Annotated in this window: 59 protein-coding genes, 1 pseudogene and 1 riboswitch (2 of these 61 only partly in view); of the genes and pseudogenes, 9 read left to right on the plus strand and 51 right to left on the minus strand. The window is 39.4% G+C overall.

Annotated features, from left to right (window positions below; all coding sequences use genetic code 11):
• The 14 genes from CCC71_RS10305 to CCC71_RS10370 form a co-directional block, all read right to left on the minus strand.
• Nucleotides 1-418 carry the 5' portion of a hypothetical protein gene (locus tag CCC71_RS10305; RefSeq protein WP_021840035.1) on the minus strand. 68 nt of this gene lie to the left of the window's left edge, so the window shows 418 of its 486 coding nt (coding positions 1-418); the start codon lies at nt 416-418; its stop codon lies off the left edge, out of view.
• Between the two features lie 155 nt (nt 419-573).
• Nucleotides 574-849 carry a hypothetical protein gene (locus CCC71_RS10310; protein ID WP_021840034.1) on the minus strand — a complete coding sequence of 92 codons (276 nt, stop codon included), beginning with the start codon at nt 847-849 and terminating at the stop codon, nt 574-576.
• A 311-nt stretch (nt 850-1160) separates the two neighbouring features.
• Complete coding sequence (locus CCC71_RS10315; RefSeq protein ID WP_295253755.1) at nt 1161-1325, minus strand: hypothetical protein; 165 nt, start codon at nt 1323-1325, stop codon at nt 1161-1163.
• A gap of 212 nt (nt 1326-1537) precedes the next feature.
• Nucleotides 1538-2029, minus strand: a complete 492-nt coding sequence (locus tag CCC71_RS10320; protein ID WP_021840032.1) for a hypothetical protein — start codon at nt 2027-2029, stop codon at nt 1538-1540.
• 38 nt (nt 2030-2067) lie between these two features.
• Nucleotides 2068-2607: a hypothetical protein gene (locus CCC71_RS10325; protein ID WP_156704494.1), complete on the minus strand. Its 540-nt coding sequence runs from the start codon at nt 2605-2607 to the stop codon at nt 2068-2070.
• A gap of 51 nt (nt 2608-2658) precedes the next feature.
• Nucleotides 2659-3120 carry a hypothetical protein gene (locus tag CCC71_RS10330; RefSeq protein ID WP_295248112.1) on the minus strand — a complete coding sequence of 154 codons (462 nt, stop codon included), beginning with the start codon at nt 3118-3120 and terminating at the stop codon, nt 2659-2661.
• 35 nt (nt 3121-3155) lie between these two features.
• Nucleotides 3156-4070, minus strand: a complete 915-nt coding sequence (locus CCC71_RS10335; protein ID WP_021840029.1) for a hypothetical protein — start codon at nt 4068-4070, stop codon at nt 3156-3158.
• 41 nt (nt 4071-4111) lie between these two features.
• Nucleotides 4112-5191, minus strand: a complete 1080-nt coding sequence (locus CCC71_RS10340) for an IS30 family transposase (RefSeq protein ID WP_226974713.1) — start codon at nt 5189-5191, stop codon at nt 4112-4114.
• 589 nt (nt 5192-5780) lie between these two features.
• Nucleotides 5781-7439, minus strand: a complete 1659-nt coding sequence (locus CCC71_RS10345) for a vWA domain-containing protein (RefSeq protein ID WP_226974444.1) — start codon at nt 7437-7439, stop codon at nt 5781-5783.
• Between the two features lie 3 nt (nt 7440-7442).
• Nucleotides 7443-8564 (minus strand): AAA family ATPase, encoded by a 1122-nt coding sequence (locus CCC71_RS10350; RefSeq protein WP_021841231.1) that lies wholly within the window; start codon nt 8562-8564, stop codon nt 7443-7445.
• A 180-nt stretch (nt 8565-8744) separates the two neighbouring features.
• The gene (locus CCC71_RS10355) at nt 8745-9551 is read right to left on the minus strand and encodes a hypothetical protein (RefSeq protein ID WP_021841230.1); all 807 of its coding nucleotides are present in this window, start codon (nt 9549-9551) and stop codon (nt 8745-8747) included.
• Between the two features lie 267 nt (nt 9552-9818).
• Nucleotides 9819-10736 carry an alpha/beta fold hydrolase gene (locus CCC71_RS10360; RefSeq protein WP_156704157.1) on the minus strand — a complete coding sequence of 306 codons (918 nt, stop codon included), beginning with the start codon at nt 10734-10736 and terminating at the stop codon, nt 9819-9821.
• 18 nt (nt 10737-10754) lie between these two features.
• Nucleotides 10755-11252, minus strand: a complete 498-nt coding sequence (locus CCC71_RS10365) for a LeuD/DmdB family oxidoreductase small subunit (RefSeq protein ID WP_021841229.1) — start codon at nt 11250-11252, stop codon at nt 10755-10757.
• Nucleotides 11253-11306: 54 nt separating this feature from the next.
• Nucleotides 11307-12566, minus strand: coding sequence for a 3-isopropylmalate dehydratase large subunit (locus CCC71_RS10370; RefSeq protein ID WP_021841228.1), 1260 nt, complete (start codon nt 12564-12566; stop codon nt 11307-11309).
• A 228-nt stretch (nt 12567-12794) separates the two neighbouring features.
• On the opposite strand from CCC71_RS10370, the gene CCC71_RS10375 reads away from it, so the two are divergent.
• Nucleotides 12795-13709 carry a LysR family transcriptional regulator gene (locus CCC71_RS10375; RefSeq protein WP_021841227.1) on the plus strand — a complete coding sequence of 305 codons (915 nt, stop codon included), beginning with the start codon at nt 12795-12797 and terminating at the stop codon, nt 13707-13709.
• A gap of 117 nt (nt 13710-13826) precedes the next feature.
• On the opposite strand, the gene CCC71_RS10380 is transcribed toward CCC71_RS10375, so the two are convergent.
• The 3 genes and pseudogenes from CCC71_RS10380 to CCC71_RS10390 all read right to left on the minus strand — a co-directional run bounded on the left by CCC71_RS10380 (nt 13827) and on the right by CCC71_RS10390 (nt 16711).
• Nucleotides 13827-15239 carry an anion permease gene (locus CCC71_RS10380; RefSeq protein WP_156704153.1) on the minus strand — a complete coding sequence of 471 codons (1413 nt, stop codon included), beginning with the start codon at nt 15237-15239 and terminating at the stop codon, nt 13827-13829.
• A gap of 68 nt (nt 15240-15307) precedes the next feature.
• Nucleotides 15308-15859, minus strand: a pseudogene (locus CCC71_RS10385) (FumA C-terminus/TtdB family hydratase beta subunit).
• Nucleotides 15860-15868: 9 nt separating this feature from the next.
• Entirely contained in the window at nt 15869-16711 is an 843-nt protein-coding gene (locus CCC71_RS10390) for a fumarate hydratase (RefSeq protein ID WP_226974442.1), read from the minus strand.
• 230 nt (nt 16712-16941) lie between these two features.
• Between CCC71_RS10390 and CCC71_RS10395 the strand changes: the two genes are divergently transcribed.
• Nucleotides 16942-17829 carry a LysR family transcriptional regulator gene (locus CCC71_RS10395; RefSeq protein WP_296333570.1) on the plus strand — a complete coding sequence of 296 codons (888 nt, stop codon included), beginning with the start codon at nt 16942-16944 and terminating at the stop codon, nt 17827-17829.
• Between the two features lie 101 nt (nt 17830-17930).
• On the opposite strand, the gene CCC71_RS10400 is transcribed toward CCC71_RS10395, so the two are convergent.
• The gene (locus CCC71_RS10400) at nt 17931-18542 is read right to left on the minus strand and encodes a superoxide dismutase (RefSeq protein WP_006555704.1); all 612 of its coding nucleotides are present in this window, start codon (nt 18540-18542) and stop codon (nt 17931-17933) included.
• Between the two features lie 662 nt (nt 18543-19204).
• On the opposite strand from CCC71_RS10400, the gene pflB reads away from it, so the two are divergent.
• The 3 genes from pflB (at nt 19205) to pflA (ending at nt 22534) form a co-directional block, all read left to right on the plus strand.
• Entirely contained in the window at nt 19205-21355 is a 2151-nt protein-coding gene (gene pflB / locus CCC71_RS10405) for a formate C-acetyltransferase (protein WP_021842190.1), read from the plus strand.
• A gap of 1 nt (nt 21356) precedes the next feature.
• Nucleotides 21357-21596 (plus strand): autonomous glycyl radical cofactor GrcA3, encoded by a 240-nt coding sequence (grcA3, locus tag CCC71_RS10410; RefSeq protein ID WP_127058387.1) that lies wholly within the window; start codon nt 21357-21359, stop codon nt 21594-21596.
• Between the two features lie 170 nt (nt 21597-21766).
• Nucleotides 21767-22534 (plus strand): pyruvate formate-lyase-activating protein, encoded by a 768-nt coding sequence (gene pflA, locus CCC71_RS10415; RefSeq protein WP_296333573.1) that lies wholly within the window; start codon nt 21767-21769, stop codon nt 22532-22534.
• A 330-nt stretch (nt 22535-22864) separates the two neighbouring features.
• Here the strand turns inward: pflA and bcp are convergent, their stop codons facing one another.
• The 20 genes from bcp to CCC71_RS10515 form a co-directional block, all read right to left on the minus strand.
• Nucleotides 22865-23332 carry a thioredoxin-dependent thiol peroxidase gene (bcp, locus tag CCC71_RS10420; RefSeq protein WP_021842187.1) on the minus strand — a complete coding sequence of 156 codons (468 nt, stop codon included), beginning with the start codon at nt 23330-23332 and terminating at the stop codon, nt 22865-22867.
• Between the two features lie 71 nt (nt 23333-23403).
• Nucleotides 23404-23889 carry a hypothetical protein gene (locus tag CCC71_RS10425; RefSeq protein WP_021842186.1) on the minus strand — a complete coding sequence of 162 codons (486 nt, stop codon included), beginning with the start codon at nt 23887-23889 and terminating at the stop codon, nt 23404-23406.
• A gap of 63 nt (nt 23890-23952) precedes the next feature.
• On the minus strand, nt 23953-24399 hold the full coding sequence (locus CCC71_RS10430) for a cupin domain-containing protein (protein ID WP_021842185.1): 447 nt from the start codon (nt 24397-24399) through the stop codon (nt 23953-23955).
• A 10-nt stretch (nt 24400-24409) separates the two neighbouring features.
• The gene (eutH, locus tag CCC71_RS10435) at nt 24410-25501 is read right to left on the minus strand and encodes an ethanolamine utilization protein EutH (RefSeq protein ID WP_295245212.1); all 1092 of its coding nucleotides are present in this window, start codon (nt 25499-25501) and stop codon (nt 24410-24412) included.
• An 11-nt stretch (nt 25502-25512) separates the two neighbouring features.
• Complete coding sequence (locus CCC71_RS10440) at nt 25513-25782, minus strand: EutN/CcmL family microcompartment protein (RefSeq protein WP_021842182.1); 270 nt, start codon at nt 25780-25782, stop codon at nt 25513-25515.
• Between the two features lie 11 nt (nt 25783-25793).
• Nucleotides 25794-26426: a hypothetical protein gene (locus CCC71_RS10445; protein WP_295224165.1), complete on the minus strand. Its 633-nt coding sequence runs from the start codon at nt 26424-26426 to the stop codon at nt 25794-25796.
• An 11-nt stretch (nt 26427-26437) separates the two neighbouring features.
• Complete coding sequence (gene pduL, locus CCC71_RS10450) at nt 26438-27073, minus strand: phosphate propanoyltransferase (protein WP_021842180.1); 636 nt, start codon at nt 27071-27073, stop codon at nt 26438-26440.
• Nucleotides 27074-27085: 12 nt separating this feature from the next.
• Nucleotides 27086-27658: a hypothetical protein gene (locus tag CCC71_RS10455; protein ID WP_295245214.1), complete on the minus strand. Its 573-nt coding sequence runs from the start codon at nt 27656-27658 to the stop codon at nt 27086-27088.
• A gap of 84 nt (nt 27659-27742) precedes the next feature.
• Entirely contained in the window at nt 27743-28027 is a 285-nt protein-coding gene (gene eutM / locus CCC71_RS10460; RefSeq protein WP_021842178.1) for an ethanolamine utilization microcompartment protein EutM, read from the minus strand.
• A gap of 90 nt (nt 28028-28117) precedes the next feature.
• Nucleotides 28118-29593, minus strand: coding sequence for an acetaldehyde dehydrogenase (acetylating) (locus CCC71_RS10465; protein ID WP_226974440.1), 1476 nt, complete (start codon nt 29591-29593; stop codon nt 28118-28120).
• Entirely contained in the window at nt 29590-30207 is a 618-nt protein-coding gene (locus tag CCC71_RS10470) for a BMC domain-containing protein (protein WP_247240017.1), read from the minus strand. Before CCC71_RS10470 ends, CCC71_RS10465 begins: the two co-directional genes overlap by 4 nt.
• A gap of 10 nt (nt 30208-30217) precedes the next feature.
• Nucleotides 30218-30871 (minus strand): ethanolamine utilization microcompartment protein EutL, encoded by a 654-nt coding sequence (gene eutL / locus CCC71_RS10475; RefSeq protein WP_226974439.1) that lies wholly within the window; start codon nt 30869-30871, stop codon nt 30218-30220.
• A 17-nt stretch (nt 30872-30888) separates the two neighbouring features.
• A complete protein-coding gene (gene eutC / locus CCC71_RS10480; RefSeq protein ID WP_021842174.1) occupies nt 30889-31794 on the minus strand; it encodes an ethanolamine ammonia-lyase subunit EutC in 906 nt (301 codons plus the stop codon).
• Between the two features lie 14 nt (nt 31795-31808).
• Entirely contained in the window at nt 31809-33173 is a 1365-nt protein-coding gene (locus tag CCC71_RS10485) for an ethanolamine ammonia-lyase subunit EutB (RefSeq protein WP_021842173.1), read from the minus strand.
• Nucleotides 33174-33189: 16 nt separating this feature from the next.
• Nucleotides 33190-34626, minus strand: a complete 1437-nt coding sequence (gene eutA / locus CCC71_RS10490) for an ethanolamine ammonia-lyase reactivating factor EutA (protein WP_295241034.1) — start codon at nt 34624-34626, stop codon at nt 33190-33192.
• 84 nt (nt 34627-34710) lie between these two features.
• The gene (locus CCC71_RS10495) at nt 34711-36153 is read right to left on the minus strand and encodes a sensor histidine kinase (protein WP_021842171.1); all 1443 of its coding nucleotides are present in this window, start codon (nt 36151-36153) and stop codon (nt 34711-34713) included.
• Nucleotide 36154: 1 nt separating this feature from the next.
• Nucleotides 36155-36727, minus strand: a complete 573-nt coding sequence (locus CCC71_RS10500) for an ANTAR domain-containing response regulator (RefSeq protein WP_021842170.1) — start codon at nt 36725-36727, stop codon at nt 36155-36157.
• A 20-nt stretch (nt 36728-36747) separates the two neighbouring features.
• Nucleotides 36748-37095: an ethanolamine utilization microcompartment protein EutS gene (gene eutS, locus CCC71_RS10505; RefSeq protein ID WP_021842169.1), complete on the minus strand. Its 348-nt coding sequence runs from the start codon at nt 37093-37095 to the stop codon at nt 36748-36750.
• Between the two features lie 38 nt (nt 37096-37133).
• Nucleotides 37134-38255, minus strand: coding sequence for a 1-propanol dehydrogenase PduQ (locus tag CCC71_RS10510; RefSeq protein WP_021842168.1), 1122 nt, complete (start codon nt 38253-38255; stop codon nt 37134-37136).
• Nucleotides 38256-38736: 481 nt separating this feature from the next.
• A riboswitch (adenosylcobalamin (AdoCbl) riboswitch) is annotated at nt 38737-38876 on the minus strand.
• Nucleotides 38877-38934: 58 nt separating this feature from the next.
• A complete protein-coding gene (locus CCC71_RS10515; RefSeq protein ID WP_295241038.1) occupies nt 38935-39519 on the minus strand; it encodes a cob(I)yrinic acid a,c-diamide adenosyltransferase in 585 nt (194 codons plus the stop codon).
• Nucleotides 39520-39821: 302 nt separating this feature from the next.
• On the opposite strand from CCC71_RS10515, the gene CCC71_RS10520 reads away from it, so the two are divergent.
• Complete coding sequence (locus CCC71_RS10520; RefSeq protein WP_156704142.1) at nt 39822-40262, plus strand: EutP/PduV family microcompartment system protein; 441 nt, start codon at nt 39822-39824, stop codon at nt 40260-40262.
• A gap of 253 nt (nt 40263-40515) precedes the next feature.
• On the plus strand, nt 40516-40671 hold the full coding sequence (locus CCC71_RS10525) for a hypothetical protein (protein ID WP_226974629.1): 156 nt from the start codon (nt 40516-40518) through the stop codon (nt 40669-40671).
• A 267-nt stretch (nt 40672-40938) separates the two neighbouring features.
• Here the strand turns inward: CCC71_RS10525 and gltS (CCC71_RS10530) are convergent, their stop codons facing one another.
• From gltS (CCC71_RS10530) to CCC71_RS10550, 5 genes are all read right to left on the minus strand, one after another.
• Nucleotides 40939-42252 carry a sodium/glutamate symporter gene (gltS, locus tag CCC71_RS10530; protein WP_296333577.1) on the minus strand — a complete coding sequence of 438 codons (1314 nt, stop codon included), beginning with the start codon at nt 42250-42252 and terminating at the stop codon, nt 40939-40941.
• 399 nt (nt 42253-42651) lie between these two features.
• The gene (gene gltS / locus CCC71_RS10535) at nt 42652-43953 is read right to left on the minus strand and encodes a sodium/glutamate symporter (protein WP_296333579.1); all 1302 of its coding nucleotides are present in this window, start codon (nt 43951-43953) and stop codon (nt 42652-42654) included.
• Nucleotides 43954-44131: 178 nt separating this feature from the next.
• Nucleotides 44132-44437 carry a helix-turn-helix domain-containing protein gene (locus CCC71_RS10540; RefSeq protein ID WP_021842163.1) on the minus strand — a complete coding sequence of 102 codons (306 nt, stop codon included), beginning with the start codon at nt 44435-44437 and terminating at the stop codon, nt 44132-44134.
• 216 nt (nt 44438-44653) lie between these two features.
• Nucleotides 44654-45931 (minus strand): nucleobase:cation symporter-2 family protein, encoded by a 1278-nt coding sequence (locus CCC71_RS10545; RefSeq protein ID WP_295241044.1) that lies wholly within the window; start codon nt 45929-45931, stop codon nt 44654-44656.
• The gene (locus CCC71_RS10550; protein ID WP_021842161.1) at nt 45931-46299 is read right to left on the minus strand and encodes a CGGC domain-containing protein; all 369 of its coding nucleotides are present in this window, start codon (nt 46297-46299) and stop codon (nt 45931-45933) included. The genes CCC71_RS10545 and CCC71_RS10550 overlap by 1 nt, the downstream gene beginning before the upstream one ends.
• 409 nt (nt 46300-46708) lie before the next feature.
• On the opposite strand from CCC71_RS10550, the gene CCC71_RS10555 reads away from it, so the two are divergent.
• A complete protein-coding gene (locus tag CCC71_RS10555; protein ID WP_021842160.1) occupies nt 46709-47863 on the plus strand; it encodes an iron-containing alcohol dehydrogenase in 1155 nt (384 codons plus the stop codon).
• A gap of 256 nt (nt 47864-48119) precedes the next feature.
• On the opposite strand, the gene CCC71_RS10560 is transcribed toward CCC71_RS10555, so the two are convergent.
• The gene (locus tag CCC71_RS10560) at nt 48120-49022 is read right to left on the minus strand and encodes a LysR family transcriptional regulator (protein ID WP_021842159.1); all 903 of its coding nucleotides are present in this window, start codon (nt 49020-49022) and stop codon (nt 48120-48122) included.
• An 863-nt stretch (nt 49023-49885) separates the two neighbouring features.
• Here CCC71_RS10560 and rpsD point away from each other — a divergent pair.
• Nucleotides 49886-50473 carry a 30S ribosomal protein S4 gene (gene rpsD / locus CCC71_RS10565; protein WP_127059288.1) on the plus strand — a complete coding sequence of 196 codons (588 nt, stop codon included), beginning with the start codon at nt 49886-49888 and terminating at the stop codon, nt 50471-50473.
• A gap of 66 nt (nt 50474-50539) precedes the next feature.
• On the opposite strand, the gene CCC71_RS10570 is transcribed toward rpsD, so the two are convergent.
• From CCC71_RS10570 to CCC71_RS10600, 7 genes are all read right to left on the minus strand, one after another.
• Nucleotides 50540-51619 carry an IS30 family transposase gene (locus CCC71_RS10570; protein WP_226974713.1) on the minus strand — a complete coding sequence of 360 codons (1080 nt, stop codon included), beginning with the start codon at nt 51617-51619 and terminating at the stop codon, nt 50540-50542.
• Nucleotides 51620-51743: 124 nt separating this feature from the next.
• Nucleotides 51744-52847 carry a DUF362 domain-containing protein gene (locus CCC71_RS10575; protein WP_226974625.1) on the minus strand — a complete coding sequence of 368 codons (1104 nt, stop codon included), beginning with the start codon at nt 52845-52847 and terminating at the stop codon, nt 51744-51746.
• Nucleotides 52848-53049: 202 nt separating this feature from the next.
• Complete coding sequence (locus CCC71_RS10580) at nt 53050-54216, minus strand: ISL3 family transposase (protein ID WP_296333430.1); 1167 nt, start codon at nt 54214-54216, stop codon at nt 53050-53052.
• A gap of 319 nt (nt 54217-54535) precedes the next feature.
• Entirely contained in the window at nt 54536-55036 is a 501-nt protein-coding gene (gene queF / locus CCC71_RS10585; RefSeq protein WP_127008807.1) for a preQ(1) synthase, read from the minus strand.
• 117 nt (nt 55037-55153) lie between these two features.
• Nucleotides 55154-55732 (minus strand): QueT transporter family protein, encoded by a 579-nt coding sequence (locus CCC71_RS10590; RefSeq protein ID WP_021842155.1) that lies wholly within the window; start codon nt 55730-55732, stop codon nt 55154-55156.
• 163 nt (nt 55733-55895) lie between these two features.
• The gene (locus CCC71_RS10595; protein WP_156705494.1) at nt 55896-56774 is read right to left on the minus strand and encodes a 2-oxoacid:ferredoxin oxidoreductase subunit beta; all 879 of its coding nucleotides are present in this window, start codon (nt 56772-56774) and stop codon (nt 55896-55898) included.
• A gap of 1 nt (nt 56775) precedes the next feature.
• Nucleotides 56776-57671, minus strand: partial view of a 2-oxoacid:acceptor oxidoreductase subunit alpha gene (locus tag CCC71_RS10600; protein ID WP_156705492.1) — the 3' portion only. Its footprint extends 856 nt past the window's final position; 896 of the gene's 1752 nt are visible here — the last part of the coding sequence; its start codon lies beyond the right edge, outside the window — the gene reads right to left on this strand; its stop codon occupies nt 56776-56778.

The following is a 57671-nucleotide window of genomic DNA, read 5'->3' on the forward strand; positions in this document are numbered from 1 at the left end:
TCCATATAGGGCGCTCCATGAAATACGAGTTTTCTCTATCTGAAAATGTATGTTTAATACAAAATTCCTTTATCCCCTGCAAGTCCTTCTCACACAACATACCTTTTATAATTATACTTTCTTCATCCCATCCATTATCACTAATATACTGATAAAAAGACTTACATATATTTATATTAACTCGATATTTCATAGCATGTCTGTATATCTCTAATGGTAAAATATATGGATATTCCGCTAATAAAATTGAAGTTGAAAAAACTTTTTCAGCCAAATTTGTTAAATGACTATCAAAATCTACTTTTTCTAAAGCCTCCAAAATACTCTCCAACTCTTCTTCATTTGCAATAGTTATATTTTTCGTTAAACCATCCATATACTCTTCAATCTTTTTATAATAGTCTTTATATATTTTCATTTTTGTATATTCCCAGAATATTTATTTCTATCTTCTAATATATTCTTCTAAAATAAACATATTTCAAATATTAACACAATTATATTGGTACGGATTAAGCCAATCTGTTATTTATTGTTTTTCAACTGGTCGTATCTGGTTATTGTATACTGATTTTATAATTTATAATATCGTTTTATCCAGCTACTACCTATTCTTCCAATAAAAATACAAACTACCAATCCTAAAATAGCTTCTATCATGTAAAATTCACTAGGTAAATAAAGAAATGCTATGCCTTGATTTATAGTCCATAACCCGCCTAAACTTTTTAAATAATAATACTCTCCTATAGTAATAACTCTACACATCTTAAATATTATTTTAAAATACAAACTAGGCTCTTCTACTAAACTATTTCCTCGATATTTTTCTAATTCATAATCAACCACCCACCCATTATGCCTCATGCTCCAAGTAGATAATTCACAAACAATAATAGCAAAAGAACTATTAAGAAATATATCTAGATGGTATGGAGCTGGCATTCTAAAAACATACCCTAACAGAAAAAAACAATTACGAAAATTAATAATAGTTTTATTCCAAAATACGAGTTTATGTTAATGTACCCCAATAAAATTCACCTCGCTAATAATAGTATAGTATTACTAAATTGCAATATGAAATTTCAATTCTTTATAGCTGATGCCAAGAATGCTTCCAAATAGTTCTGACATGGCCCATATGTATCATCATTATATTAATCTAACGCACCATACAATGCGTGAATGCGGGCTTGAGTCATTGGCATATCCTTTGCATTATACAATGCTCTTGCATAATTAACTTGATCCGCATGGCTAAGCCAATTATATGTGATTACATTTAACGCCGTTGCTGCCCCGAATGTTTGTCCGGTCACCACATTGCCCACAACCAAGGTAGCTAATTTATGGAGTTCTTTGTTCTTTATTTTTTCCTAATACGGGTTGTAAGGATTCATTTATTCCCACTGCTACTGCACCGTACCGAATACCTTCATTGATGGTAGACATGACTTGACCTCCTACACTAACCGTATATTCGAAATATGACATTATAATTTTTATATATCCATTATCTTTTACTGTTAGTTAGCTATAAATTCAATGTTGTCAATATATTGTTATAATAAATAGATATCATCCATTTTCCTGTATAGCTGTTATCTCGCTTATATATTGGGCCTACATTAATTATATAAAGGTCATTATAAACATTAATGCCACCGGATTCGCTTATCGAATCAATTGTATAATTTTTACTCAAAAAGTATTGCCTCAGTTCATCTGAAAATTCCTCTTTATTTTTATCCGCTTTTATCACTACATAAACACCTTTTTGAGCAAATAGTCCCCCTTCAATAGTTGGTGAAGTTACACTATAATTTTGAACTATTTCCATACTTTTTAAAACGCTAACCAGATTTTGAGCTCTTGAATCTATATACGCTGAACAAAAGAGTTGAAAGAGCAAACTGGAAACTATAACTATAGCTAAAATAGCTCCATAAATGACAAAAATATTTTCCTTCACATATCTAAAAAAAGCTATTATTCTCTCTTTTTTTATACCTTTACTCAATTGCATTATTTCTCCCTAATAAATAATGTATATCCAACACGTTCTTAAAACCTAAGTCTTTGAAAAATAGTATTAAAGCCTACTGTAACTAACCAATGATTATGAGCTAAAGGTTTCTGTCTCATCGGCCCAAATAAATCAATCTCATATCTTTCATTTCTAAATTTTAGATTATTCTTATGTAAAGAAACCGGCTCCCACCCATGATGGAGAAAATACTCTATTATTTTGGCCCTGCTTTCCATGGCATCATTAATATCCCCTCCCATATCAATATTAGCCGTTACCTCTTTTGCAATGACAATATTACCTGTTCCTACTCTTAGGTTCAAAACCCTGTTATCAAAAACCTCTAAACTATAAATGACCTTACTTAACTCACCATATTGTCTTTCTATTTCTTCCGGGAAAGTCCAATTATATATTCTTCCGCCTATTGCCACTAACAAAAAAATCCCTAAAAAAATATTTCTTACAATAGGACTATACTTATTCCAGTACAATGCACAAAGCTTTTTATTCTTTTGCCACATATTCTCCCCAATACCTTTAAAAATACAGTTTTTTCCTACTAAAATACACATTCAGAAAAGACATGGGTTTCTTCCGTTTTTGTTTTTCAATTAATTATCAAACTACAACCATATATAAAACCATTTTTTTAACCTTGCAAATCCTATAACAAAAAAAACAATGACAATAAAGCCTCTAATAAAATCAGCAAATCCCGCTAAGAAAAAGTAAATGCACCCGCCTAAATAAAATACAGCCCAAATCCTCATAAACATACGCCTTAATGGATTCTTTTTAACATATTCTAATGTGGATTCATTTTCATCACAAACAAGTCGCTTTAACATATTCGTTTTTGTAATTCCTTGATTATGCCATAATTTAAAGATATCAAAAACTTCTTTTTTTACTAAAATAATATGATATATCGTAACTCCATAAAATACTAACAACCCCAGAAAAGCAATCCTATCTATATCATGATTCAAATAAAAATATTCGTAAAAAAGAAAATAATTATAGATTATTGTCAATATTAAGAACCCTATAGTGATTTTTATTTTATTCAAATAATTTGGCCCCAAATTATTACTCCTTTTCAAATTGAATCTAAAATAATTTAATATCCAATATGTATTAACTGAGATATTGCCTCTAAATTCACTTCGCCACTATATCCTGTAATCAGCTCATTCTTATGCGAAAAGAACCCTAATAATTGACTTGGTAATTCATAAAAATGATTCGTTAGTGAATCATACATATAATAATGATAATACTTATATTCTACTCCATCTTTTATAGATTCAAACCATAATGCCCAATCTATAAATGGCTCTTCACCACTATCAGGTATAAATCTTACAATTTTAAATCTACCCAAATCACCTTCAAATTTTAAATCACCATAACTAGGTTTAACAACAGTATAATTATGATTTCCTGATAAAGTCATATTCTCAATTTTATCATTCAAGCTTAAAATAAAACTATCTTTATTGCTCCCCCAACTTTGCAAACTACTATATCTAGGTACCAAAAATAACTTCTTATTTGCCTTCGACATTACTACAGAAATATAATTTATATCATTTTTATAAATAACATTTCCACTAATGCTGATAGAAGGTATCCCATTTATATCTGATAAAATCCTTTCGATTTCTAAAGTTTGCTTATCTACTTTATATAAATAATGGTCTATATAAATATAATATGATAAATTAGTAATCCATAATTTAGGATATATGCTATATACAAATTGTTTATCCATACTTTCAATCTTTATAGCTTTATAATCTGATTTGGATTTAATGCATAGTATTAAATCCAATGACCGATTCACATAAATTATAATAAGCTTATTTTTATCAATCTTACTATCTACCGCAAAATTATATATTTCATCTTGCTTAATAAAATTTCTAAGGTCTAGACTGACATTATCGTAATCATTATAAGGAGCAATAAATGTATAATGATATCCATCCTTTATTACAATAATATCTTTCTTAGTCCACTCAAAATTTGACATCTCTTTTATATAATAACGTGTAACACTAAAAAAAAATATTGCTAAATTGCAATATCAAATTGAACACTTTGTAAATCCACTAACTTCTTAACTTCTTCAACAAAGGCTTCTTGCGGCGTACGGTAATTTAGGATCTTACGAGGTAAGGAATTACACCAGTCGGTTGCCCGGCGAAGTGTTGTTTCGGATACGTCACGAATTGGTGTTCCTTTAGGAATAATGCGGCGTAATAAACCATTATGTCGTTCATTAGAGCCACGTTCCCATGCGGCATATGGATGAGCAAAAAAGATCTGTAAATTCTCTGTTTCAAGTTCAGTAATAGACGCAAATTCAAGGCCATTATCAGCTGTAATTGTCTTGCAGAGTTGCTGTAATGAAATATCGGTACTAAAGCCTAATAGCCAGTTGTGTAGCGTGTTTTTTATGTCAACTGCTTTAGCGGAAGGTGACCGTAACGTTACATAAATTCGTGTTTTACGTTCTAATAGAGAGATAATTACTTCATCATGCTTATCTTTAATGCCTCGAACGGTATCGAGTTCCCAATTTCCAAATTCCTCGCGAGTCAAAACAGATTCATCACGTAGTTCAATAGACTTACCTAGATTTTTCTTGTGCTTACGCGTAATAGCTTTACGCATTGAACGGCGTAGCACTAGCGGTAAATCCATTGGTTTAACGCGGAGAAGGTCTTCATGAAGGTAGTTATATAAAGTTTTAGTAGACACCATTTCATTACGTACAAACAAGCACTTACGCAATGCATAGCCTACGGCAGCATCAAATGACCATTTATGCTCCAATACCTGGTCTTCAACCCAAGTAAGAAAAGGTGTAATCATACCGGCTTTTCGAGTATTAAACGAGCCTTTACGAGAGGTTTCATACTTTGCCTGTCCATGATCGGCTAGATACACCATGACCCGTTTACCAGCCTTTATTTGTTCAACAGTACCTCGTTGAATTTCAGCATGAATGGTTGTACGAGAACGGCCTAAAGCTTTAGCAATCGACAGTTTTGAAGCACCCGCTTGCAATTGTTTTTCAATATGAAAGCGTTCTGCGTAAGATAAGTGTTTGTTTGTACGTAATGATGTGTTATGATTAATAGAGTCCATAGTGATATCGATACCTCGTGTATAAGATTTTAGATTAGAGACCTTAATCATAACACAAATCGATATTCACTATGGTTTTTTTTATGTGTTCAATTTCATTGTACAATTAACCAAAAAAAAATATTATTAAAACACTTATACAAAAAAAGACTAAATATTTATTATTCTTCAGTTTTGTATATCCACGATACCAATCCATATCCTTACTATCCTCTAATTCAATATTGGTAGTAAAAAAAGAAGGTCCACATAATCCATTGCATCATCTTCTGCAATAGACAGGGGAATACCTTCTGTCGTTACTCGTTCAATTCGGTTTTGCTTATTACTGTCAATTTAATCCATGCCTGTTTCATGCTAACACTCCTCAACTGATTAAAGAATATAGTTCCACCGAAAACAGCATTCACATTTATTACATCATTTATTACGTTGATTATATAAAAAGGTAATCAATTTGTAAATAACAAATCAAACAAGCATAAATAAGACAAAAAAACTGCCACCGGAAACCGGTGGCAGAAAAATAATGTTTTAAGTTTATACTCGAAGAAGAACAACAAAAACTCAACCCACATATTTTATTATCTTATTTATCCCAATCCCGTTCCTGATTGGCCATGGAGAACCCTTCCTGGTTATTCATGGAGAAACCGTCCACCCGTTCATAATCGACAGTCATATCATAATCTTCAAATGTCTGATTCAAATGTTTAACGAGACCCCACGGATTCTTGAGTGATAGTTTAGCTTCTTCGCCTACCAAAACCCAAAGAATTTTATAATGCTTCGGATCGACTTTCAAATGTTTTTCACCTTTACCATCCGTAAAGTAGATGAGCAAATCCGCTTGCATTTGATTAGCATAATGAACTACCGGCGTGAAAAGCGTACTACCACGAGCCGTTACACGCGGCTCAACATCGTTCATGGTTTTTACCGGATAGGTGCGGCGAATGACACTGTCGCATTCCACCACGGTAATTTCAAAATCATAAGCCTTGGTAATTTCCAGTACTTCCAACATGGCTTGACGGAAAGCACCATCCGTAATACTGCCGCTACAATCAAGCGCAACCACAATTTTAGCACGACGCTTGCGCAAAGTACCGCGAATTTCCAATCGTTCCGGCTGACGACGACTACGACGAGTAGTCGTTTTTTTATGCCCCCACGCAACGGAACCGACCAAGCGTTTTAAGTAGACTGACCACGGCAAGGATGCCCGATGTTTTTTCATATCACTCAAAAGGCCCGACAAATACCCGGCCAATTCGCCTTTTTCAGAATTCTCCACCATCTTATTGGTCAGCTGTTGTTGGGAATCGCCATCCACTTCATCGGACTCGCTCCAAAGGTCATGGCTGTTGGCTATATCAAAGGCTTCGGCCACGCCGGGCGAACTCATAGCCGCATCACTTAAGCTGTCTTCCACTTCCGTTTCGCCGTCTGTTTCACGCGCAATATCTATGTGTGCCTGAATCTCGTCCACATAATATTCTAGTGGCTTAAACGCCACCACGGTAGTGCCGAAGTTCTTATTGAGCCACTTTACGTCAATCGCATTGGGCGGCAATGGGTCAATATAGTTATTAACCACGATGTCCATGGCCAGATTAATGGCAAGTGGCGAGTACCGCTGATATAAACGCTTAGCGCGCACCAAATGGAGCGAAATCACATGAAGAATTTCATGCTTAATGGAACTAATCATTTGCGCCGGCGTCATGTCGAGAAAAATGAGCGGGTTAAAGTACATCACATAGCGACTGCCTTTAAAATTAATGCCCGTGCCGCTGGTCATACCAAAGCGCAATTCCTGACCGACCTGTAAAAAGAAATAGCCGAAGAATGAATCGCTTTCGATAAGGCGCAAATTCAATTTTGACACAAGTTTGAAAAAACGGTTTTCATAGTCTTTATCGACGGTAAAATCGGTCGTTCCGGCCGTCAAATCACGTTTGCCCGCAGCCAACGCCGCCGCTTCCGTAATGGCATAGCCGATGGAATTAGTATACGCATTATCCTTAATTTCCTGGGCCCGTTGGAGCGCATCACGCTCTTGCTGCCAAGCCGTTACCAGTTTTTTGGTAATCGCCAATAGAGCCACGCGTTCCGCTTCAAGGGGATCCTGATTACTAAGGTTGCCGGCTTCAAGCTTGGCTCCGCCGTTTTTATCCTTTTCGGCATTGACTTGCCAATCAGGTTTTAACGTCCGCCGCGTTACAATATCTATTTTACCATTCATAGCTTATAAGCTCCGCTGTAAATCAAAGAAGTTATTGACGAACTCATCATTTTTGATGGCTTCCTTATAAAAACGCGGATAGGTATTACGGATATCCTTCATCACAGCCATCTGTAAATCTTCCGGATAGGCTTTTAAAAAGTCCATAAAGCGATTAATAACAGCCTGAGCCGCTGCATCGTCTACAAACAACTGGTTCGCACGCAGTTCAATGACGCGCATTAAGTTTTTAGCCGTCAAATACAAACGAGTATGGCTTTCCTTTTTGAGTCGTTCAAGAACGGATTCTGCCATAGTTTCACCGTTAAATACATCATCATAAGTGAGTAACGGTTCATGGTCGGCTTCTACGAAGCTCACAAATTCCTGGGCAATCACCTTACCCACATTACCGCGAATAACGTTGAAGAACACATCTTTACCGACTGCCTCTTTATTCGCTTTGTACATGGCATACAACGCGGATACACGTTCATAACTACGCGGTGTTGCGTAAATATCGTCTTCGTTCATCTTGTGCAAATATTCCGGATAGGTACTGATGAATTCCATAACCATCGGTTCCAATTTGGCTTCCGCCGCCCAATCGAGCCACTGCATATAATCCGGCTCCATCTGGAGCCACACGAAACGGTTCTGCTGGGCCACGTCCATTTCAACGGTCTGGTAATCGTAGCTGTTAGTCGGGTTCATGGCCGCTACAATATGTACGGAATGTCCAAGGTTAAAACCGTTGATTTCACGGTTCAAAATAAGGTTCATCAACTCCTGCTGTACCGCATGTTCACAGCGGTTGATTTCGTCGATGAATAAGAGCACCTGCTGCCCCGCCGCCATATAGTCGGCAATCTGTTTTAATTTATAGTGAATGGCATAGACTGTCACTTTTTCCGTAACCGTCGTGCCGTCATTCATTTTTCGTGAAAAGCTGTCTACCGTCGGCAAACCGCCGATTTCGCCTTCTTTTAATAAGTTGCCGTCGATGGTTACGAGCGACCAGCCGTTTTTTACAGCCAAACGATGTGCCAAGGAGGTTTTACCAATTCCCGTTTCACCGACTAAAAGCGGTACCTGACCGGCCGATAATACCAACTCAACACTTCTCATTGTTTCTACAAAGTTCATATATGTTTTCCTTTTCCCTTATTTAATATATTTTCGATTGTGATTTTCATCCGGGACAGCTTTTATATAAGCGTCCGAACTCTATTAAAATTTCAACAGTTCATCAACTGCGATGTGTCGTATTAAAAACCTTTAAAACTTTAAAATCTCATCAACCGCGATGCGCCGTATTAAAAGTCTTTAGAATTTTAAAAGCTCATCTACCGCAATACGGCGTGCTTTTTGAGTTCCGAATTGATCGATAAGACCGACCACATCCGCTTCAAACCCTTTATTATGCTTGCCGATGTACGTGCAATTAAGTAAATCACGCACGTACTGTTCGCTCGTGTTTTCATCAGCCAAAATTTCTTTCAAACGTTCTTCCAAGTAAATCGACGGAATCATGTAATCCGGTGGCAAATACTTCGTAATCAGACTGCTGATGCCGATAAAATGGAGTGCCTGGTCCACTGTCACCGTCCCCAACAAGCGTACCGCCTGAGGGTCTAACGTGACCGCCAAATCAATGGCTTCCGGTACCGGATCTTTAATATAGCTGAGAGCCTGATAATTCTGACCCACCGCAGCCAGCTGCACCGCTTTGGACGGGTTCTCAATAAATTTGATGGCATCATAATTCGACGTGACCGCCAAAATCTGAAGCTCTTCGCTCGGGTCTTTTACATATTGAATGGCCCAGCCCGACTCGGCTAAGGCCAAGCGAATCAACGATTCGTCGGGATTTTCAATCAAGCCCAAATTATTCCAGCCTTTGCTTACCACTTGTTCCAGTACCTCATGGGACGGGTTTTCAATGTACTGAATGGCCCGCGGAGCGTTCGACAGAGCTATATCTATCATTTCAGGCGTCGGATTTTTGATGAACTGCAGCACCATACCGTTTTTGCGTAGGGCGGTCAACTTCATCTCGTCCGTCGGATTATCCATCTGCGCCAAGGCAAACGGATTAATACTTAATATGCGTAAATTCTTTTCATTATCCATGTTGTGTCCTTATTTCTTATACTACGAGTTTAATTCTAAAAACACGTTCAGCATTCTCGCTGATTTATATTGCATCAATTGCAATCTTTTATATTGTAATCAATTGCATTCTATTATATTGAATAATTTCGTTTCTATGTATATGATACCACTTCTCAATAGTTTTGTCCTTAAAATTATGGCAAAAAAAGAAAAGCCGCCTGGCTCGACAGCTTTTCTTTACCGATAATATACACTATTAAATTCAAGATACTTATAATTTATTAGTTATGATTTATATTTTACTAAGAAATCTAGAATATGCTGATTAACCATATCCGGCTGCTCTTCCGGTACGAAGTGCCCACAGTTATCTATGCCATAGCCTTCAACCTGTTCCGCTTTAGCCTGCCAACCGGCTAATACATCCCAAAGCTTACCGACTACACCGTTTTTGCCCCACATAACTAATAACGGCGTCTTTATAACTACCTTATCGTCAATATCTTTTTTGTCAAACTCACGGTCAATCGTGGCTGATGCCCTATAATCTTCCGAAATACCATGAATTGTAGCCGGATCTGAAAAACAACGAATATATTCCTGCATTACGTCTTCCGGAAAGTTAGCCCGTGCAGTTGGTCCGATTTTTCTCTCCAGGTTAAAACGAATAAAATATTCCGGTGCCGCACCCAATAATGTTTCCGGAAAACCATTTGGCTGAATATAGAAAAACCAATGATAATATTTAGTAGCAAATTCTTCATTCGTATCAGCATACATTTCCAATGTTGGTAAAATATCCATCATCGTGCATGTTAAAATACGCTCCGGTTTATCTACTATCATGCGATGACAAACACGAGCACCGCGATCATGACCAATGAGATGGAATTTTTCAAAACCAAGCTTATTCATCACCGTAAAGTGATCTTCCCCCATAACGCGTTTCGAATAATTAGCATGGTCAGGTAAACCCTTTGGCTTTGAACTGTCGCCATAACCACGAAGATCCGTCATAACCACCGTATATTGCTCAGCCAAGCGTGGCGCCAAGAACCGCCAGATTAAATGTGTTTCCGGATGGCCATGCAATAAAAGCACCGCCGTATCCCCATGGCCGCCTATCCAAGTATTAATTTGAACACCGGGCTCGGTTTCTATAAATTGTTGTGTAAATCCCGGAAAGTATTTATCTTCCAACATACCCATACCTCCTATATATTAGGCGTTCAGTTTTGCCCGAATCATATTCTTGATGCCACCCGCTTCAAGAATAGATAACACATACGGCGTGAAAGGTTCCACTTGAGCCACAACCTTACCGTCTGCTGTGAGCGTACCTGCTTCCAAATCTAGCGAGATTTCTTTATGGTTTAAATCCAATTTACTAATACCGGGGCACACTACGAGCGGCAAGCCGAGATTAATGCCGTTCCGATAAAAAATTCGTGCAAATGATTCCGCAATTACGGCGCCGGCTCCAATGCCTTTCAAACAAATTGCCGCATGCTCACGGGAAGAGCCGCAACCGAAATTGGTGCCGCCCACAACAATGTCACCGGCTTTAAATGTACTCGCAAACGTTGGGGCAGCACCCTGCATGGTGTGCGGTACGATATCTTTCAAATCGGTAAGTTCTACAAAGCGACCCGGATAAATCTGATCTGTATCAATATTGTTGCCAAAAGTAAATACTTCGCCCTTAATAATTTTGTCCATAACTATTCTCCTCACTGACTATTACTCGTTTCACTGTATACCATTACTTACCCATTATAAGTATAGTGTGGGATCGGTAATCTTACCGTTAATAGCCGATGCCGCCACGGTTGCCGGCGAGGCCAAGAAAATATGAGCATCTGTAGAGCCCATGCGGCCAGGGAAGTTACGATTAGTTGTCGTAATACAATATTCACCGGATGAAATCATACCTTCGTGAGTCCCTAAACATGCCGCACAACCCGGTGTTACGAACGTAGCCCCCGCTTCAACTAAGGTCTGTACATAGCCTTTAGCCATAGCTTCTAAAAATACGCCTTTAGAAGCCGGTACAATGACAAAACGAACAAGACGTGGGATATGTTTCCCTTTCACAATTTCAGCGGCCACTTTTAAATCTTCTACGCGGCCACCGGTACAAGACCCCAAATAAGCCTGATTAATCGTCTGACCTTCATATTTTTTCAAATCAAACACATTATCTACACTGGATGGTGCCGCTACTTGAGGTGTGAGATCACTCACGTTAAAAGTGATTTCATCGGCATATTTGAAGTCCGCATCCGTTGTGTAAACTTCATAGTCTTGCCCTTCCACTAAGCCTTTGCTTACCAAAAATTCCTTAGTTACCGCATCCGGCTGGATGTAGGAAGTTTTGGCCCCCATTTCAGTCGTCATGTTGCATAATGCCATGCGTTCGGACACGCTCAACGCATCAATGACAGGCCCTGCAAATTCAACCGCTTTATATACGGCAAAGTCTGCTTTCAATTGACCGATAGCATGTAAGATAATGTCTTTCGCATAAACGCCTTCCGGTAAAGTCCCTTCAAAATTAATCTTAATAATTTCAGGTACGCGGAACCACAATTGACCGGTTGCCAAAATAATCGCTAAATCGGTAGCACCTACACCGGTACCAAAAGCACCAAAGGCACCATGGGTGGTTGTATGGGAATCGGTAATAACAATGATGCCCCCCGGTCTTGACCAACCTTTATCGGCCACAACCTGATGGCAAACACCTTGGTCGATATCCATTAGTTTTTCAATATGTTGTTCTTCACAAAACTCTCTGAATTGGCGTTGATTATCCGCCTGAGTAATCGTAGACGCCGGTGCATAATGGTCTAAAAACATAGCAATGCGATCCGGATGACTCACTTTAGTCGCCCCCATTTCAAAAAAGGAACGAACCGTTTGCAAATACAAATCATTAATCCCGGCTAAGTCAATCTCACAATTAATAATTTGGCCGGTCTTAACCGAATCCAAACCGGCTTTTTTTGCCAATAATTTTTCAATAGCGTGCATAATATCCTCCTCATTTAACCTTGTCCATTAATAATCAATACCTAAGTTTTACATTTCCTACGGCTTGTATGTTAGCCACACTGCTTATGCTTGCTTTCTTATAATTCAAAGTATACAGCCGATATTATATAGTGTAAAATATTAATAAATAATCATTTAATAGTTTAAAACTATCATAGTTTATAAAATACAATTACTTGGCACATACAATTAAAGGAGGGCTCTGTTTTGGATTTATTGAATACGATTACCCTGACACAGCTGAACTACTTCTATACCGTCGTTAACTCTAAATCGGTCCATGAAGCGGCCAAAAAACTATTAATTACACAACCCAGCCTTTCCGTGGCTTTAAAAAATTTAGAAACCGAATTACAACTGTCCCTCTTCGATAGAAGCAAACGTCAACTGACATTAACCGAAACGGGCAAGCAATTTTACATGGAAGTAACGGCTCTATTAAATCACACAGCTAACTTGGAGGATCGCATCAAGCTGTTACAGAAAGGTCGCCAATTTATTCGCTTAGGCGTAGCCCCTATGATGAGTCCCTTTATATTTCCGGTCATCTTTAACCATTTTCAAAAAGCCTATCCCCATATAGAGTTTGAAGTTTATGAATCCGGCGTTCTTCGCTTAAAACAAATGCTAAAAGAACAAAAATTAGATATAGCATTCCTCATTGAAAATGAATCAGACGCCCAATTGTTAGACTTTACTACATTATTGAAAACCGAATACCATCTTTATGTCGGTCCGGACGATCCGTTGGTGAAACTTGCCGAAAGTCGCCCGAATCATCTGCTCACCTTAAATGATTATAAAAATATCCCTATGATTTTTTACAAAGAAACATCCTATATACAGGCCATCATTACCAAGTATTTCCAGCTCTATAACGTGAACCCTAGAATCCGCTTACGCACGAATCAAATCCACACTATCAAGCAATTAGTCGGAAGTTCGGCTGCCGCTGCCTTTATGACCGACAAAGTTGTTACCCCTAAAGATAATTTGGTTCGTCTCCTCACAGATATTACCTTCCCTATCACCATTGTTCTGGCAACGAATAAACAGACTGTTCGGACACCGGCCATGCAGGAATTCATTCAGTTTTTTGAAAACAATAAGGAACTTATCTAAAGCAATATCTATATAACCTAAAAAGTGACTGTAACTAAATGCTTATTCGCATATTAGCTACAGTCACTTTTTATATATCACTATTAAATTTCACTACCAAAGCATATCGATCTGCTTTTACCAAAGGCCCAATACCTTCCACCAGACGGAGCCAATGCCAAACCAGATTACTATATTAATTACAGAGACTTGGAAGCCCAACTTCCACCACGTCGACTGTGGTACATAACCTGCCCCGAAGTAAATCGGCGCCGGCGCCGCTGCATAATGAGTCAGCGACATACATAAATTAGAAGCAAAGGCAAACACCAATACTGCTAAATAGGCCGGTGCGCCGGCTGCTACAGCGATTGTAATAAAGGTCGAGTACAATGCTGTAATATGAGCCGTCAAGCTGGCAAAGCCGTAATGAATATAGAAGTAGATGAGCAATAGAATAACCAAGGTTGCGAGCCAGGATACACCGACTAAAGCACTGCTGATATGCCCCGACATCCAATCGATGACGCCGGATTTAGCCAACTGACCCGCTAAGCCTACCAAAGTCCCCATCCAAACGAGAGTATCCCAAGCACCTTTTTCATCCAATACATCCTGCCAAGACAAAATTTTGGTTACCAGCATACTGGACACGCCCAATAAAGCAACTACGGTTGCATTTAAGCCCGTAAGGTTCGATGTGCTCCACAACAACAACGCCCCTACGAATATAAAGGCTACGGCTTTTTCAGCATAACTTATAGGTCCCATCTCCGCCAACTCTTGCTGTGCCAAGGCTTGTGCTTCCGGCGTCTTCTTCAATTCCGGCGGATACACTTTATACAGATAATACGGAATCACGGCCAACGCAATGAGACCGGGCACGATGGCAGCCAACGCCCAAGTGCCCCACGTCATATTAATACCCAAAGCCTGACTGGCCAACAAGATGGCCAATGGGTTCCCTGCCATCGCCGTCATAAACATAGCCGATGTTACGGTGTTCCCCTGATATTCAGCTTGTATCAAAAAGGCGCCAACCCGACGAGGATTTTTATTCGGTTCGGAATCAAAGGCCGACGCCAAGCCCCTTACGATAGGAAACAATATACCGCCGGCGCGCGCTGCATTGGACGGTGTGGCCGGACTGATAATCAAATCGCTCAAAATAATCGTATAGGCCAACTTTAACGTGCTCGTTCCCATTTTAGTAATTAACCAAAACGCAATACGGCGACCGAGCCCCGTTTTTATAAAACTCTTCGCAAACAAAAAGGCTGCCACAATTAACCAAATACTGCTATTGCCAAAGCCGGCTAACGCTTGACTCGGTTTTAAAACATTCGCTAATTGGGTGATTGTAATACTGATTAATGCAATGGCGCCGATCGGCAGCGGTTGCATTATGAACCCAATAATCGTACTCAAAAATATAGCCAGCAAATACCATGCCTTCGTGGACAAGCCTGCCGGCACCGGTAAAACGGCTATAATAACACCGACCATAATCGGTATTATCCAAGACGCTATCGTTTTACTCTTATTGTTCATAACTATCCCTATGTCCCTAATCTAAAGGTATGACCTCTAATCACACGAACGTAAATAGCGCTCTACGCTTAATCACGTTTATATTTTGCTACTTCTTGTTTCTGCAATACATTGCCTTCTGTATCAATCCCTACGATTACGCGGAAACGATCAAAGTATAACTTTTTAATAGACTCAGTGCCCAATTCAGGATACAGAACAACTTCAGCCGACTTAATGCGAGCCGCGTTGATGGCTGACGCACCGCCTACACCTAATAAGGATACACCACCGTATTTTTTACATAAATCAGCTACGTAAGGTGCGCGGTCGCCTTTCCCCAAGAAAGCTACGACGCCCAATTTGAACATCATTTCTACAAACGGATCCATACGCGCCGCAGTTGTAGGACCATTGGAGTTAAATACCTGGCCCGGTTGCGGTGGACATGGACCGGCATAATATACCAATTGATTGGTTCAGTCTAACGGTGATTCTTCGCCGGCTTCCAACAAATCCTGAATACGTTTATGAGCCGCATCACGACAAGTATATACATAGCCGGATAAATATAAAACGTCCCCTACTTTTAATTGTTTTACAAATTCTTTCGTTAATGGTAATTGTACATCCCGTTCCATAATAGCCTCCTAAATAACTTCACTTGCTTGACGTGCTGCATTACATTGGAAATTAATAGCTACCGGCAAGGCTGTAATATGTACACCATGATAGTCAATATGCACATCCAACGCCGTTACCGTACCGCCCATACCGATAGGACCAACGCCCGATTTATTAACTGCTTCCAAGAATTCTTTTTCTAATTCAGCATAGTATGGATTTGGATTGTGTTCACCGATAGGACGAAGTAAGGCTTTTTTCGCCATCCAAGCGCAGGTATCCATGGTGCCGCCGATACCGATACCGATAATATACGGTGGGCAAGGATTACCGCCTACTTTAGCTACGGTTTCAAGTAAAAATTGTTTTACCCCTTCTTTGCCTTCGCCCGGTAATAATACTTTAAAGGCACCCATATTTTCACTGCCGCCGCCTTTAGGCATAACCGTTACTTTTACTTGATCGCCCGGTACGATTTCAACATGCAACATAGCCGGTGTATTATCATTGGTGTTTTCACGATTCAACGGATCCGCTACTACCGATTTACGTAAATAACCGTTCGTATAACCGCGACGAACCCCTTCATTAACGGCATCTTCCAGTGGCATACCTTCCCAAGCCACTTCCTGGCCACATTCTAAGAGTACAACAGCTACGCCGGTGTCATGGCAACATGGCAATTGTTCTTTTTTAGCAAATTCACCGTTTTTAACAATAATTTCCAAGGCTTTTTTGCCAATTGGCGACTCTTCGTTTTCAACGGCTTTACGGAATGCATCCATTACATTATCATTCAATTCACAGCAGGCTTTGATACACAACTTTTCAATGACAGGAATTAAGGCTTCTGTCTGTAATACTCTCATGTTAACCCTCCTAATTTGAAATACACTAAACTTTTATCCATTGTGTTGTAACAACTTTTGTTAGCACAAGCATAACAAGACTATAACTTTTTTGTGAAATATGTTATAATAATTATGCAATAAATTTAATTTATAGGACTAAATATAATTTATATATAGTTCATCATTATATTCGCAATATGTATATTTAGCGTATCATTGTATTCGCACTATACAGCAAGGATGGTACTATGGAGTTAAAACAATTAGAATTTTTCATTTCAGTAGCCGAACTGGGTAACATGACTAAAGCCGCACAGCAACACTATGTATCACAACCTAATATTACCGTTGCCATAAAAAAGTTAGAGGATGAATTAGGCGTTGAGTTGTTTAAAAGAGAGTATAAAAAGATGACCTTGACTGAAAAAGGGCACCAATTTTATACTTCGATTAAACACGTATTGGCGGAGCTGGAAAACTCAGTGGCCGAAATAAAAGATGAACGGCATAAGCTCTCCGGCACAGTAACCATCGGTATCCCGCCGATGATTAGTGCCTATTTGTTCACTCCGTTACTGAATCACTTCCGCCAAGAATATCCCCAGTGGGAGTTAAATGTCCTCGAAGAAGGCTCTGTCGGTGTGTCTGAACGCGTGTTAGCCGATGAAGCCGATTTGGGGATTGTCATTATCGATAATATATCGCCGAAGCTGGAAGCGATGCCCCTCTTTAAAAGTGAACATAAATTATGTATTCCCAGCGGACATCCTTTTCACAGCCTCGCCCAAGTTGCCTTTGATAAACTCAAAGAAGAATCCCTCATACTGATGAAAATAGACTCGGTTCATCGTAAAAACGTATTAGCCAACTGCGAAGCATGCGGCTTTTTGCCTAAAATTGTACTCTCGTCCAATCAGATTAAAACAAATATTGATTCCGTAGCCAAAGGCGTGGGGCTCTCCTTTTTATTGGATATAGCCAAATTAGAGCGAAATGATGTCCAACTGATTTCCATGGATCCACCCCTTACCGTGACCATCGGGTTAGTCTTTCGCAAAAACAAATACCTATCCTACGCGATGAAAGATTTAATCAATTTCATCAAACACTTCCCGTATCCGCAAAAAATAAATTGAGCCAAAAAAACGCCCCCGCTTGCACGCTGTGCAAGCGGGGACGTTTTCACAAACTATGTAATTATACGAGCCATTCGAGACTCACATCAAGCAGTCAGCTCTTATTTAGTAGCTGCCGCATAATGAGCGTTTACTTGATCCCAGTTAACGAGATTCCAGAAAGCGGCGATGTAATCAGGACGAGCATTCTTGTATTTCAAGTAGTATGCATGTTCCCACACATCAAGGCCCAATACCGGAGTTTTGCCGTCACTAAGTGGGGAGTCCTGGTTAGCCGTGGACAAGATTTCCAATTTGCCGTTGTTTACTACGAGCCAAGCCCAACCGGAACCGAAACGACCGGTAGCAGCTTTGCCGAATTCAGCTTTGAAGTTTTCGAAGTTGCCGAAAGCTTCATCGATAGCACCGGCAATAGCGCCCGTAGGGTTACCGCCTGCATTCGGTGCCAAAATGTTCCAGAAGAATGTATGGTTAGCATGACCGCCGCCATTGTTGCGAACAGCCGTGCGGATATCTTCCGGTACAGCGTTTAAGTCAGTGATCAACGCTTCTACGTCTTTTTCACCCAATTCAGGATGTTTTTCAATAGCAGCGTTTAAGTTAACAACATAGGTGTTGTGGTGTTTATCATGATGAAAATGCATTGTTTCTGCATCGATATGCGGTTCTAAAGCTTCGTAAGCATATGGTAATTCAGGTAATGTGTATGCCATAAAAATACCTCCTTCCCCGTCCAAGGGGATAAAAATAAAATACATAACAAAAATGTTACGAAAAAAGAATTATCGAATTTTATAATCATCGATTGCCTTTTGGCAACCGCAATCCACTAGATTTAATTTTTTCAATATTTCTATGTGTTAATGATAACATTTTTCATTTATCTTGTCTAGTAGTAAAAACGTAAATTTGCAATAAACATTTTGTAAGTGTGTTATTTCACAATTCAAACGGCTTTATTCCTATATGTCCACTTTATATTCAAAATTTTAAATATAAAATTTAATGCCGGCTTATAGCTTGAGTCACGCTTAATTTTTAATTCCCACTATTTTTGTAGCTATAGCTACAGACTATTGGTATCCCCTGCTTTATAATATAATCATAAGAAACAAAGTCATATTTTATGGATAAAAACAATCCAAAAAGACATTTCTTAGTCATACACCGTAATGATAGCTAACAATAATTTTTGTTTTTTTGACATAAATTTTTATAGATATGTCATAAAAAGTCTTATTTTTACACATCTTTTATTTTTAGCATTTTAACAATCGAAAATTAATATCATTACAATTATTGAATTAAATGCCAATTCGGTATACACTTAAAGCATCTTATAATAATTCTTTATTTCCTTAATGGAGGTGCCGCAATGCAAAATACTGCATGGAAAGGCTTCATTACAGGTGTATGGGATAAAGCCATTGACGTTCGTGACTTTATCCAACGTAACTATAACCCCTATGTTGGGGACGACTCATTTTTAGCCGGTCCTACGGATCGTACTCTTAAACTTTGGCAAGAAGTTCTTCGTCTGTATGAGGAAGAAAAAGAAAAAGGCGGCGTTATCGATGCCGATACGGATATTGCCACTTCGGTGTCCTCCCACGGCCCCGGCTACATTATCAAAGAATTAGAACAAATTGTTGGTCTTCAAACCGATAAACCGTTGAAACGCGCTATGTTCCCGTACGGCGGTTTACGTACAGCCAAGAGTGCTTTACAAGAATACGGTTTCGAAATGGACGCTCAGCTGGAAGACTTTTTCAAAAAGCATCGTAAAACTCACAATGACGGTGTTTTCGATGTGTATACGCCGGAAATGCGTGCCGCTCGTTCCGCACACATCATTACCGGTTTACCGGATGCGTACAGCCGCGGTCGTATCATCGGCGACTATCGCCGTGTAGCCCTTTACGGGATTGACCGCTTAATCGAAGAAAAAGAAAAAGATTTCGCCATCACTATGGGCGACATGACGGCTACGATTATTCGCGACCGTGAAGAAATTCGTGACCAAATTCGTTCCTTAAAAGAATTAAAAGCTATGGCGGCTTCTTACGGCTTCGATATCAGCCAACCGGCCAAAGACGTAAAAGAAGCGATTCAGTGGTTATACTTCGGTTATTTAGGCGCTATTAAAGAACAAAACGGCGCTGCCATGTCTATCGGCCGTAACACTGTCTTCCTCGACATCTACGCCGAACGTGACCTTAAAGAAGGCCGCTATACAGAAGAAGAAATTCAGGAAATGGTTGACCATTTCATCATGAAACTTCGCATGGTGCGTTTTGCCCGCATTATCGAATACAATAACCTCTTCACCGGCGATCCGGTTTGGACAACCGAATCCATCGGCGGGATGGGCTCCGACGGTCGTCCGCTCGTTTCCAAAATGTCCTTCCGTTACTTGCACACGCTGACCAACTTAGGCCCGGCTCCGGAACCGAACCTCACCGTTCTCTGGTCCCCTCGCTTGCCGGATGGTTTCAAACGTTTCTGTGCTAAATTGTCCATCCAAACGTCTTCGATTCAGTATGAAAACGACGAATTGATGCGTCCTAACAGCGGTGACGACTATGCTATCGCCTGCTGCGTATCACCAATGCGTATCGGTAAAGAAATGCAGTTCTTCGGCGCTCGTTGTAACCTCGCTAAATGCTTGCTCTATGCAATCAACGGCGGTGTCGATGAAAAACTCAAAAAACAAGTTGGACCTAAATATCGTCCGATTACTTCCGAATACCTTGATTTCGATGAAGTAATGGAACGTTTTGACGACATGATGGAATGGTTGGCCGGCGTTTACGTGAATGCCCTCAACATCATTCACTACATGCACGATAAATATGCATACGAAAAATTGGAAATGGCGCTTCACGACCGCAAAGTTACGCGTTGGTTTGCCACCGGTATTGCCGGTTTATCCGTAGTAGCCGACTCCTTGTCCGCTATTAAATATGCCAAGGTAAAACCGATTCGTGATGAAAACGGGGTAGCTGTTGATTTTGAAATCACAGGGGATTTCCCTAAATACGGTAACGACGATGACCGTGTTGATGATTTGGCGGCCTTCGTTGTATCCGCATTCATGAACAAAATCCGTAAACATCCTACCTACCGCGAAAGTGTGCCTACCATGTCCCTTTTGACAATTACATCCAATGTAGTATACGGTAACGCCACCGGTAGCACACCGGACGGCCGTAAACAGGGTACACCGTTTGCACCGGGCGCTAATCCGATGCACGGACGCGACTCTCACGGGGCTGTTTCTTCCATGGCGTCAGTTGCCAAAATGCCTTGGCGTGATGCGAGCGACGGTATTTCCAACACCTTCTCCATCATTCCGGATGCGCTTGGCAAAAATGGCGAAACCATGGTTCGTATGAGTGATTTAGACATCGATCTGGATCTTGATGCAGTTTTACAGAGCGATATGCCGACCGGTTTACCTGTCAATAATGAAAACCTGGCCTGTCGCGAGCCTAATGTTTCCATTTCCGAAAAGGAGGACAAGTAATATGAGCAACGAACAACAAATCGATAATTTAGTAGAGTTATTGGATGGCTATTCTGAAAAAGGCGGTCATCATTTGAACGTCAACGTTTTCGACCGTGAAATGCTCCTCGATGCACAGCAGCACCCTGAAAAATATCCACAGTTGACCGTTCGTGTATCCGGTTATGCCGTGCACTTCAACAAATTGACGAAACAACAACAGGATGAAGTTATTTCTCGTACCTTCCACGAACAAATGTAACTTCTATCCCTCCCCTTCTCAGTAGTTATATATAGTGCAATAGGCTCCCCGTATCGAGGAGCCTATTGTCATATAAGGGTGTAAAAAATCTCCCTTTGCCCTTCGCATTTTGTATTTTGCTTCTTACTGGTAATTCTTTTGCTTCTATTTTTTATTACGAAAGGCGTATTATGATTGGACGAATTCATTCTCTGGAAACCATGGGCACCGTTGACGGCCCCGGTGTACGAATGGTGCTATTTTTACAGGGCTGCCCGATGCGCTGTGCCTATTGCCATAACCCGGATACGTGGGATGCGCAGCAAGGTAAAAATATTACCATCGAAGAAGTATGGGAACAATTTGAGCGCAATCAGAGTTTTTATAAAAACGGCGGCCTCACCGTCACCGGTGGCGAAGCATTAATGCAGCTGCCATTTGTTATCGAGCTATTCAGCTACTTTAGAGAACGAGGCATTCATACTTGCCTTGATACGAGCGGTATCTACTTTGAAGAAAGCAAACGAGAGCAATACGAAAAGCTGATGGCCGTAACAAGTCTCGTTATCTTAGATTTAAAAGAAATCGACGACGACAAACACAGCGCCTTGACCGGTCAAAGCAATAAACAAATTTTGAAATTTGCCCGCTTCATCGATGAGCACAATGTGCCGATTTGGGTGCGCCATGTTGTGGTGCCTACTATAACGGATAACGCAGATCGTTGGTATCGACTCGGCTTTTTCGCCGGCTCTTTGAAAAACCTGGAGACCATCGACTGCCTGCCGTATCACGTGATGGGTACGGCTAAGTACAAGGAAATGGGTATTGCCTATCGCCTGGAAGGCATCCCACCGGCCAGCAAAGCCTTAGCATCCAAAGCATCAAAAGTGATGCTGGAAGGGATAAAAGCGTATCGGCGGCATTGGTGGAGTGCGTTGGCACCGGCTCAGGAATAGCAGTCGCCTACAGTATTCTAATTACATTGGAATTGCAAAATAAAAGCCCCATATACCTATCTTTCAGTCCCAACCCATTCGGCTAATGGACATTCAAGATAGGTATATGGGGCTTTTTTCTCTAAGCACATTCCGCCGTAATTCGGATCACTGTTGTGCAACTAGCAATTCCCGCGGCCGGCGCAACTCAGAAGAATGCGGAAATCTTTTATCCCTTCTACAGACTAAACATTGAGACTACTTAGTGAATCGCCTAAGAGCGATTTGCTGCAGGCCGGAAGGTTGCCTTCACCATGCGATAGCCGTGGTGGAAAATTAATTTGAAACAACCTATTGAATATTCAAATCAGCTAATAGTTGCCCTACGTGTTCTTTAGCTTTTACTCCACGGTAGATATGGGTTAACACGCCTTTTTCGTCGATGACAAAGGTGGACCGTTCGATGCCGATGGAGGTTTTGCCGTAGAGTTTCTTCTCTTTCATGACACCGTAGGCATTACAAAAGGCTTCATCGGTGTCGGCCAAGAGATTGAATTGCAGATCGTATTTTTCTTTAAAGTTCACATGACGTTTTACCGTGTCGCGACTGACACCCAAAACAACATAACCGGCATCTTGCAATTTTTTGTACGCTTCATTGAATTGTTGTGCTTCAATGGAGCAACCAGGAGTATTGTCTTTCGGATAGAAATATAAAATAACTTTTTGCCCTGCTAAATCTTTTAAGTTAACGGTTTCATTGACATCATTTACAACGGAAAAATCCGGTGCTTTGTCACCTACTTTTAAGTCTGACATAAGATTCACTCCCAACATAGAATTAATTAAACTACTGATTACAGAAAACTGAATCAGTTTTTTTAATTATACTATGCTTTAGGTTCTTCTTCTATAATATCATAAAGTTTTTTAAAAATTTCAGGGTCACAAGGATACTCTTCACCATTAACACCACGAATTACCCAATCCCCCGGATTTGTGCGTACTACGCCGTTTAACGTTAATAAATAACGTTCCCCGTCTTCTCGTATAGCAGTTAATTCATTCGGTTTATGACGGATAGCTATAGCTTGTTCCTCATAGCTTTTCTTATCATAATAAAGAGCATGTGTTTCTGATGCACAAAATTCAACCAATACTTCCGAAATAACAATTGGATTGTCCTTATTTTTACACACATTCACAATATACTGTGCAAAATGAGGATCAAAATTTAGTTCCAAAGGAACTTCCGTTTCGTCAGAAACATCTTTATAAATTCTTATTTGTAACAGCTCCGAATCAATAACGAGCCATCGATAATCCAATTTATATGCCCCGGCTAATACACTGGCTAAATTTTCTTTCTCAGTCATGCCCTTACCTCCTTACCTATAAAAGAATGTCCGGTATTCGCTTTAACACTCATCAACATTCTATTAGGCTTGCGATTGCCAATCTGCCGGATAGGTAACATAAACAAATCTTGCTTTACCTTTTACAGAAAACTGAATTGAACTTCCCTTTGGAATCAAAAGGATTTCACCCGGTCCGGCTGTAATCGTCTCGCCATTAATAATAATACTTAACTCACCATCAATTACATAATCAATTTCATCATAATTCAAAGTCCAGTCGAATGTAGTGTCTTCCATAAACATCAAGCCACAGCCTAAACGTGGACTTTCATCTAATGAAAACAAATCTTTAGTATATACTTTATCATTAGGGTTCCCGGTATCCAATCGATCTTCTTCAGTTACATCAATCATTGGTAGCTTTACTACACCGACACCACTATTTGATATAGACTTAGTAACCATTAATTTTTCGTTCACAACTTGGCGCACTAATGTTTCTATCATTTCACGAGTGATATTTGACATTTTCAGCACCTCATTTCTTAGCTTTTGCCATAATGCGTTTAGACATAAACATAGCGACTAAAATTGCAGTTACACCGGCTACCAATTTGCCTACAATCATAGGGAAGATCATCTCTTTAGCCACACCGGCAGTAAAACCTAAATGATCTCCAAGGACAAAGGATGCCGAAACAGCGAATGCAACATTCAAGATTTTTCCGCGTGTATCCATATCTTTGAGCATTTGGAACATAGGGATATTGTTTGCTAATGTTGCTACCATACCGGCTGCAGCTACTTCATTCATACCTAAAGCCGAACCCATTTTCATAAGCGGTTTGTTAAATACTTTAGTGATAAAAGCCACCAAACAAAATGCACCGGCTAAAGTCAACGCAATACCACCTACGATTTCAATCCCCTCAGTTACAGGTGCAATACCTTCAATTACAGTAATACCAACCAATAATTGTAATGCTCCTAAAATTAGACCAAGTACAGCAACAATTACAACCCCTTGTCCAAAAACGGTAAAGCATTTAATCATCATTTCCGGGGCCAACCAAAGGCCTAAAATAACAAGCACTGCAAAAATTACGATAGGAACTAAGTTGGCTAAAATCATACCTAAACTCATACCGGCAGCCAAACCGCCTGCTAAACAACCTAAAGGAGTCGTAACGATGCCACATAATACTCCTGTTGCCAAATACTGATGATCTTCTTTTTCAATAATTCCCAAAGCAACCGGAATTGTAAATACAATAGTAGGCCCCATCATAGCACCCAAGATAGCACCGGCAAATAAACCGGCTTCCGGATTTAATGCCATTTGTTGAGCTAACGCAAAGCCCCCCATGTCATTGGCCAATAAAGTGGTCGCAAACATTGATGGGTCAGCTCCCAACATTGTATAAACAGGAACAACTATCGGACTTAACACTTTAGCTAATATAGGTGCGATGGTAATAATCCCCACCATTGACATTGCTAAAGCACCCATTGCCATTATTCCTTCTTCAAATTTTTCACCTAAACCAAGTTTATTGCCAATACACTTATCTATGCCCCCTATAATCATAAAGAGGACCATGATATACATAATAATTTCATTAATACTCATAGTTGCATCTCCTAACCGGCGGTATCAATCGAGTCAATAACCCCAACAATCATTGCATCGATAGGCGTATTAAGATTTTCTGCAGAAATTCTGGCCGCCGCACCTAATGTAACCAATACGGTATCACCGATACCGGATCCGGCATTATCTGCCGCCACAAATGATTCTTTCTCGGTTACCCCATCGACTTCTAACTCTCTAACAATCATAAATTTCCAACCATTAAGCTTTTCATCTTTTCTGGTAGACCATAAACTACCAATCACTTTAGCAATCAGCACAGTATCACTCCTTATAAATTCAAATTATGCTCTCGAATATAATCCTGCGCTAATGGCGTAAGTCGTGCATTTGTCGGCATTTTTTCTCCGGAATTTACCATTTCAACTACTTTAGCAACCGTAATAAATACCGGTTTTAATGTTGAGTTGCTATTTTTCCGTTTTACTTCATTACTTTTTTTGCCCGTATACACAGATTGGACATTATCGCCAAAAGAAACTCCAAACTGTTTACACTTACTTAATATACTCTGCCATTGTTGCTTTAATGCATATGGAATAGATCCATTATTCATCTTAGTGATTTCAGGAATCCGATGTATAATCACCGGCCTTCGCAGTAATAAAGATTCCACAATTTTTTTCGTGGTATCATTTTGCGGCATAAGATGTGCCACTTCACTTAACTCAGGCAATGACAAAAACTCAATATTTAATGCTTGCTTATGGTCGGTAATATTAATGTTTTCAGCTTGTATACCGGATACTTTTTCTTCATGTCTTATAATCTGTTTCATAGCATCCTTAGTATCACTACTCAATGCATTAATTCCAATTTTGGGTTTAACATTTTTATCAGAAATTTCTTTCCAAATTCGATTAGTAATAGTTTGAACAATAGTCTCTAATTCACTTAATGTCATAACTATCACCTCTATTCTATAATTTCCCCAAGATCACCATTTTTCAAGTCACAGGCATTAGCTTCATCAAAGTCAATATGCATAAAAGTTTGATACTTAGGGCTTACTCTTATAACTACATCATCAAAAATAAGTGGTCTATCCGTATGAGTTTTTACTTTTACAATTTGCCCATTAGTAACGCCTAAACGTGCTGCATCAGCCTCTGCTACATGAACATGCCGTTTAGCGACAATACAAGCTTCCTCTAAGGCTATATGTCTATCTTTATTTACGATTATTATTCCGGCTGAGCCTTTCAAATCCCCACTTTCTCGAGTAGGTGCTTTCACGCCCAACAACCGAGCATCGGTTAAAGAAACCTCTACTTGAGAATGTTCTCGCTCGGGTCCTAAAATAACAACATTAGTTAGCATCCCTTTAGGCCCTACCAAATTTACACGCTCTTGGCAAGCAAACTGTCCGGGTTGCGATAATTCTTTAACTTTAGTTAACTCATAGCCTTCACCGAACAAACGCTCTATATCTTGCCTACATAAATGAACATGTCGACCAGAACCTTCAATTACAAAAGTCTTATCTTTATTTGGTAATACTTCTCCAATTTGTTTCAATACTTCATTAACAATATCATCTATAACATTCACCCTATCACCTCCTTACGAATTATCAAGGATTCCTTTTATCTGACTGATCCAGTCAGAAAACGATTGTGAAATTGTATTGTACGGCTTTAATAAACTTTCAACATATTCCAATTGTCGCCGCAGAGACATCACTGAGCATTGCCAAAGACGCCATGAGCATAATTTAAAATTAAATACTTGCGGCGGTAATGATAATTCCATCTGTAAGGGCACTTTATATTGTTTTACTTTAAATTCTTCAAGTGCCAATTGCTGTCGTTGCCAATATTGCCAAAGCTGTTCATCAAAAAAATCATCCGCTAACAAAGGGAAATATAACAAATCTCGAAGTTTTAATATTTCATTATCCAGATAACTTAACTCATCATGACAATATACTTCCCTAGCACACGATGTTGATGTCTGCAAGTTATCGGAATCGTTTGAATTTTGGCTAAGCTGCAAAACCTGAATTTGATGTTCTCGTAAATAGGATTGAGCTGATGGCGTAATTATACTAGGTTCAGATACCTTTAATGCTTCGCCGCTATGAAGTTGTTGTTTCCGTAATAATTGACGTATTGTTTCTTCAGTTATAACTTTCATAGGAACCCTTTCTTATGAATAGAGAGCGCTTTACGCGCTCTCTATCACTACTTACGCACTGCCCGTAATTTCGTAACCGGTAAATTATTCAGCTTTGCCAGGTAAAATTGCATCTACTTCAGTATGTGGACGTGGAATTACGTGTACTGATAAAAGTTCGCCTACGCGTTCAGCAGCTGCTGCACCAGCATCAGTAGCTGCTTTTACAGCACCAACATCACCACGAACCATAACTGTTACCAAACCGCCGCCAACTTGTTCTTTACCGATAAGTGTTACATTCGCAGCTTTTACCATTGCATCTGCCGCTTCAATAGCGCCAACCAAACCTCTTGTTTCAATCATTCCTAATGCATTTGTGCTCGACATAATAATTACCTCCTAAAAATAACTAGTGAACATTAAAATTAAAATAATTTGTAATATATCTAATTAATATTATTACCATCCAAATAAAAGCTATTTCAATTTAGCCATAATTTGTTCTACAATAGCACGAATAACTACTTCTTGTGATTCAACTCCTAATGTAGCACCAACAGGCACACTATCGGCGTTTTCAGTTTTACGTAAATCTTCCAATTCGCGGACACCATACGCTACTCTTCGTAAGTTAAATAAATTCTGAGGACCTACGTTATCTGATGTAGCACTGCCCCCCACTGCTCCACACCCCAAAGTTAATGAAGGTGTGATATTAGTAGTAGCTCCGATTCCGCCCAACGCCCCCGGCGTATTTACAAGTAATCTTGACACCGGTTTACGTAAACCGAATTCACGTACAACATCATTATTTTCAGTATGAATAATTAGAGTATGACCTGCACCTTCATTCTCTAAGATGCGAATCGATAAATCACAAGCTTCTTCCCAATTAGCAACCGTATAAAAAGCAAGAATTGGCGCTAATTTTTCATGAGAGTACGGATACTTAGGTCCTACTCCGGTTTCAGGTGCAACTAATAAAATTCGATCGGATGGAATTTCAAGGCCAACCAATTTAGCGATAACTTGTGCTGACTTCCCGACGATTGCAGGGTTCATAGTCCCATTAGCACGTAGAATAAAGGTACCTAAACGTGTAGCTTCTTCCGGGTTTAAAATGTATGCGCCCTGGGCCTCTAACTCTTTTAAAATTGCATCTTTATTAACAGTTTCAGCAATGATGGATTGTTCTGAGGCACAAATAGTACCATTATCAAACGTTTTGGAATCAATAATTCTCTTTACTGCTAATTTAACATCCGCACTTCTTTCGATATAAGCAGGACCGTTGCCCGGACCAACGCCCAAAGCAGGTGTACCGGAAGAATAAGCAGCCTTTACCATAGCCGAACCACCGGTTGCTAAAATTAAATCTGTATTCTTACTTTTCATCAATTCGGCAGTGCCTTCCATGGTCGGCATTGTCATATAAGATACAGCATCTTCAGGTGCTCCGATTCCTTTCAATGCTTTGCGAATAATTTTTACGGTTTCACCAATACATTTAATTGCTGTAGGATGTGGTGAAAACACAATACTATTAGCCGCTTTTAACGCAATCAAAGATTTGAAAATTACTGTAGATGTTGGATTTGTTGACGGTACCAAACCGGCAATAACACCTACCGGAACAGCGACTTCCATAACCTTATTAACTCTATCATCATTAATGACACCAACCGTTTTCATATCTTTCATATGAGCATAAACTTGTTTTGATGCAAACGCATTTTTTAAAACTTTATCTTCCCATTTACCGAATCCGGTTTCTTCATGGGCTAGTTTTGCTAAACGAACACGTTCTTTATAAGTCGCTTCGCAAACGGCTTTTGTAATATCATTAATTTGACTTTGTGTAAGTACTGCTAATTTTTTTTGGGCTTCTTTTGCTTTTGCCAAAAGAAGACGAACCTCTTGAACGGATTGTAAATCCTTATCAACTAAGTTCAAAACGTGCCACCTCGTTTCACTTCATCTATAATCACTTTAATGAGGGCCTCTTTATTGGCAAATTTAATTGCTGTTCGTTTCATACCGTGTACATTCATGGCATATGCTTTTTTACGCAAATCTACAACTTTATACGCCATTAATTTTTTTCGTAATGCACTCTCATCAAAATTTTTCTTTTGTTCTTCTATATCTTCAGTTTCCAAAGCTACCTGTGTCTCTGAATTCTTTTCAGGATCACCGGCAAGGTCTTCTAACGGTTCTGTCTCAGAAGTCTTTAACCCATTATTTGTGTTTGCTGTTATTAACTCTTTATCTGCATCATCAGATTCAGCACTTTGTGCTAACTTACCACCCATTAACTTTGCAATAGCTTCATCAGCTCGTGAGATTACATGACTCGTGCAGTAGCAACCAAGCTGTTTCGCTATAACTACGGCCGCATCAACCGCCGCTTGAACTGCTGCTACATCACCGACAAGCAAAATCGTTCTTCGACCGCCACCTACACGTTGTTCACTATTCAATTCCACATTTGCAGCCTTTAAGGCTGCATCAGCAGCACTAACAGCACCTAGGAAACCTCTTACTTCTACCATGCCTAGTGCCTTCATTTAGTCCTCCTTAATAGCTTAATGGATTATCAGCTACATTCTGAATAGCTTGAGCAAATGCGGTACATGCTGCTTTACAAGCAGATTGACTACCTGTTAACAAGCCACCGCCAAAGTTAGTTTCAGATGGAGGACCATAAAATACACATAATCTAACATCTGCAGCTTTTAATGCCGCATCAAGGCCAACCATAGCTTCACAAGGTGGAGCAATTAAATAGGCAATAGCTTCACCTTCATTAATTTCCGCCGATTTAGATAAAAAACGACCGGATCGAGAAATTACATGTGCAAAATATGGTATTGAACCATCTTCATTAGCACTGATAAAACTAGCTTCTTCTGTAATTACATGTACTGCGGTTTCTAAGCCACTAGTAATTTCTGCCGGACTTGGACCGGCTAAAATCCCGATAACTTCACCAGCTAATTTAGTAGATGCGTTACCGGCACCACCATAAAAGCTTTTAGCATAAACAACATCAACTTCTGCGGTTTTTGTAGCTTCATCCAAAGCAACATATGTAACATCATCACAGTCTGCCGTAATGATGCCCAATGATCTTTGAGCACTTGTCAAACCTAATTGCGTTGCAAGTCCGGCATCCACATTAGGAATAATTTGTACGCTCAATACGTTAGCACCTAAACGTTGATTTTTCACAAACGTCCCTCCTTTACCTATTTCAATTCAATACCGGATTTTTTCTTTTCCAACATGTTTTTAATAATATCTGCAATATAGGCACCTGCTTCTACAGCCGGTGTACCACCTTTATGTATATTAGACACTACAGTACGTCGTGATTCAGGCATTCCTACGGTAGGTCGATATGCTATATATGCACTCATTGATTCAGCTGTTACCAAGCCTGGGCGTTCGCCCACAAAGAGACATACCACATCAGCATCACTAATTTCGCCGATTGGATCCATTGCCGGTACACGACAATACTTAACAAATAAAACCTTATCAAAATCGAGATTGTATTTTTTAAGGCCCTGTTTTAAAGCCGGAATAACATCACGAATATTTGCTTCAATGGCTGCTGAACTTAAGCCATCACCTACAACGACTTGAAGTTTGGCGCCTTTTTTGACATTCTGTTTAATAATTTCGGTATTGGCTTCGTCAAAGATTCGACCATGATCCGGTCTCGTAATATATTCATCTTTATTTTTGCATACCGTTCGAACCGGAATAAATCCCATTTCTTCAACCAATTCAGGATTAACATCTGAGAATACCGCATCTTGAGCAGCTGCATGATCCGCCCGGAAGCGCAAAACCGACTGTGTTTTATATCGGGTTCCGCAACGGCCTACACCCAACCGTGCAGCCGTATAACTTTTCATTTTCAAATAACCTTCTCTATCATGCGGATTATCTACTAACAATTGCTTCTTTAAATCGACTTCTGAAATATCCGGTAGAAATTCATTTGAAATAATATTACTCCCGACAGAATCGCCTAACTTATTTACTTCTTTGGTCCGTTTGGCAGGTTCAACGCTATCTAATCCTTTAGCTTTTACTAACTCACCTAAAATAGATTCAATCATCCCTTTTAATTCTGTTTCATTCATCCTTATCACCTCGCTTATTTCAAGAATACAGATGCATCGCCTGCTATTGGAGTCAATTTACCATTATCCATAAAGCCCATCTTTTCCAACCAAATTTCAAATTCTTTAATGGGACGTAAATTAAACATATCGCGAATTGTTGCCGTTTCATGAAAACCGGTAGTTTGATAGTTCAACATAATATCGTCAGCATGTGGAATACCCATGATATATGTACAACCTGCACTTGCTAAAAGTATTGTCAGGTTTTCCATATCATTTTGATCCGCTTTCATATGATTGGTGTAACATACATCACAGCCCATAGAAATACCGGTTAGTTTACCCATAAAGTGATCTTCTAAACCGGCACGAATAACTTGTTTAGAGTCATATAAATATTCCGGTCCGATAAAACCAACTACTGTATTTACGATATAAGGGTCAAATTTTTTAGCAAAGCCATAGCATCTTGCTTCCATTGTTACTTGGTCGGCTCCGTTATGTGCATCTGACGATAATTCGGACCCCTGTCCTGTTTCAAAATACATTACATTAGGTCCTGCTACACGACCTTCTCTTAAAGCCAATGCTTTTGCTTCTTCCAACGTTGCAGCATTAAGACCGAAAGCAGTATTACCTTTTTCAGATCCCGCTATAGATTGGAACACCAAGCCTGTTGGTGCACCTTGACGAATTGCTTCCATTTGAGTCGTTACATGTGCCAATACACAGGTTTGAGTTGGAATATCCCATTCACTTCTGAACTCTTCAAATTTATGTAGAATTCTTTTTACACTTTCCACTGAATCATCAACCGGATTTAATCCAATTACGGCATCACCGATGCCATAGGATAAACCTTCCATAACCGATGCCATGATACCGTCAATATTATCAGTTGTATGGTTAGGCTGTAATCGAGCCGAGAATGTACCTGGTCTACCGATTGTTGTATTAGCCGTTTTTTCAATACGAATTTTTTTCGCTGCAACGATTAAATCCATATTTGACATGAGCTTACATACAGCCGCAATCATTTCAGCAGTCAATGCGCGTCTAACAAACTTAATATCATTATCCGTAGTGGTATCAGATAATAACCATTCTCTTAATTCTTCAACGGTCCAGTTCTTAATAGAATCAAAAATTCGAGTGTTAACCTGATCAATAATAATTCGTGTTACTTCATCTTCATCATAAGGTACAACAGGATTATTAAATAAGTCGTTTAGCGTAAGTTGTGCTAAAACTGTTTTTGCTGCTACGCGTTCTTCAGCAGAAGCCGCCGCTACTCCGGCCAACTTATCCCCTGATTTTTCTTCATTAGCCTTGGCCAATACTTCCTTCACAGAGCCGAACTCATACGTATTACCAAAGAGTCGAGTCTTTAAAATCATGCTTCCATCACTCCTTCTAATTAAAAACAAGTGTTTTGATAATGACCGGCAATACATTACCTCCGGCCACAGGCGTACCAATATCTATATAATCACCGTTTTCGGCGACAATAGAATCAATGCAAACAAACGGACTTTTTTCCGGTAACATAGAATATATGCTATTGCCCAAAGCTTTCGCCATATCTTCAGTCACAATAATCAATAAGGGAAATCCGGCTTCTCGTAATTTTGCTACCCCTTCTGTAATTCCCATTGCATAGCGCTGAATATCTGCAAATGACGGAGATTTTATTCCTTGAAAAGAAAGGGCCACATTTGTTAATTGATTATCATCCGTTAGATACCAATCTAATTTACTACGAATTTGAGCGGCCAATTCCGAAGCTTTTAATTGTTCATCCTCTTTAGCAAGTTTTAAAACCGGCACATTTTTTATAGGTAAAATTTCATCCGTATAACTGATAGTTGAGCCACTAACTTCTGCCGTATGAGAACCGGCACCAACCACTGTTGCCCGTATTGTTTCTACTGTGTCAAGCACATGACATTTGGTAAAAAATAATGAATTTTTTATACGATTGCCCAATAATAATCCAACATCACCATATTGAAACCAATCTGTAACGTTATCAGCCTTTATACAATCAGCAACACCGCCGGAAAAAGTAACTGCATTAACATCTGTCTTTATTTTTAAGTCATGATGTGTAATTAACAGATTATAGAATGGCGTTTCTTCGCCTAATCCTATAGATTGTTCCAATGCGTTCACCAATTCATCTATAATAGGCATCAAGTCCTCCGGCACCACATGATTACCAACTGCTAAAGATAAATGCTTTTTCTCTATAATTTCTAATATTTTAGGTGCTATATATGTAATAGTATGACTATCGGAATCTATCTTAATAAGCCTGCCACCAATATCGAAGCAAGCTGTATCAACAACATCGCCGGCTCTAAACATTGCCAGATTACTAGTACCTCCACCTATATCAAAATTAACTATATTACCTCTATGTTCACGTGATAAGGTTTCAGTTCCGGCCCCTTTACCGGCAATTATACTTTCCAAATCAGGACCGGCCGTAGCCACTACAAAATCTCCGGCATATCCGCTTAAAGCCTGTAATACTTTTGATGAATTAGATTTTCGAGCTGTTTCACCGGTTATAATGACTGCGCCCATTTTTATATCATCCTTAACAATGCCGGCCTTATCATATTGTAAAGCTACGAATTCTTTTATTTTATTTTCGTCAATTTCAACTTGATTAATAAGCGGAGTAAAAATAATATCACTTCGATAGATAACTTTTTTATCGGAAATTTCTATTCGCGGTACCGTAAACGCAGATGCAAAATTCTCTACGGTCAACTCTGATAAAATAAGCTGTGTTGTGGATGTCCCTAAGTCAATCCCTACCGTCAATAGTGTTTCTTTATCCATGTGGCCTCCTTTCTTAACGATACAAAAAAGGCGCTTAAGCATAAGAAATAAAAATCATTCTTTGCTTAAGCGCCTTTGCCTTCGCTATACAACTACATCGTTGCTTTTTTGAAATCGAAAATATACTTTTGTCCCCGATTTACCGGACTCAATATTTAATTTACCTTTTAATTTATCTTTGACGTATCCATTGATGATAAGAAGCCCTAAACTATCAGCTTTGACAGTCTTAGTATCAAATCCACAACCATCATCGGATACCTCAATATAAATTTTAGAGTCTACTATTTTACCGATAATCTGCACTTTTCCTGACTGATTAGGTAAATATGCATGATCAAAAATATTTTGTAATAATTCATTTACAATCAAAGAGATTGTAACAACTTGGTCAGTTGTTACGTATATTGAGTCATCTACATGCATAAATATTTCAATATCTCTGAAATTTCCAAACATATGATGGAAATTATGGATGACTGTAGTTAACGTTTGTTTTAACGAAGTATAACTGTCAACTTGTTTAGAAAGTAACTCATGAGTTGACGCAATCGTCATAATACGCGATATGCTATCATGCAACACTTTCTTCGTTTCGTCTGACTGAGCCCTCCGTTCTTGTATCTTCAATAAAGATACTATTGACTGCAAGTTGTTCTTTACACGATGATGAATTTCACGAATAGCAACTGCTTTTAATACAAGTTCTTCTTCTCGCTTTTTTACCTCTGTTGTATCCTGAATAATCACAACTAAACGCTGCTTATTTTTAATCCAACTGTACTTAATCGTAAAATAATACTGCAAATAATGGGTCTCCACATCAAAAAACCAATTACTTGATGAGCGTTCTGCACGAAATTTAATATAATCAAATGTATAATAGTCTAATGTTAAATTATCATAAAATAAACCAATTATTTCATCTTGATAACCCAATTTTTTATACAATTGCTTTGCTTCTTCATTGGCCGTTATTAAATAACCATCGCCATCGAAAATAAGGACATTTTCAGATAATCGATCTACGAAAAAGTTCTGTGCCTCTTCTTCCGCACTCATAATAGTACTTGGCTTTAAATCATTAGAAGTGGCCATTCCAGGCGTTCCTGCATCAGTTTCTACAATTAAAACACCGATAGTTTTGTCCAATAATTTTATGGGGTAAATATTTTGTGTAATTAGTTTTCCTTCTTGAGATACCGCAATAAGCCCTAATGTATTTAAACCGGTTGCAATAGATCGTAAAACACCTGGTTCATTTTCCAATAAAGCATCTAATCCTACTACCGTCTTTTCATACATAGACGGCTTAATTAAAGGCTGTCTATGATATACCACTAAAGCAGATTTCGTTACTTCATTATAAATGTCAATAAATACATCTGCATCAGGATATAATAACGAATCAGCCAAATGATATATAACTTGTACTAATTCTTTAACTTCATCCGCAGTTAAGTCCGAATAGGTATCACACAGTTTGCGTAAAATTGCTTCATCCGGATTAGCTATATCTAACGCCATATCATTCACTATCCATTATAATTAATTCAGCAATTTCACTCATTTTAGAGCGTCTATCCATACTCAAGCGGCGTAATTTTTTATAGGCTTCATCCTCAGTAATTTTTAAATCACGGCATAGAATTCCTTTAGCCTTTTCAATTACTTTCCGTTCTTCTAAACGAAGCTTTAATCCCTCAATTTCTTGTTCTAAATTTTCAGTTTGTTGCCCCTTAGCGATTGCTACTTCAATAGTCGGAATAAGAGATTTTTCATCAATTGGTTTAATTAAATAGCCTGTTGCACCAAGCTTTTTCGCTTTTTCTGTATTTTCAAAATCTCCATAAGCAGTTAAAAAAACTATACTGCTCGCCAATTTATCTTGCGCAACTTTTTTTGCTGCCTTTAAACCATCAAGTACCGGCATTTGAATATCCATCAATACTAAATCCGGTTTTACATTACGGCAAATCTCTACTGCCTCAAAGCCATCGGCTGCTTCGCCGCTTACTTCATAGCCTGCATCTGTTAAGATATCTTTAATATCTAAACGAGTTATTGGCTCATCATCGACAATAACTATTCTTCCTCGCATAAGTAGGTCTCCTCGATTTCTTAAGTTCTGGTAATTTCACAACCTAATGCAAATTTTAAAATATTTCGTAGCCCGTCCACAACAGCTCGCAACGCCGTTTCAACGGAACTAACATCACCATAAATAACCACCGATCCGGAGAATCGGTCTACAAAACCAATTTTAACATCACCACTTTTAGTTGCTATATCAACAGCGATTATAGCTGCTTCTGCCGGTGTTATTGTTAAAATCCCAAGTGCATTGTATACATCACTGGGTAATCCCAACTTGCCATAAATCTCCTTAGCCGGATTGGCAATAATATGGGCTAGCGTTATCTGTTTCCCAGGAACGTATTCTTGAATCATACGCTGTTTTTCTTCCATAGCCACACCTTTCCAGCATTACCTTATCAGACTGACGGTTAAGCAATTTGATTTAAAATATTTTTAATATCATCTGCCGTAGGTATTCTTGGATTAGCAGCTGTACATGCATCAGCTAACGCAGCTTTTGCAATAGCATCACCGCTCTCCATAATTTCACTACGATTAAACCCACAATCAGTTAATGTTAAAGGCATTTTCAGAGTACTCTGTAAATGCTTAATCTGCCGAATTAAAGCAGCCACTCCGATTCTCGGATTTACACTAGTTGTCGCTTTAACAATATTCGCCAATCTAGTATATTTCTTAGCAGCATATAAATCTTTGTTTTGATAATCACCATTATACGCCACAATATGCGGCAATAAAATAGCATTGATTCGTCCATGCGGTACATGGAATCTACCGCCGATAGCGTGTGCCATACCGTGATTTAATCCCAAGTTCGTCAAATTAAATGCCATACCGGCCATACAGGAAGCCACATGCATCTGTTCTCTGGCATAACTATTCGTACCGTTCGAAAATGCTTCCGGCAAATATTCAAACACTAATTGAATTGCATATTCAACTAATACTTTTGCCATAACATTTTCATTCAATGATACATAGGATTCAATTAAATGAACTAAAACGTCCATGCCTGTATCAGCCGTAATACTAGGCGGTACACTCATTACTAAGCGAGTATCTAAAATTGCAATATTAGGTTGTATTTCATCGGTAACAATCGGATATTTTGTTCCTGTTTCCAGCATTGTGATTACTGAAAAATTTGTTACTTCTGAACCGGTACCACTTGTGGTCGGTACAGCAATAAACATTAAATCTTTATTGGCTTTAACGCGATTGCCGAAATACAACATAGCTTTCCCCGCATCAATAGCAGATCCACCACCTACTGAAATAATTGCATCAGCATTTGATTCTACTAAGTGACTTACACCGGCAGCGACTACTTCAGTCGGCGGATCCGGAACAATATCACTAAAAATCTCTACTTCAGCAAAGTCTAAGTTCTCCGTTACATGTGAAATCATTCCAGACTGAACCATAAATGGATCCGTCACTATGAAAACCTTTTTTACAGGGAGATCACGAAGACCTTGCAACGCATCTTCCCCTACCCATAGTGTCGTAGGAAATTTAATTTTCTGCATACATGCTCTCCTGCTTAACAAATAAAAAAAGAAGCCCTCACGGAATACACCCTCCGTTTAAGCTTCATTGCAAACCATGCACGCCATTGTACACGAAAATCTTATAACAATAATTTATACTTAACCAAAAAAAATGTCAATAAAAATTACGTATTTCAATTATGCATAATCTATATACTATTTCAAATTTTCTCCGATTTATACCTAAATTAGCAGTTATTTTAACTTGTTCTCGCTTTGACTATGATATAACACCCGATGACAAAAGGGTTCTTTACACTTATAACAAAAGGGCATGGAGTACTAACTCCATGCCCTTTTCCTATTTTTGAACTAATGTCACACTCCACTGTGCTGTGCTCTCTCATCATTGAACGACTAACATTAGTCCATCAATAGACGCACGTCTCTGTGCAAGACAGATTAATACATGCCGGTTTATTTTCTGCATTAATTCCAGTGAAGTACTACAATGCCACAAAAACAACATCCTGTCTTACCTTGAAACAGCATGTGTAATGAAATCCGCGAAAGACCTGACTTAGGCAAAAGCCATCACAGTGGCGGGACCGTGTTAGATTCTCACTAACTTCCATCGTCAGATTTCATATTTCTATTAATCTAAAAGTAATAATAACATATCTTAATCAATTCTGCAAGAACAGGATAATCCCAATAATTATTTTATATTTTTGGTCTTAGCATTATGAAATACTTCAGCACTTCTGGTATAAAATATATCTTCCATACCTTGTTTAGTGTTTAAGTATCTTGCTAAAGCATAAAAATAGTCTGATAATCGATTAACAAACATAACCAACTCTCCCGGTATTTTCGCGGTCATCTGTAATCGAACTATTCGTCGTTCGGCCCGTCTTGCAATCGTCCGTGCCATGTGAATCATACTGGCCTCACGAGTTCCACCGGGCAAAATAAAACGATTAATCTCCGGTGATTTAGCCGTATACTCATCAATTCGGGCTTCCAACCATGATATAGCATCAACAGGTAAAGTTATTTCTCGATTTAACGACTCCGGAGTTGCTAAATCAGTACCTACATCAAATAAGAAATGCTGTAAATGTTGTAATTCATTTTTTTCCTCGAATAAAGACGAATCAAATTGCGATATAGCATAACCAATCCACGAATTTAATTCATCAATAGTACCATAGGTATCTACTCGATCTGAATCTTTTGATACTGCAATACCGCCCACTAAACGGGTCATCCCCTTATCGCCGGTTTTAGTGTAAATTTTCATAGTAAAGCTCCTTTCTCATTACATGGTATATATATCATTGAAATACCGGTAATTATAGAGAATATTATGAGAATCACTAATTATTCCTCATTAAAAATCCTCTTTCAAAGCCACTATGCTTTATTTACACTTCATTGTGTTAACTTGATAATACAAATAAGCCTCATTTTTGTCAATTTACTAATTATCATAGATTGCTGACTATTTACATTTATTTAAAAATCCTGTATCTTAAAACTACATACAGTAAACTCTTGCTTAACATTCCTTTTTATTATACACCGTTAATAAGGAGTGTTTTTATGAAAAAAATTATGTTTGTTGGCCCCATTGGTGTTGGTAAAACAACTCTAACACAGCGAATTGAAGGTGTTGAAATCATTTACGCAAAAACACAAACGGTTCAATTTCATGACGATATTATTGATACGCCGGGTGAGTTTGTCCAACATAGACTTATGTACAACGCCCTTCTAGTTACTGCTGCAGAGGCTGACATTTTAGGTTTTCTCATTTCCGCAAAGGAAAAAGAGCAAATGTTTCCTCCGGGATTTGCCAGTCTATTTAATAAGCCTGCTATCGGTATTATCACAAAAATGGATTTAATAGATGAAAACGATGATATTGAATTTATTAAAAATCAACTTGTAATGACCGGAGCTTCACCAATTTTTAAAGTAGGCATCAATAGTGACAAAGGTATTCAAGATCTTTTAAACTATCTCAATACCTTAGATAAATAATAATGAACGGAAAAGGAAGTGCTTAAATCTTGGCACTTCCTTTTTTACACTCTATTTATGCTAAAAATATTCTTTTCAAATAAAACCGGCCCAAAAGTTTCAATAATTGCCCTATTATATCTAAATATCTAAAATTTTCACTATACAAATATTCCAATTTACGTTATAATTACATTGGAAGAATCAGATTTAATATGACAGTTTTATCAGCATCAATTTCTAATGAGACTGTCTCAAATATAGGGAGGTATTTATGAAGTTTTTATCATCAACAGTAACAACGGGAATTTCTTTTGGATCCGCCTTGGCCATGGTGATTAGCTATGCCAACTGGCATTCCATCCCTTGGGCAATTCTTCACGGCCTATTCGGATGGTTTTACGTTATATATTACGCTTTATTCAAATAGATCCCCCTTAATCCCACTCCTAAAGAAGGAAGGCATTGCCAATACCGAGCGGCAATGCCTTCCTTCTTTTTACTTTATTATTTCCTGACCATATCAGATGGGGTGAACACCCTCAATTACTTACTGTTCTTGACTTGTAAAACCACCGCTTTACTTGCTATACTATTCATATAAGAAGTCGTTAGAGTAAGATGCTGGGACGATGATTGTCCGATGGCGTTCATTACTTGACGACTCTTTTTTACGTAGAAGAACCGTGATTCCAGTTTAATGGGCAAAGTAATTAATAAACCACACAATACAAGGTACCGCAAACAAGTCTACCAAGAAGGCGCCACATAGTGGCACAATGAGAAAAGCTTTAGTAGATGGACCGTATTTTTCAATAACGGCTTTCATATTCGCCATCGCGTTTGGCGTAGCACCCAAACCATGACCGGCCATGCCGGCACACATAATAACCGCATCATAGGATTTCCCCAAAACCGGGAATGCCACGAATATATTATACACAATCATGAAAAAAACTTGCGACATGAGGATGACAATCATCGGCAATGCCAAGTCGGCCAGTTCCCACAATTTAAGGGTCATGAGGGCCATGGACAAGAAGATGCCAAGACACACGTCGCCAATAAGCCCAATGGTCGGATTATGCAATTCAACAAGATTAAATTTGTCGTTGATATTGCGTAATAAAACGGCAAAGAACATCCCGCCCACATAGTTAGGTATAGCAAAGCCGAAAGTACTTTTTACGAAAACGGCTAATTCCATGCCCACGACCATACAGATAGCGATGATAAAACCATGCAGCAGGAATACATGAGCTGCCACTTCTTCACTCACTTCCTTGCCCTCTTCGATTTTTTCAACCGTTAACGCTTCATTCACACTGGTTGTATCCGGATCTGCCACTTGCTCTATCTCTTGAGCTAAACCGGCTGTTTTACCTTCTTCCGCTAATTCTTCGTTTTCAGTGGAGCGCAGATTATATTTATTAAGAAAAAATCTAGCGAGAGGTCCACCAATTACACCGCCGGCCACAACGCCAAAAGTAGCAGCCGCCATGGCCACCGCCGTAGCTCCGTAAACGCCCATAGCTTCCACTTCCGGACCAAAGGCTCCGGCATTACCGTGACCACCTTCCATGGATACGGCGCCCATTAAAACGCCCAGTAGCGGATCAAGACCGAGCACTTTGGACCAAGAAACACCAATTACGTTCTGCATAAGGGACAAAAAAGCACATAGAGCCCAATAATAAAATAATAACTTGCCACCTTTTTTCACCAGTTTAAGACTCGCTATAAGCCCAACGGTAGCGAAGAATGCCAGCATAAACGGCGTTTGCAATATAGTATCCATTTTAACGTTTAAAATATTCGTCTCATGTAGCACTAACATAATCAGGGAAAACAACAATCCACCGGCTAGCGGTGCGGGAATACAGAATCGACTCAAAAAGCCAACTCGATTGACAATAATGCGTCCCAATAAGAGTAGGAAGATTGCCAGCGCCAATGTAGCAATCATATCAAGCTCAATTACCGGAATCCCTTGATCCATAAAAAAGTTCATACTTTCGCCTCCTAGCCAAAACAATATCATTATGGCTAACACCCTATTTACATGTAAGCAGCGGCCCCACCCGGCCGCCAAAGGCTATAGTTATTATGTTAAAGGCTACTATGCTACGGCTCCCCGGATACTACAATTAGTACTATAGCTGACAATCCGACTTCTTTCCACGCTACAAGGGTACTCATAATAAAGCACACCAAATGCTTATCATAATGCGCACCAAAATACTCACAATTTTAAGTATTCGTTATAAATTTAAATTCTCCTGCTACGAATTACGTATAACTCAAAAATATAGAATATATAATTTTTAATCATAGTTCCTACAAAAAAAACCACCGCAGTCTATGAACTGTGGTGGTTTTTACTTTAAACAGGACAATCTCTTCCCACACCTTAATGCGCAAAGTAATTAATAAACCATACGATACATGGTAAGGCAAACAAGTCAATTAAGAAGGCCCCGCAAAGGGGTACGATTAAGAACGCCTTAGTGGATGGGCCGTATTTTTCAGTAACAGCCTTCATATTCGCCATAGCGTTTGGCGTAGCGCCCAACCCGTGACCGGCCATACCGGCACACATAATCACCGCATCATAGGTTTTACCCAATAATGGGAATACAGCGAATAAGCAATAAACAATCATGAACACAACTTGGGCACCTAATACGATGAGCATTGGAATCGCTAAATCAATGAGTTCCCACAATTTAAGGGTCATCAAGGCCATGGATAAGAATACACCTAAGCAATAGTCGCCGATTAAATTAATCGTTTCCGTATGGACTTTAACCACATGGAGTTGATCGTTAAGGTTACGTAAAATTACGGCGAAGAACATGGCCACCACATAACTTGGAAGTGCTATACCTAAAGCAACTTTGAGCCAAGCGGCTACAGCCAAACCTACGGTCATACAAACAGCAATAATCGCGGAATGGGTAAACAAGGAATGAGCCGACACTTCCGATTCAGCGTATTCACTTTCCTGTTTGGCCGATTGGGCTACATTGATATTACCGGAATTAGCCGCTGAAGCTGTTTTACTACCGGCGGCGCCTACGGCAGCACCGTCAGCCAGTTCTATCTCTTCTGTGGAGCGCAAATCATATTTATTTAAAAGATACTTGGCAATCGGGCCGCCGATTAAACCACCGGAAACAAGCCCAAAGGTGGCAGCCGCCATAGCTACCGCTGTAGCCCCAAATACACCCATCGCTTCCACTTCAGGGCCGAAAGCACCGGCTGCACCGTGCCCACCTTCCATCGATACGGCCCCCATTAATACGCCGAGCAACGGATCGATGCCCAATACTTGTGCCAAGGATACACCGATTACGTTTTGCATAAGGGATAAGAAACCGCAAAGAAGCCAATAAAATAACAGCAATTTGCCGCCTTTTTTTACAAGCTTAAGACTGGCAATCATCCCAATAGTGGAGAAAAAAGCCAACATAAACGGTGTTTGCAATAAGGTATCCATCTTAATAACTAAGATATTCGTTTGGTGAAAAATTAACATTAATATAGAAAAAAGCAACCCGCCGGCTACCGGGGCCGGAATACAAAAGCGGCTTAAAATAGTAATGCGATTAACCATTACGCGACCTAGCAGCAATAATAGAATCGCCAATGCCAATGTGGCAATCATATCCAGCTTAATAACCGGAATCCCTTGTTCCCATAGAAATGTCATAGTTTCGCCTCCTGAATAACAATGCCTTGCAACTCACAGAATAAAAAATAATGCATTTTAAGTATACAATATATTACTTCTACTCATCTACATGATTCTCCTGCTTTTTGTATACAAAAAGGCAAAATATAGACTATAAAAAAAGAACCCGCTTACAATAAGCCGGCTCCTATGAAAATTAAATCCAAGAAATTAAGTCTATTAAAATTAAGTCCATGAAATTAAGTCTATAAAAAGCAGAAACAGCATCCTCTTTCTGCTCCAGAACGAGAATGCTGTCAATTGTTACACCAAATAATACACTTAACGCAACCAAGTTGTCTACACGCGGTAAGCTTTGCCCCCATTGCCATCGGTAAATGGCTTGCGGGTCACTAAAACCGAATGCTTCTTGCAAGTCTTTAACGGAGTATCCGCTTTTAATCCGTAAAGCCTGAATCTGGGCGCCTGTTGCTACCATATCAATTGCGGGGAACATCTTCATAATAGTCGCCTCCTACCAATGAATGACCAAGTACCATTTGTTGATTCGCTTGTTAAGTTACCTTTTTATTATAGCGTAAAACCGTATTTTTGTCATTAAACTGCAAGTTCAAACGATGATAGTTGTCCTACCGCAATAAAAGCGTTGTTTTTTCAAAACCCTGAGGCGTTATCTTTATTTAGTTCCTATTATTTACTGTCTATTATTTAATGCCTATCATTTGCTTTCTTTAATCTTATCATAGTTAAACAAGATATTAAGCACCACAGCGGTCAAAGCACCTACTACAATACCACTTTCCAGTAGGATACGCACGGACGACGGAAACTGAGCGAATAAATTTGGCGTTACCGTCACGCCCAGGCCCAATGTAATGGAGCAAGCCGCAATAAGCATCGTGTTCGAATCGGTAAGATCCGCTTTGCCCAACATACGAATGCCGGCCGCACACACCATACCGAACATGGCAACCATGGCACCGCCCAATACAGACGTTGGAATAATCGTTGCCAAAGCGGCGAATTTAGGCACCAAGCCCAATACGACAAGCATAATACCGCATACTACGATTACCGTGGTTTTGCGTACTTTGGATAATTCCACGAGCCCCACATTTTGTGAAAACGTGGTGTATGGGAAGGAGTTAAAAATACCGCCTATAATGGAAGCCAAGCCTTCCGCGCGATAGCCGTGAGCGAGATCTTGCGGTGTTAATTTACGATTGCAAATTTCACCTAAGGCCAAGAACACACCGGTCGATTCCACCATACTTACCATGGCCACAATGGTCATAGTCAAAATAGCGCTGGCGTGGAATGTGGGTAGGCCAAAGTAAAACGGTTGTGGAATATGAGCCCACGTAGCTTCCGCCACCGGCGCAAAGTCAACCATACCTAAGAAGAAGGCCGCTATTGTGCCCGCAATGAGTCCCAGCAATACGGAAATGGCTTGAATATATCCTTTGAAAAGGCGATTTAAAATAAGTATGAAGGCCAACACGGCAAAACCGAGGCTCAAATTCATAACACTGCCAAAATCCGGGCTGCCAAGGCCGCCCGCTAAATTATTCATAGCTACGGGAACCAAGGTAACGCCAATAACAGTTACTATAGAGCCGGTGACTACCGGCGGGAAGAACCGCACTAATTTACCAAACCAATGCGAAATAATAAACACAATAAGACCGGATGTAATGATGGCCCCGTAAATAGCCCCAAGGCCCAGCTCTTTACCAATGGCAATCATAGGAAATACGGCCGTAAAGGTACAGCCCAGCACTACCGGTAAGCCGATGCCGAAAAAGCGATTACGCCACACTTGAAGCAGCGTCGCAATCCCTGACGTCAATAAATCGGCCCCAATTAAATAGGCAATCTGCATAGTCGTCAGATTTAAACTGCTGCCCACGATAATCGGTACGATAACAGCACCGGCATACATGGCCAATACATGTTGCAAACCTAAGAAAAAAGTTTGACTTTTACGTAATTCCATTATTCTGCCTCCTTCGGCTGACGCGCTTTTAATTCTACCGCCATTTTGCCCTTACCTTTACCATCCGGACTGCCATGCGTATAGCCGACTACGTCAAAATATTCGGCACAAGCATCGGCAATGGTCTCGTAATCTTCGTTTTTACTCTTCGTACACGTTGAAATATGCACCACATCCACACCTTTTTTGCGAAGGGTTTCCAGCTTTTTCGTTAAATCACCGCCGGAATGGCTAAATCCGACTAATTCAATCTCTTCCCCTTCATAGCGGGCAAAGGAATCTTTCTTACCCATGAATGCCCCTAAACAACCGCCGCAAGAGCAACGCTGCATCGTATCTTCATTGACTAAAATAGCTATTTTTTTCATATATCCACCTGCGTTTCTTACAATCAACTTAAACTTTAACAATTATTTAAAACATCTGAGTAATTCTAAAACCTAATTATCTTAGTTTTTCTAATCGACTTAAAACTTTTACTTCACAAATCGTGAAATTATTGTTTAAATCACACTTTTTCGAAGATATGTCAAATACCCTTTACTCATAAATAAGACATATTTTTTCATGTATATACGAACAAATTAACACATAATACCTGTATATTATATAACAATCCGCCTAAAATCGGTGTTGCTCCGGCTTCATTTTCAGCGGCTTTACTATTTAAATTATTCATAGTTAAAATCACTTTTATACATTGTTTTAATCTTGAAAAAAGCGTACAATACAAATATAAACACCGTTCAAATTATGTAAACATTAGGAGGTAAATCCATGGCTTATGCAACATTTCGAATTCCACACACCATCATTCATGGCGACGATGCCCTCACTCATCTCTCAAAATTAGAAGGCAAACGCGCTACAATCGTAACCGGTGGCAACTCCATGCGCAAATTCGGCTTTCTTGACGAAGCTAAAGCCCAACTTGAAAAGGGTGGTATGGAAGTTCAAATCATTGACGGCGTAGAACCGGATCCATCCATCAAGACTTGTATCGAAGGCGGCGCTAAAATGGCCGAATTCCAACCGGATTGGATTATTGCCTTAGGTGGTGGCTCCCCTATGGACGCAGCCAAAATCATGTGGGTATACTACGAATACCCTGGCTATGATTTCATGGAACTTGTGAAATTCAACTTCCCTAAACTACGCACTAAAGCTCGCCTCATCGGTATCCCATCCACCAGTGGTACTGCTTCGGAAATCACGGCTTTCAGCGTAATTACCGATACGGACAACAACATTAAATATCCATTAGTATCCCCTGATTTAGTACCGGATATTGCTTTATTAGACAGCCGCATTCCATCCAAAATGCCGCCGCTCATTACAGCGCAAACCGGTATGGACGTAATGACGCATGCTGTTGAAGCTTATGTATCTACAGCAGCCGATGATTTCACCGATCCATTGGCACTCCATGCTATTCAATTGATTTTTGAATATTTGGAAACAGCTTACCAGGAACCTGACAATATTAAAGCACGCGACAAAGTACATAACGCCTCCACTATGGCCGGCATGTCCTTCACCAACTGCTCCTTAGGTATCGTTCACAGTATGGCTCACAAAATCGGTGGTGAATTCCACTTAACTCATGGCGAAGCTAATGCTATCTTGTTACCATACATCATTCAATACAACAAAAAAGCTACCCAGAAATATGCTCAATTGGAAGGTATTCTCGGTATTGAAAACCTTGAACGCGCCATCTGGAACCTCAATAAACGCTTAGGCTTAAGCAAAACGATTAAAGATGGTTTAAATACTGTTATTCCGGAAGACAAATTCTTAGCCGTTCTCGATCGTATGAGCGAACGCGCTCTTGAAGACGCTTGCACGTTGACTAACCCACGTAAACCAACCGTAGAAGATATTAAGAAAATCTACGAAGCAGCTTACTACGGTAAGGATGTAAACTTCTAAGATACGTATTACTTATCGGGTATATTACCTAACGGGTATGTCTGCCCCTATTATTTAGTTAGGTCTATATATCCGGCAGCACTTAACTAGGCATTATTTAGGGAGATGAGCATACGTCACTATGCTCAGTTATCTAATTACTTCCGAATTCCAAATAAAATAATGCAACAAACGCGGTTTGACCGAAAGGTACAAACCGCGTTTTCATTTGATGAGACAAACTTATGTAAAGCACAAAACTAATTTTTCCCCAAAATCAGCCGTTAACTCCTACTTTTTGAACAATGTAATCCATAAACGTTTTCATTGTTTCCCATTTAGAGTTGTTGTTACGATATACAAAGCAAACCTGAAGATTTAACGGTTTGGCTAATGCATAGATACCATCCTTAATGCCAAGTGCATCCAATAAATGACGGGAAATCAAAGACCCCGCTTCATTGCGCTGACAATAATCAATCATGGCATACGGATTAGATAAACGTACCAAATGTGGTAAGGACTGACGTCCTTCTTCCGAGAAGTAGGATTTCAAACGATGGCTCATGAAATATTTTGGTGGATACATAACCATTGGATAATCCAACAATTCTTCAGTGTTCAATACTTTACCGGCCGGTAATTCGCGCTTAGGCGCATAATAAACTACAGAATCTTCACGGATAGCAATACTTTCATAGCTACTCATATCTTTATTATTTGGCAAGTAGCAAGTACCAATGTCAATGCGGTTTTCACGCAAATCCAGTAACATTTCTTCTTCTTCCATGTCATAAATGGAAATAGAGAAATTGGGGTTAGTCTGTTGAAAATACGATACATGCGCATTCATACGCACATCACCGATACTCCGCAAAATACCTACGTTGAGCATAGGCCGTTCTAACTTATTGGCCAAACGAATGCTATGAATAGCACGTTCCAGTGTTTCAATAATATGCTCTGCTTCCGGTAAGAATTTCTCACCTTCCGCTGTAAGGCGGCTACCACGGGTAGAGCGAGCTATTAATTTTACACCAACTAAACGTTCCAGTTTTTTCATCTGCGCACTAAAAGCAGATTGTGTAATATTAGCAGCTTGAGCAGCTAACGTGAAGTTACCCATTTTACTATAGGTTATAAAACTTTGTAACTCTTGCAGAGTAGGTAGTTCATCCATCTTATCATCTCCTTTTCATGCATTACATATTCATACATTCATAATAAGTATAAAATTCCCTCAACGACTGATGAAGGTAGTCTCTCTTCTTTAACCTTAGTATACCATGTATTGATTCAGTTAGAAAAGAGATATGTACAAAAATTTTATAAATTTATCGATACTTTCGAACATTAAATGATGACATTGGCGGTATTATTCAAAACATTTATTAGATAATTTTATTCATTCATTTATAAATCCTCTTAATCAACGAAAAATAACTATACCCAATCAAACAAGTATGGATATTTTGTGCTATATCCCCTATAAGTTACTTGATAATAATCTACGCATCACTTCTCATGATTTTTTCATGTTTATAAGATACAACGAATATTGAAAGTAGTTTTCTTTATAAAAATATTGAATAAAATTTGTGATAATGCAATTTTAAAACTTTCGTTTTTCACGCAATTTTATAAAAAATCTCAGAATTTTGTATTGATTTATAATACTATTCACTTGAAAAACACATTCATCCTCATCATGAATACTTTTTGAATATTTATTAATTCATAACCTAAAGCAAAGTAAAATTCTTAGACTAAGAGCAATAAAAAGCGCACCTAATTGAAAATAGTCGATATATTTACTTCAAGTTAGCAGGAGTTTTCAAAAGGATAACAGATTGTCACTAACCTACCAATAACCTTATAATAACCTTATGATGACCGTATGACAACCTTATGATAACCTTGCAATAAACTGCAGATATTTAGGCAATATAAATTGACAGTTAGCCTCGTATATGCTATCATTATTGGGTATCTTATTAGGATACAGATATTATTTTTTTATTTTTACTATGAGGTGATAAACACATGGCAACGAGAAGAGAAGCACGCTTTAAGTTATGTCGTCGCTTCGGTGTGAACGTTTTCGGTCACTCCAAAGCTTTAAAGCGCGTAAAGAAGGACCAACGTCAGAAAAAAATGTCTGAATACGGTTTACAATTATTAGAAAAACAGAAAGTTAAAGCTTATTACAACTTGCTAGAACGCCAGTTCGTACGCTATTATGATAAAGCGAAAAAAATGCAGGGTGTTACCGGTGAAAACATGTTAGTATTGTTGGAATCCCGTCTTGACAACCTCGTATATCGCATTGGCTTCGGTAACTCCATCCGTCAAGCACGTCAGATGGTTAACCATGGCCACATTCTTGTTAACGGCCGTCGCGTAGACATTCCTTCCTACCAGTGCAAACCTGGTGATGTAATCGAACTTCGCGAAGCATCCCGTGACAACGAAATGTTCAAAACAAACTTCCAGGAACTTCGTTCTTTCGAACTTCCTTACATTACTAAAGACTTGGAAGCCTTCAAAGGTACTTTCAACCGTCTTCCTGAACGTTCCGAACTTCCTATCGAAGTTAACGAAACGCTCATCGTCGAATTGTACTCCAAATAATAAGTACTTTACGCAGAACGCAAAAGAGCAACAGCCGAGGCTGTTGCTCTTTTTTATTTTAAATTGCTAAATTGCAATATCAAATTGAACACTTTGTAAATCCACTAACTTCTTAACTTCTTCAACAAAGGCTTCTTGCGGCGTACGGTAATTTAGGATCTTACGAGGTAAGGAATTACACCAGTCGGTTGCCCGGCGAAGTGTTGTTTCGGATACGTCACGAATTGGTGTTCCTTTAGGAATAATGCGGCGTAATAAACCATTATGTCGTTCATTAGAGCCACGTTCCCATGCGGCATATGGATGAGCAAAAAAGATCTGTAAATTCTCTGTTTCAAGTTCAGTAATAGACGCAAATTCAAGGCCATTATCAGCTGTAATTGTCTTGCAGAGTTGCTGTAATGAAATATCGGTACTAAAGCCTAATAGCCAGTTGTGTAGCGTGTTTTTTATGTCAACTGCTTTAGCGGAAGGTGACCGTAACGTTACATAAATTCGTGTTTTACGTTCTAATAGAGAGATAATTACTTCATCATGCTTATCTTTAATGCCTCGAACGGTATCGAGTTCCCAATTTCCAAATTCCTCGCGAGTCAAAACAGATTCATCACGTAGTTCAATAGACTTACCTAGATTTTTCTTGTGCTTACGCGTAATAGCTTTACGCATTGAACGGCGTAGCACTAGCGGTAAATCCATTGGTTTAACGCGGAGAAGGTCTTCATGAAGGTAGTTATATAAAGTTTTAGTAGACACCATTTCATTACGTACAAACAAGCACTTACGCAATGCATAGCCTACGGCAGCATCAAATGACCATTTATGCTCCAATACCTGGTCTTCAACCCAAGTAAGAAAAGGTGTAATCATACCGGCTTTTCGAGTATTAAACGAGCCTTTACGAGAGGTTTCATACTTTGCCTGTCCATGATCGGCTAGATACACCATGACCCGTTTACCAGCCTTTATTTGTTCAACAGTACCTCGTTGAATTTCAGCATGAATGGTTGTACGAGAACGGCCTAAAGCTTTAGCAATCGACAGTTTTGAAGCACCCGCTTGCAATTGTTTTTCAATATGAAAGCGTTCTGCGTAAGATAAGTGTTTGTTTGTACGTAATGATGTGTTATGATTAATAGAGTCCATAGTGATATCGATACCTCGTGTATAAGATTTTAGATTAGAGACCTTAATCATAACACAAATCGGTATTCACTATGGATTTTTTTATGTGTTCAATTTCATTGTACAATTAACCTTTTATTTTAAATTATTTTACTTCCACAATTTCATAACTTCTGGAACCGAGGCCCATTTGTTCAGCACGTTTCAGGGCCGCTTCCCAGTCCGTATTCGGCGAAATAGTATGGAAATGATCCCAACTCTTTTCTTCCGCTTCGTCAAGCATACTGCCCGGCATTGGTGGTTGCGCATTCACTTTATCGACACAAGCCTGATCGAGCGCTACGAGGTCATAGGATGCCATAATCCCTACATCCGGTACGATTGGCATATCATTTTCACCATGACAGTCACAATATGGCGATACGTCCATAACAAAGCTGATATGGAAACGCGGACGATTGCGAACGACAGCGGCTGTATATTCCGCCATTTTTTCACTCAATACGGTATTGGCTTCATCCCATTTCGGCGAAATAGCATCAACCGGACATACGCCGACACAGCGACCGCAACCTACGCATTTTTCTTCCGTAATGAAGGATTTGCCGTTCGTTACATGCACCGCATCATGAGCACAATACTGTTCGCATTTATGGCAACCTACGCAGATTTCCTGCTGCACGAAAGGTTTACCGGCACTGTGCTGTTCCATTTTGCCAGCACGGGAACCGCCGCCCATGCCAAGGTTTTTAATAACGCCGCCAAAACCGGCTGATTCATGACCTTTGAAGTGAGTCATGGAAATGATGATGTCTGCGTCCATCAAAGCTTTACCAATTTTAGCTTCTTTGACATACTTCCCATCCGGAACCGGTACCAATTCTTCATCTAAGCCTTTTAAGCCATCGGCGATGATTACATGAGCCCCCGTATTGTACGGATTAAAACCATTCTGGTAGGCCGATTCGATGTGATCGATAGCGTTTTTACGACCGCCTACATATAATGTATTGCAGTCTGTCAGGAACGGTTTACCACCTAATTCCTTAATAATTTTCACGATACGTGCTACATAAGGCGGTTTAATATAAGCTAAGTTTCCCGGTTCGCCAAAGTGCATTTTAATAGCTACATATTTATTGTTAAAATCAATTTTGTCCATGCCCGCACGGCGCACCAACCGTTCCAATTTGTCCAAAAGACTTTCTCCTACGCGTGTGCGCAACGATGTAAAATATACCTCTGACATACCTATGTCACTCCTTACCTGTTTACCTAAACGAATTTGCGGTCGTTACCCTACGACCTAACCTATATCTTTATTATACTCTATTTATTATCAGATAGGTATCAACTAAATATTTTTTATAAAAAACAGCCATGAGTCTTAACGATAATGAGGACTCATGGCTGTTTTAGGCTCTTTGTCAAATTTTGGGGCGCTAAAGAGTCTATGCACTTTGAGGAAGGACATGCGACATAACTGTTGCGTGTCCTTTTCTTGCATTGATGAATAAAATCCGGTTTCGGAAGTAGTGGAAGTTCCGTATCCCAAAAGAGCAACGTTTTAAAACTTTAATTTTGTTGTTGCAACCCTCGGTAAAGCCGTTTGAATATGGTAAGGTTAAGGCATTAATAATTTCGTCGCTCCAAGAGGAGAACGTTTTTAAGAGGGATTGAAATTCAGATAGTTCAGAGTCAAAAACTAATGAAAGCCATTCATTTATGGACCTTAGAATATCGCGCCTCCGTTTAAATTTCAACACTGTATGGAAGGTATATTTTAGCATATAGGCACGGTGTAATCTCGATGAATAGTGAAACATATCCATCAGTTTTGCATATTCATTGTCAGTTAAATCCTTAAAATGTTTAGTCAATATTCGCTTATTCGTTTTGAAGGTTCGGCTTGCATTAGTTAAAGTATTTTGCTCAGCTTTACGCACTCGCTCAAGGGCAAAGGTCACCAGCCGGATTAAGTGGAATCTGTCAGCAACAATATGAGCTTTAGGGAAGCATTGCTTCATGACGGAGCGGAATTGGAGGGACATGTCCATTGTGATGTATTTTACGTTGTTTCGTACGTGTCTTGGGAATTGCAAAAAGTACTGTATTAGCTTGACTGTATCTCGTTTAGGCAGAATATCCAGTATTTTATGGTCAGTAGGATCGGTAAGGATGACCTGGTATTTTTGGCCGGCTGCATTGCCTTTAAATTCATCAATAGATAATACCGAAGGTAATGTCTTGGGCCGGCTATAGTTAATTTCCTTAAAAATGCGAATAACTTGAGTTACGCTAATATGACAATGTTTAGCAACTGCTGTTAGAGATTTTACCTCTGACAATTCAGTAATGACCACTTCTCGTAGTCGGGGGGTAGTCCTAAGATAGCGCGTAGAGAACTCTGTTTTTTCATTAAACGTGCGTCCGCAAGTGCAGCTATACCGGCGTTGACGATAGATAAGGCGAATCGGCTTTTCATTGGTTGTAGTGTGGCGGATTGTACGATGTGTATAGCCTTTTATACGCGTTGTTTCCTTATGGCAATTAGGACAAACATGAGGTTTTACCGGCACCATCACATGTAATACATATTCTTCTGAAGTTTCTCTCATATTTTGGATATGTGAATCTTTTATTCCGAGCATTTTTCCTATATAATTAAGACTAGACATATTGAATAAACATCCTTTCGTTAATTGTTAGCACCTTTATTGTATCGGATTTTATTCAATATGTCTTTTTTTGTGCAAAAAAAGTAGGCGCCAAGAGGACACGCAACTAGCGTTTCTCTTTAGCGCCCCAAAATAAATTATAGAACCCTGTTTTAAGTATTCAGTTAATTCTTTTGCTTAATACTCATTTTAATAGAGATTTTATTACGATTCTTCACGTAATAAAATTAGCGTTTTAACGTTGTGCTAAGTATTCCTTTTAGCGATAGGCCACCCGTTCCGGCTGCATATCATGGAAATGAAGACGTTCTTTGGCTACTTTTTCCCATTCAGTGCCCGGTTTGCCGTAGTTTGCATACGGATCGATAGCAAGACCGCCACGTGGCGTAAATTTGCCCCATACTTCGATATATTTTGGCTCCATGAGCTTAATTAAATCCTTCATAATGATGTTTACACAGTCTTCGTGGAAATCACCGTGATTGCGGAAACTGAACAAATACAGTTTAAGCGATTTACTTTCTACCAGACGTTCATCCGGCACATAGGAAATGTAAATGGTCGCAAAATCAGGTTGCCCCGTCATCGGACAAAGACTTGTAAACTCAGGACAATTAAATTTTACAAAATAATCATTGCCCGGATGTTTATTGACGAATGATTCAAGCACTTCCGGTGCATAGTCCATAGGATACTTGGTTTGTTGACTGCCAAGGCCGTGTACGCCCTGCAGTTCTTCACTGGTTCTTCCGCTTGCCATTAACGGCACCTCCTTACACAGTTTTAATAGTAAAACTAATTACATAGTATAGAATTGGTAATTATTTAGAGTGCAATTTCATGTTTGTGTAGTTTGTATGCACCATAATTATTCGTATTATAAACGGCTGGCTTCATTCACATCAAGTATAGCTTCTTCATCGCCGGCAGCCGCTTCAGCTGTTTTAACAGTCTCTTTCTTAGATTGTACCACACCGAGCATGGTACCGGCATAGCGTTCTAAGCCGTTAACAATAAAAAAGCTCACTACTGCAGAAATGCCCTGCCCCACTAATAGTGAAGTTACGAGTAGTAAATACGGTAAATTCAAAATCGGTGCCAACCAAAGTGGCACTACCAAACTGGGAACCAATGTAATAAAGGGAATGACAATCCAATTACCGAGGCCGCGTTTTTTACCATACGCAATACCGCCGGCCGTCATAAGACCTACCAAGCAGCCACCGATGGCATCAATCGGCCCTAAACCGCCCATAAGCAAGTTACTCACCAAATTACCGATACCGAAGGCCAGTACGGAAAACGGGAATAAGGCGGCTAAACCGTATAAAGCCGTAGCAATACGCACTTGATACTGCCCGAAAGCAAATCCTTGCGTCATCATCATAATCACAATATACATGGCTAAACAAAGCCCTGAAATAGTCAGCTTTTTTGTTGTACTTAAAGTATTCATTTTTATAATCTCCTTAGTTTTATTTAAAGACAGGATGGTTACGAACTGTCTAACAGTAAACAGAGTAACAGGCGACACCTTGGTATCGCCTGTTACCGATACAAGCGCTATGGCACCCGGTAAGACGTCACATCACTTGTTAAAATTACTGTTGTCGTACATCTTATTTGAATTCATTGCACAAGCCGCGGAACATGGCAGCATCAGGTTTTACTACGTCATGAACCAAAGCACGTACATGAGAACCACCGTTAGCGGCAGCCATTGCTTTTTCGAAGGATGGTTTCGTCGTATCTTGGTAGATAAGACCGGTCAACAAGCCTTCATGTTCGCCCAATGTTTTAAGGGCAGCGGCACGATCGGTAGGATCATAGCCTTCAATCGTCGTTAAGGACGTTAAGTTTTCTTTGAAGTAATCATAACCGTTACGTTTGTTGTAGGTTACGCAAGGACTAAATACGTTGATGAAAGAGAACCCTTCATGCTGCATGCCTTGTTTAATCAATTCAACGAGTTCCGCACGATTAATCATGTAGCCTTGCGCTACGAAAGTAGCACCGGAGGCAATTGCTGTTTCACAAATTGGCAATGGAGATTCAAACGAACCATGTGGGGACGTTTTAGTTACAAAGCCAATATCGGAACGAGGGGATGTCTGACCTTTGGTCAAGCCGTAAACATGGTTATCCATAACAACGTAAGTAATATTTACATTACGTTTGAATGCATGAATCGTATGGCCCATGCCGATAGCGAAGGCATCACCGTCACCGCCGCAAACAACAACATTTAAATCTTCATTAGCTAATTTTACCCCTTGAGCATAAGGTAACGCACGACCATGAGTCGTATGAGCACCGTATGCATAGAAGTAACCACCAATACGGCTGGAGCAGCCGATACCGGAGATAACGGCTAAATTATCCGGACTAATATCAAGCTGAGCTACCGCATCGGTAATGGCAGCCTGTACCCCATAGTGCCCACAGCCGGGACACCAGTTAGGGCGAATATCATTTCTGTAATCGGTCACTTGTGCCATATTATAAAACCTCCTTAATTGCTTTCTTCACATAGGTTGCTGTGAATGGATTACCATCATATTTTAAGCAACTATGGAGCTTACATTTATTAGGCATATTAATACGGAAAATATCAGCTAATTGAGCCGTTGCGTTTTGTTCGCAAATAACAACTTTTTTAGCTTTTTCATAGAATGGCATTAACTGTTCTTTAGGGAACGGTTTAATCAAGCGAAGTTGTAAGTGGTTAACTTTAACACCTTCAGCTTCAAGTTCAGCTGCTGCTTCTTCAATAGCGCCACGGCTGGAAGCAATACCGATTACCAATACATCACATTCATCATGTTTTGCATTGTTAAGGAATGGTTCATATACTTCGGCAACTGTGCTCAATTTACGCAAGCGTTTGTCAGTCTGGCTAACGTGCATAGTCGGAGCTTCAGCAGGTTTACCTTCTTCATTATGTTCAAGACCGGTGGACAAGAACATACCGTTCTTCATACCAGGAATAGTACGAGGGGAAATACCGTCTTCAGTCAATTCAAAACGTTTGAAGTAATGAGGACGTTCCAATGCAGGTAAGTCTTCTTCTTTCATCAGTTTACCGCGTTCGATAGGTACACGGTTCAAATCAAAGGAAGGAACGGACTGTTTGTTAAGGCCCTGTTGTAAGTCAGGCATAAAGATTACCGGACATTGATACATTTCAGCCAAGTTGAATGCTTTTTGAATTTCGTAGAAGCATTCTTCAATGCTGGTTGGGGAAATAACAATATTGGCATAGTCACCATGAGCATTATGGCAAGCAGCGTTGATATCGGAAGTTTCTACTTTAGTAGCCATACCGGTGGATGGGCCGGAACGTTGTACATCGATAACGAGCATAGGAAGTTCCGCCATAGAAGCCATGGATAAGG

It is taken from the genome of Veillonella sp. LMAG:90 (assembly GCF_008679445.1).
Taxonomy (GTDB): Bacteria; Bacillota; Negativicutes; order Veillonellales; family Veillonellaceae; genus Veillonella_A.

Bases quoted from the DNA above. Each gene is read 5' to 3' on its own strand.
- CCC71_RS10320 (WP_021840032.1), bottom strand. From the start codon at position 2,029: ATGCAATTGAGTAAAGGTATAAAAAAAGAGAGAATAATAGCTTTTTTT.
- CCC71_RS10325 (WP_156704494.1), bottom strand. From the start codon at position 2,607: ATGTGTATTTTAGTAGGAAAAAACTGTATTTTTAAAGGTATTGGGGAG.
- CCC71_RS10335 (WP_021840029.1), bottom strand. From the start codon at position 4,070: ATGTCAAATTTTGAGTGGACTAAGAAAGATATTATTGTAATAAAGGAT.
- CCC71_RS10340 (WP_226974713.1), bottom strand. From the start codon at position 5,191: ATGGACTCTATTAATCATAACACATCATTACGTACAAACAAACACTTA.
- CCC71_RS10345 (WP_226974444.1), bottom strand. From the start codon at position 7,439: ATGAATGGTAAAATAGATATTGTAACGCGGCGGACGTTAAAACCTGAT.
- CCC71_RS10350 (WP_021841231.1), bottom strand. From the start codon at position 8,564: ATGAACTTTGTAGAAACAATGAGAAGTGTTGAGTTGGTATTATCGGCC.
- CCC71_RS10355 (WP_021841230.1), bottom strand. From the start codon at position 9,551: ATGGATAATGAAAAGAATTTACGCATATTAAGTATTAATCCGTTTGCC.
- CCC71_RS10360 (WP_156704157.1), bottom strand. From the start codon at position 10,736: ATGTTGGAAGATAAATACTTTCCGGGATTTACACAACAATTTATAGAA.
- CCC71_RS10365 (WP_021841229.1), bottom strand. From the start codon at position 11,252: ATGGACAAAATTATTAAGGGCGAAGTATTTACTTTTGGCAACAATATT.
- CCC71_RS10370 (WP_021841228.1), bottom strand. From the start codon at position 12,566: ATGCACGCTATTGAAAAATTATTGGCAAAAAAAGCCGGTTTGGATTCG.
- CCC71_RS10380 (WP_156704153.1), bottom strand. From the start codon at position 15,239: ATGAACAATAAGAGTAAAACGATAGCGTCTTGGATAATACCGATTATG.
- CCC71_RS10390 (WP_226974442.1), bottom strand. From the start codon at position 16,711: ATGAGAGTATTACAGACAGAAGCCTTAATTCCTGTCATTGAAAAGTTG.
- CCC71_RS10395 (WP_296333570.1), top strand. From the start codon at position 16,942: ATGGAGTTAAAACAATTAGAATTTTTCATTTCAGTAGCCGAACTGGGT.
- CCC71_RS10400 (WP_006555704.1), bottom strand. From the start codon at position 18,542: ATGGCATACACATTACCTGAATTACCATATGCTTACGAAGCTTTAGAA.
- pflB (WP_021842190.1), top strand. From the start codon at position 19,205: ATGCAAAATACTGCATGGAAAGGCTTCATTACAGGTGTATGGGATAAA.
- grcA3 (WP_127058387.1), top strand. From the start codon at position 21,357: ATGAGCAACGAACAACAAATCGATAATTTAGTAGAGTTATTGGATGGC.
- pflA (WP_296333573.1), top strand. From the start codon at position 21,767: ATGATTGGACGAATTCATTCTCTGGAAACCATGGGCACCGTTGACGGC.
- bcp (WP_021842187.1), bottom strand. From the start codon at position 23,332: ATGTCAGACTTAAAAGTAGGTGACAAAGCACCGGATTTTTCCGTTGTA.
- CCC71_RS10425 (WP_021842186.1), bottom strand. From the start codon at position 23,889: ATGACTGAGAAAGAAAATTTAGCCAGTGTATTAGCCGGGGCATATAAA.
- CCC71_RS10430 (WP_021842185.1), bottom strand. From the start codon at position 24,399: ATGTCAAATATCACTCGTGAAATGATAGAAACATTAGTGCGCCAAGTT.
- eutH (WP_295245212.1), bottom strand. From the start codon at position 25,501: ATGAGTATTAATGAAATTATTATGTATATCATGGTCCTCTTTATGATT.
- CCC71_RS10445 (WP_295224165.1), bottom strand. From the start codon at position 26,426: ATGACATTAAGTGAATTAGAGACTATTGTTCAAACTATTACTAATCGA.
- CCC71_RS10455 (WP_295245214.1), bottom strand. From the start codon at position 27,658: ATGAAAGTTATAACTGAAGAAACAATACGTCAATTATTACGGAAACAA.
- eutM (WP_021842178.1), bottom strand. From the start codon at position 28,027: ATGTCGAGCACAAATGCATTAGGAATGATTGAAACAAGAGGTTTGGTT.
- CCC71_RS10470 (WP_247240017.1), bottom strand. From the start codon at position 30,207: ATGAAGGCACTAGGCATGGTAGAAGTAAGAGGTTTCCTAGGTGCTGTT.
- eutC (WP_021842174.1), bottom strand. From the start codon at position 31,794: ATGAATGAAACAGAATTAAAAGGGATGATTGAATCTATTTTAGGTGAG.
- CCC71_RS10485 (WP_021842173.1), bottom strand. From the start codon at position 33,173: ATGATTTTAAAGACTCGACTCTTTGGTAATACGTATGAGTTCGGCTCT.
- eutA (WP_295241034.1), bottom strand. From the start codon at position 34,626: ATGGATAAAGAAACACTATTGACGGTAGGGATTGACTTAGGGACATCC.
- CCC71_RS10495 (WP_021842171.1), bottom strand. From the start codon at position 36,153: ATGGCGTTAGATATAGCTAATCCGGATGAAGCAATTTTACGCAAACTG.
- CCC71_RS10500 (WP_021842170.1), bottom strand. From the start codon at position 36,727: ATGCGAGGAAGAATAGTTATTGTCGATGATGAGCCAATAACTCGTTTA.
- eutS (WP_021842169.1), bottom strand. From the start codon at position 37,095: ATGGAAGAAAAACAGCGTATGATTCAAGAATACGTTCCTGGGAAACAG.
- CCC71_RS10510 (WP_021842168.1), bottom strand. From the start codon at position 38,255: ATGCAGAAAATTAAATTTCCTACGACACTATGGGTAGGGGAAGATGCG.
- CCC71_RS10515 (WP_295241038.1), bottom strand. From the start codon at position 39,519: ATGAAAATTTACACTAAAACCGGCGATAAGGGGATGACCCGTTTAGTG.
- CCC71_RS10520 (WP_156704142.1), top strand. From the start codon at position 39,822: ATGAAAAAAATTATGTTTGTTGGCCCCATTGGTGTTGGTAAAACAACT.
- CCC71_RS10525 (WP_226974629.1), top strand. From the start codon at position 40,516: ATGAAGTTTTTATCATCAACAGTAACAACGGGAATTTCTTTTGGATCC.
- gltS (WP_296333577.1), bottom strand. From the start codon at position 42,252: ATGAACTTTTTTATGGATCAAGGGATTCCGGTAATTGAGCTTGATATG.
- gltS (WP_296333579.1), bottom strand. From the start codon at position 43,953: ATGACATTTCTATGGGAACAAGGGATTCCGGTTATTAAGCTGGATATG.
- CCC71_RS10540 (WP_021842163.1), bottom strand. From the start codon at position 44,437: ATGAAGATGTTCCCCGCAATTGATATGGTAGCAACAGGCGCCCAGATT.
- CCC71_RS10545 (WP_295241044.1), bottom strand. From the start codon at position 45,931: ATGGAATTACGTAAAAGTCAAACTTTTTTCTTAGGTTTGCAACATGTA.
- CCC71_RS10550 (WP_021842161.1), bottom strand. From the start codon at position 46,299: ATGAAAAAAATAGCTATTTTAGTCAATGAAGATACGATGCAGCGTTGC.
- CCC71_RS10555 (WP_021842160.1), top strand. From the start codon at position 46,709: ATGGCTTATGCAACATTTCGAATTCCACACACCATCATTCATGGCGAC.
- CCC71_RS10560 (WP_021842159.1), bottom strand. From the start codon at position 49,022: ATGGATGAACTACCTACTCTGCAAGAGTTACAAAGTTTTATAACCTAT.
- rpsD (WP_127059288.1), top strand. From the start codon at position 49,886: ATGGCAACGAGAAGAGAAGCACGCTTTAAGTTATGTCGTCGCTTCGGT.
- CCC71_RS10570 (WP_226974713.1), bottom strand. From the start codon at position 51,619: ATGGACTCTATTAATCATAACACATCATTACGTACAAACAAACACTTA.
- CCC71_RS10575 (WP_226974625.1), bottom strand. From the start codon at position 52,847: ATGTCAGAGGTATATTTTACATCGTTGCGCACACGCGTAGGAGAAAGT.
- CCC71_RS10580 (WP_296333430.1), bottom strand. From the start codon at position 54,216: ATGAGAGAAACTTCAGAAGAATATGTATTACATGTGATGGTGCCGGTA.
- queF (WP_127008807.1), bottom strand. From the start codon at position 55,036: ATGGCAAGCGGAAGAACCAGTGAAGAACTGCAGGGCGTACACGGCCTT.
- CCC71_RS10590 (WP_021842155.1), bottom strand. From the start codon at position 55,732: ATGAATACTTTAAGTACAACAAAAAAGCTGACTATTTCAGGGCTTTGT.
- CCC71_RS10595 (WP_156705494.1), bottom strand. From the start codon at position 56,774: ATGGCACAAGTGACCGATTACAGAAATGATATTCGCCCTAACTGGTGT.